Source organism: Bradyrhizobium sp. (genome assembly GCF_004799445.1).
GTDB lineage: Bacteria > Pseudomonadota > Alphaproteobacteria > Rhizobiales > Xanthobacteraceae > Bradyrhizobium.
Window position 1 is genome coordinate 1 of the sequence record NZ_SSNA01000212.1, and the last position, 49601, is coordinate 49601.

The window sequence follows — 49601 nt, forward strand, 5'->3', positions numbered from 1 at the left end:
CGTGGCTGACCACGCCCGCCTTGCGATGCCAGCGCGCCACGCCGTTCAGCACCGGCGCCTGGCCTCTAGCCGCCTCGCCGTCCTGCGCCGCGATCCAAAGTGAGCCCGGCACTTCGGTCATGCCGCCGAGCAGCCCTTTGGCGGGGCGGGTGCGGACCAGAAGCTCATCGCCGCGCCTGACCACGAAAGCCGCGCCGCGCCGCATTTCGCCCGACTTCTTCGGCGCCTTGCGCGGAAAAATCTCCTGATCGCCGCGCGCGCGCGCCGCGCAATCCTCGTTGAGCGGGCACAGCGCGCAGGCCGGCTTCTTCGGGGTGCAGATCGAGGAACCCAGATCCATCAGCGCCTGCGCGCTATCGCCGGCGCGTGACTTCACGTCGCCAGCGCGAGACCTCTCGTCGCTGGCGCGCGAGTCGCCCAGCAACGTGGTCGCCAGTTTCTGGATCAGCGGCTTCGCCTGCGGCAATGGCGCATCGACCGCGAACAGCCGCGACACCACGCGCTCGATATTGCCGTCGACCGGCATGGTGCGGCGGCCGAAGGCAATCGCGGCGATGGCGGCGGCGGTATAAGGCCCGATGCCCGGCAGCGCGCGCAAACCCTCCTCGGTGTCCGGAAACACCCCGCCATGATCGCGCAGCAGCGCCACCGCGCAGGCATGCAGATTGCGCGCGCGGGAGTAGTATCCGAGCCCGGCCCACATCCGTAAGACATCGTCGAGCGACGCACGACCGAGTGCTGCGACATCCGGCCAGCGCGCCAGGAATTTTTCGAAATACGGCGCTACGGTTTTGACGCCGGTCTGCTGCAGCATGATTTCCGACAACCACACAGCATAGGGCTCGGCGCGGCCGCCCGACACCGGACGCCATGGCAGCGCCCGGCGATGCCGGTCGTACCATTCGAGCAGCAGCGCGGGACGGGCATTTTCCGCCCGATCGCGATCGGCGGGCGATACTTTCTTTCGCCTGACAGCGGCGCCTGATAGACTCATGCCGATATGTACGCAAAGCGTCCCCCGATGAACAAGCCCGGCCCGATCAGCGCAAAGCCGCTTTCCGTCCTGCTCAGCGGCGTGTTTTCCGACGCCTACGCCAAGCAGGGGTTTGCGGCGCGCGAGCTGGTGATGCGCTGGGCCGAAATCGCCGGTCCTGAACTGTCAGCGCATTGCGAACCCCTGAAGATCCAGTGGCCGCGGCCGGTGGAGGGACAACCCCAGGAGCCGGCGACGCTGGTGCTGCGGGTGGAAGGCCCGATGGCGCTCGAAATCCAGCACGCCTCCGACGTCATCCTGCAACGCGTCAACCGCTTCTTGGGCTGGAGCGCGGTCGGCCGGCTGGCGCTGCGGCAGGCGCCGTTGTCGCGCCGGGCCCGGCCCGCGGCCTCCCGCGCCCCGGACGCCAAATCGGTGGCGCAGGTCGCCGAAACCCTGTCCTCGGTCGAGGACGAGGAGTTGCGCGCCGCGCTGGCGCGGCTCGGGGCGTCGATCAAGCGAAATTGAGCCGGCCGCCAAGTTCGCCGATCGCGGCCTGCCATTGCCACAATTGTCGTTTCAAGCTAGCCAACAGCCTTGCTTGGGTTCTTCGGGCGTGAACGCGCCAATTCGGGAGCAGACCTTGATCATTACCCGCCGCGCCTTCACCGCCGCCCTGTCGCTGACCGGGCTTGCCGCTCTCGTTGGGTTCTCGCCGCTGCGCCTGATCGCAGACGCCATGGCCCAGGGGGCGTCCGATGTGGCCAAGCCGGTGTCGCTGCCGGACATGGCGCTCGGGCCGGCCAACGCCCCGGTGACGATCACCGAATACGCGTCGATGACCTGCCCGCATTGCGCGGCCTTCAATGCAGAGGTGTTCCCAAAGATCAAGGCGGCCTATATCGACACCGGCAAGCTTCGTTATGTGTTCCGCGAATTCCCGCTCGACATCAAGGCCGCGGCGGGCTCGATGCTGTCGCGCTGCATCGCCAAGGACGATTCCGCAAAATACTTTGCGGTGACCGACATGCTGTTCAAGCAGCAGAGCGACTGGGTGATGAAGAACACCACGGAAACGCTGACCCGGATCGGCAAGCAGGCCGGCCTCACCCAGCAGCAGGTCGAGGCCTGCCTCAAGGACCAGGCGCTGCTCGACAAGATCGTCGCCGACCAGAAATACGCCTCCGAGGTGCTCAAGGTCGATTCGACCCCGACCTTTTTCCTCAATGGCGAGAAGATCAAGGGCGAGACCACGTTTGAGGAATTCGACAAGCGGATCAAATCATTGCTGAAGAGCTGAGGTTTTGCCGCAGCGCTGCGGGAACCCGTAAAGCCGCCTAACCCCGGTAAAAGTCTCTATAAAACCCTCTATAAAACCCTTGGGAAAAGCCCCGGGCGACGGTTGCTCTCCGGCCCCGGCCTCGCCATTGTCGCTCCCCTGAGAGCCGCTAGAAGCGACTCACCCACACACCGACATTGCCTTCTATGGTATTGTCCCGGCAGGGAGATTCGCGCCCTGCCAACAGAGAATCTGCGCCTATGAAGCTGACCCGCCTTCGCCTCCACGGTTTCAAGTCGTTCGTCGAGCCCACCGATTTCGTGATCGAACCCGGCCTCACCGGCGTGGTCGGGCCGAACGGCTGCGGCAAATCCAATCTGGTCGAGGCGCTGCGCTGGGCGATGGGCGAAACCTCGCACAAATCGCTGCGCGCCGCCGATATGGACGCGGTGATCTTCGCCGGTTCCGGCAACCGTCCGTCGCGCAACCACGCCGAAGTGGTGATGACGATCGACAATTCCGATCGCTCGGCGCCGGCCGCGATGAACGACCGGGAGATCCTGGAGATTTCGCGCCGGATCGAACGCGACGCGGGCTCGGTCTATCGCATCAACGGCCGCGACGTGCGCGCCCGCGACGTCCAGATCCTGTTTGCCGACGCCGCGACCGGTGCGCGTTCGCCGGCGCTGGTGCACCAGGGCAAGATCGGCGAGATCATTCAGGCCAAGCCCGAGCAGCGCCGCCGCGTGCTGGAGGATGCCGCCGGCGTCGCGGGGCTTCATGCCCGCCGCCACGAGGCCGAGCTGCGGCTGAAGGCCGCCGAGACCAACCTCACCCGGGTCGAGGACGTCATCGGGCAGCTGGCCGGGCAGATCGACGGCCTGAAGAAGCAGGCGCGGCAGGCGATCCGCTATCGCGAAGTCGCGAGCCGGGTTCGCAAGGCCGAAGCGCTGCTGTTTCATTTGCGCTGGCTGGAGGCCAATGCCGGCGTATCGGAGGCGACCCAAACCCACGACCTCAGCGTCCGCGAGATGGCCGAACGCACCCGCGAACAGGCCGAGGCGGCCCGTATCCAGGCGGTGCGCGCCTCCGAACTGCCGGCGCTGCGCGAGGCCGAGGCTCGCGCCGCGTCCGGACTGCAGCGGCTCACCAATGCCCGCGAAACCCTGGACCGCGAGGAAGAGCGCGCCAAGGAGCGCGTCGCCGAGCTCGACCGCCGGCTGACGCAGTTTTCGGCCGATATCGCCCGCGAGCAGCAGCAGGCCTCCGATGCGGAAGTCGCGCTGCAGCGGCTCGGCACCGAAGACACCGAGCTGAAGGAAGAGATCAAATCGCGCGTCGACATGCGCAGCGGCGTCGATGGCCGCGTGTCCGAAGCCGAAGCCACGCTGGCCGCCGCCGAGCGGCTGTTCGCCGAGCTGACCACCGCGCTCGCCGACCTGACCGCCCGGCGCAACCAGCTCGAGGGCAACGTCCAAAGCCACCGCGACCGGCTGGCGCGGCTCGACCAGGATATCGCCAATGTCGCCCGCGACGAGCAGAAGCTGGCGGAGGAAACCAGCGCGCTGGGCGACCTCGCGGCACTCGCCGCCGCCATGGAAGCCGCGCAGCAAAGCCTCGCGCAGTCTGAAAGCACGTCGCAGTCCAGCGAGGCCGGCCATGTCGCCGCCCGCGCCAGGCTGGAAGCCGCCCGCGCGCCGCTCAACGAAGCCGACAAGCGCGTGCAGCGGCTCGAGACCGAAGCGCGCACGATCTCCAAACTCGTCAACGGCGAGAGCAAGAATCTGTGGCCGCCGATCATCGACGGCATCACGGTTGCCAAGGGATACGAGAAGGCGCTCGGCGCCGCTCTCGGCGACGATCTCGATGCCCCCGTCGATCCGTCGGCGCCGATGCGCTGGACCAATGCCGGCGTGACCGAGGGCGATCCCGTGCTGCCGGAGGGCGTCGAGCCGCTCGCTGCGCATGTCGAAGCCCCCGCCGAATTGGCACGCCGCCTGGCGCAGATCGGCGTCGTCGCGCGCGAACAAGGTGCGGCGCTGGTGTCGCACCTCAAGACCGGACAGCGGCTGGTGTCGCGCGAAGGCGACGTCTGGCGCTGGGATGGCTTCGTCGCTGCCGCCCATGCACCAACCGGCGCGGCCCGGCGGCTCGCCGAGCGCGCCCGTCTGGTCGACATCGAGAACGAACTCGAGCAGGCCCGGATCGACGCCGGCGCCAAGCGGCAGGCCCTTGAGGCCGCCGAGGCCGAGCTCAAGGCGGCTTCCGCTGGCGAGACGTCGGCGCGCGATGCGTGGCGGGCCGCCCAGCGCGAAGCCGACAGCGCGCGCGAACGTCACGCCGCGACCGAGCGCGAGATCAACCGCCACGCGGCGCGCAAATCGGCGCTGACCGAAGCCCACACCCGTCTCGCGGCCGACCGCACCGAGGCCCAGGGCGCGCTTGAGAGCGCGAATGCGGCGCTGGCCGAATTGCCCGCCAGTCTCGACACCGAAACCAGGCTCGCCGAGGTTCGAACCGACATTGACGGGCATCGCCGCGTCGCGGCGCAGGTGCGGGCCGAGGCGCAGGCGCTGGCGCGCGAGGCGGAGCTGGCGGACCGCCGCCTGCAGGCGATCACGGCCGAGCACAACGAGTGGCAAAGCCGCAAGGCAAGTGCTGCCTCGCAAATCGAAACCATCGAGGCCCGCGTCACCGAGGTCAAGGCCGAACGCGCCGAACTTGAGAATGCGCCGGCGGTATTTGCGGAAAAGCGCCGCGCGCTGATCAATGAAATCGAGCAGGCTGAAAACGCCCGCCGCGTCGCCGCCGACGCGTTGGCATCCGCCGAGAACCTGATGGCGGAAACCGATCGCGCCGCCAAGATTTCGCTCGAGGCGCTCTCAAGCGCGCGCGAGGCCTGCGCCCGCGCCGAAGAGCGCATGGACGGCGCCCGGCGCCGCCTGATCGACATCGAGCGCGAAATCCACGACATGCTGGAAGTCGAGCCGCATGCGGTCGCCGGCCTTGCCGAAATCGAACCGGGCGCGGAATTGCCGCCGCTTGCCGAGATCGAGGAAAATCTCGAAAAGCTGCGCCGCGACCGCGAGCGGCTGGGCGCGGTCAATCTGCGCGCCGAGGAAGAACTGCGCGAGGTCGAAACCCAGCACACCTCGCTGACCACGGAACGCGATGATCTGGTGGAGGCGATCAAGCGGTTGCGCCAGGGCATCCAGAGCCTCAACCGCGAGGCCCGCGAGCGGCTGTTGACCTCGTTTGAAACCGTCAATGGTCATTTCAAGCGGCTGTTCGTCGAATTGTTCGGCGGCGGCGAGGCCGCGCTGCACCTGATCGAGAGCGACGATCCGCTGGAAGCGGGACTGGAAATCATCGCCAAGCCGCCCGGCAAGAAGCCGCAGACGCTGTCGCTGTTGTCGGGCGGCGAGCAGGCGCTGACCGCGCTGGCGCTGATCTTCGCGGTGTTCCTCACCAACCCGTCGCCGATCTGCGTGCTGGACGAAGTCGACGCGCCGCTCGACGACCACAATGTGGAGCGGTTCTGCAACCTGCTGCACGAGATGACCTCGACCACCGAGACGCGCTTCATCATCATCACCCACAATCCGATCACGATGGCGCGGATGAACCGCCTGTTCGGCGTCACCATGGCCGAACGCGGCGTGTCGCAGCTGGTGTCGGTCGACCTCGAAGACGCCGTGAAGATTCTCGACCAGCACGTGGCGTAAAGGTCACCCTCCCCTGGAGGGGTCGAGACGAGCGAAGCTCGCTCTCTGGGTCGGCAACCATCGAGCGTAGCGAGATGGGTGCCGGGGTGGGGTGACACCTCACCATGAAGGTTGATGGCAGCGATGAACGCCGGCGTGGCATCACCCCACCCCGCCTGCTTGCAGCAGGCGACCCTCCCCCTTCAGGGGAGGGTGAAGAAATGACCCCGCCCGACCTTCCCGCCGAACTGAGAGCCGCGCTCGACGCCAGGCTGCAGGGTCTGTCGCGGAGCGACGCCGCCGAACGCGCGGCGCTGATCTCGAGGAACTACCGCGATGGCGGCAACTCCGGCGCGATCGCCTCCGAGGAAGACGCGCTGGCCTACGCGCTGGCGCGGATGCCCGCGACCTATGCGGCAGTGACCGCAAGCCTGAACGCGCTGTGTGAGCTCCGGCCAGACTTCGCGCCGAAAAGCCTGCTCGACGTCGGCGCCGGGCCGGCAACGGCGAGCTGGGCCGCAGCCGAGACGTTTGCCTCGCTGCGCAGCTTTGCGCTGCTGGATGCCAATTCCGCCTTGCGCGCGCTGGCGCTGGATCTTGGCCGCGACAGCACGCGGCTGAAGCAAATCACCTACCATCGGGGCGAAGCCCGCGCCGCGCTGGCGGATGCCGCGCCGGCCGATCTCGTGGTGGCAAGCTACATGATCGGGGAAGTCGGCGACGCGGAGCGAAGCGCGCTCGCCGAACAATTGTGGGCGAAAGCCCGCGACACGCTGTTGATCGTCGAACCCGGCACGCCGGCGGGCTATCGGCGGGTGATCGCATTGCGGGCGCAACTGATCGCGTCCGGCGCGCATGTCGCGGTCCCCTGCCCGCACGATGGCGCGTGTCCGCTGCAGGCGCCGGACTGGTGTCATTTCACCCAGCGCCTGCCGCGTCTGCGCGCGCACATGCAGGTCAAGGGCGCCGAGCTTCCCTTCGAGGACGAAAAATTCAGCTATGTCGCGCTGACACGTACGCCGGTCGCGCGACACCCTGCCCGCGTGCTGGCGCAGCCCATCGTCAGCAAGGTCGAGGTGACGGCGAAGCTGTGCAGCGCCGAGGGCCTGCGAATCGCAAAGGTACCGCACCGCGACAAAACGACCTACGCACGCGCCCGGCGCTGGCGCTGGGGCGATGCGACGATGGACTAAAGTTAACCCGCGTCCCCCTTGTCGTTGAACTATCCGCGCCTTGCCACCGACCAAGGCGATACCCACCTCGTGGCGGCTGCCGCGCGCCTTCAAATTCCGTTAAAGCGTTTTCAAGCGAAGTGGAGATCGATTCGCGTCAAGAAAACGCGTCAAATCAAGAATCTAGAGCCCCGTTTCGATTCAATCGAGACGGAAAATGCTCTAAACTGTCACCCTTCGTTGTCCCATCAGGAGCTTAGTGCCATGTCGACCGGCTGGATCGTTATCGGCGTCCTCGTCATCCTCGTTCTTTTCGCGCTCGGCGCGTATAATCGGCTGGTCGCGCTCAGCCAGCGCGTCGGCCAGGCCTTCGCCGACATCGACGTGCAGCTCAAGCAGCGCCATGATCTGATCCCGAACCTGGTCGAGACCGTGAAGGGCTATGCGGCGCACGAGCGCGGCACGCTCGACGAGGTGATCAAGGCGCGCAATTCCGCGATGTCGGCGCAGGGACCGGCGCAGATATCGGCTGCGGAAAACCAGCTGAGCGGCGCGCTGGGCCGGCTGATCGCGCTGTCGGAAGCCTATCCGGACCTCAAGGCCAACGCCAACTTCCAGCAACTCGCGAGCGAACTGTCCGACCTCGAGAACAAGATCGCGGCCAGCCGCCGCTTCTTCAACAACGCGGTTTCCGAATACAACACCGGCATCCAGCAGATGCCCGCCGCATTGTTCGCCGGCATGTTCGGCTTCACCCGCAAGGATTTCTTCGACCTCGGCGCCTCCCGGACCGAAGTCGAGGCGGCGCCGCAGGTGAAGTTCTGACCCCCGTTACCGTCATTGCGAGCGAAGCGACGCAATCCATAAATATCAAAGAAGCATGGATTGCTTCGTCGCAAGTGCTCCCTTGCGCAAACGCTTCGCGTTTGTCGCAGGCAATGACGGCCGCGTAAAGCATACTTGGACCCATCATGGCCGCGTACGGTCTTTACACGCATATCGCATCGAACAGATTTCGTTCGATGCTGTTGCTCGCCGGGCTGTTCGCGCTGGTCTATGTCATGGTCTATGCCAGCGCGCTGATCGCGGAAGTGGTGATCAATAGCGATGCGCCGGTCGACTATTATCTGGCGGCGGCGGCGCGCGACCTCTTCAAGGCGTTGCCCTATGCGACCGGGGCCGCCACGCTGTGGATCGTGATCGCCTATTTCTTCCATCAATCGATCGTCGACGCCGTGACCGGCGGCGAGGACGTGACGCGGCAGCAGCAGCCCCGGCTTTACAATCTGCTGGAAAACCTCTGCATCTCGCGCGGCATCCCGATGCCGAAACTGAAGGTCATCGAAAGCGACGCGCTCAACGCCTATGCCACCGGGCTCAACCGCAGACAATATGCCGTCACCGTCACCACCGGCCTGTTGAACGCGCTCAACGATCAGGAGATCGAGGCGGTGCTCGGCCACGAACTCACCCACATCCGCAACGGCGACGTGCAGATGATGGTGATCGCGGTGATCATTGCCGGCGTGGTCGGCTTCTTCGCCGAGCTGTTCTTTCGCAGCTTTACCAACTTCGGCTATTATGGCGGCTATGGTGGCGGCTCGTGGTCATCTTCATCGTCGTCGTCATCCTCCTCCTCGTCGTCGGACAACCGAAAGGGTTCCGGCGGCGGCGCCGTCATTGTCATCATCGTCGCGGTCGCCCTGATCGCGCTGGCCTGGCTGTTGTCGCAGCTGGTGCGGCTGGCGCTGTCGCGGTCGCGCGAACTGCTCGCCGACGCGGGCTCGGTCGAACTCACCAAAAATCCCGACGCCATGATCTCCGCGCTTCGCAAGATCGAGAACCGCGGCGAGCTTCCCGGTGCGACTTCGGCGGTAATGGAATTATGCCTCGACAATCCGCGCGAGGGGTTTGCCGACCTGTTTGCGACCCATCCTTCGGTGGAATCGCGCGTCGAGGCGCTGGTCAAATACGCCGGCGGGCACGATCCCGGACCGCTGGCACTGCCGTCGGATCAGACGGATGAGCCGGACGATCAGCCGCAGCCCCCAACCGGTCAGATCCCGCCGCCATTGCCGAAGGGCCCCTGGAGCGACGCCTCCGATCCGGCCGGCGCCTCGCCGGGCGCCTCACCGGGTCCTTCACCCGGTCCCTGGGGCAATCCCGCCGGCCCGTGGGGCCGCCACTGAGGGGCGAACCGGCTTATTCGGCAACGCGGGGTGCGCTCCCGTCGGGAGAGCGGCGCTCCCGGACTCCTCCGCGCATTAACGAAGCTGGCACGATTAACCCTACCCGGCCGTCTAATGAATTGAATTCTCCCTTGTTTCTGCCATGTTCGCGCCCAAAGCAGGCGGGGGCGTTCCGGTCGCGCGAGGGGCACCCAGCCGGTCGGGGGTACGGGGCATGTTCCAGGGCCGATACCGGTTGTCGGGAAACAGGCGTCCTAGTTCCGGGACGATGCCCCCATCAAGCATGGCGCATAAGGGAAGCTCATGGCGAAACCAGTAGTGATTGTGGTAGGCGCTGACAAAGGCGGGGTCGGCAAGACGACGGTCTCGCGAACCCTGCTGGATTATTTCAGCGCCAACAACGTGCCCACCCGCGCCTTCGACACCGAATCCCCGCGCGGCACGCTGAAGCGCTTCCACCCCGACATCACCGAGATCGTCGACATGACGACGACGTCGGACCAGATGAAAATCTTCGATACGCTGAATGCGGCCAGTCCCTCGGTCACCGTGATCGACGTCCGCGCCGGCCTGTTGTCGCCGGCCCTGGCCTCGTTGCGCGACATCGGCTTTCTCGATGCCGCCAAGTCCGGGCAGATCACGTTTGCCGTGTTCCATATTCTCGGCCCCTCGATCGCCTCGCTCGACGAAATCGCGGAAACCGCCAATTTCATGCAGGGCGCGAAATACTTCCTGGTCAAGAACTTCATCAACGACACCCAGTTCTTCCAGTGGGATCAGGCTACCTACAATTCGTACTTCCACCGCATCAAGGACGCCACCGAGCTCACCATCCCCAAACTCAACGAAATGGCCTACGAGCAGGTCGAAGTCGCCTCGGTTCCGTTCCTCAAATTCGTCGCCAACAAGGGCGTCCACGACGAGGCCGAGAACTATTCGTTCGTGCTGCGCGGTTATGTCCGCCACTGGCTGGCCAACGTCTGGAGCGAGTTCGACCGCATCAAGCTGACCGATCTGGTCGGCTCCGGCAAATCCGGCGTGCGCGGCGGCGAAAAATAATTGCCTGCCCGATATGATTGGGCTGGATTAGGCGTCAAATTCGCCCGATATAGCGCGTGATGCGCGACACACCCGTTTACATCATCTGCTCGCCCCGTCCGCTGGTCGGCAAGACGCTGATCGCGCGGCAGTTGAGCGAATTTCTGCTGCTCAAGAACGGCGCGGTCGTGGCCTTCGACATCAATCTGAAAGAGCCGTCGCTGCTCGAATATCTGCCTGATATTACCGAGACCGCGGAGGTCGACGATACCTTCGGCAAGATGGCGCTGATGGACCGCCTGATCGTCAATGACGGGATCGCCAAGGTGATCGACCTCGGCTTCCACGCGTTCGACGAATTCTTCAAGATGTCCGAGGAAATCGGATTCATCAAGGAGGCCGCGCGGCGTGGCGTGGCGCCGATCGTGCTGTTTATCGGCGATACCGACCGGGCCTCGGCGCGCGGCTATCCGATGCTGCAGCAACAGATTCCTCCGACCGCCCTGGTGGCGATCGACAATGAATATGTCGTGCGCGGAGAACTGCCCCCGGCCTTTGCCGGCGGCAGGGTTCTCCACATCGCCGCACTGCCGGTGTTTCTGAAGACCTATATCGACCGGCAGACGTTCTCGTTCACCGAATACCTGCGTCACGAGAAGGATTCATCGACCGAACTCCATCAATGGATCCGCAGGAATTACCTCAGCTTCCGCGAGCTGGAGTTGAGCGTGATTTTGCAGAGGTCGTGAAATATCAGGTCGTCGTCGCGGCCAAGCCAACGGGTCGCGCGATATAGGCGCCCGATGTAGGGCTCCACGCGAGCCGGACCCATGCGCCGCTGCCTTTCGTTTTGAGAGCCGGCACCAGCGACCCTTCTAACAAGCCAGGGCGTGAACTCATAAATTCAAAGTGGTCGGCGGACGTCGGCTTTGGCGCGCATTCCGGACTCAAGTCGGACATCGCGCCATGTCCGAAATGTGCCACAGGCATGCCGTCCGGTAGCGAGGCTTGACCCGCCGTTCTCATCTGTCGCAACCCATCTAGCGATTGCCAAGGCATCGATTCCCACGCAAGCTGAGGGATGCTCAAGGCACCGCAAATCCGTTTCTGCAGGGCCTCAGACGGGGTTCGCATCGCCTATGCCACGACGGGCAGCGGTCCGGCGATGATCGAAGTTGCGACGTGGCTCAACCACTTGGAATTCGATTGGCAAAGTCCCGTCTGGCGCCCGCGACTCGTCGAGATGGCGAAGAACTACACCATGGCGCGATACGACGGCCGAGGTTGCGGCCTGTCGGACCGGACCGTCGAGGACCTGTCGTTCGATGCCAATCTTCGTGATCTCGAGGCGGTGGCCGATGCGGCCGGGTTCAAGCGCTTCATCCTGCTCGGCAGCTGCCAGGGCAGCGGGCTGGCGATTGCCTATGCGGCACGCCACCCTGAACGCGTCAGCAATCTAGTCCTGTATGGCGCGTTTGCCCGCGGCAGGTTGAAGCGCAACCCATCTGCACGGGACCTCGAAGAAGCCAATGTGATGCTGAAGCTTGTCGAGCTTGGCTGGGGACGAGAAAATCCGGCATTTCGTCAGGTCTACACGACGATGTTCATCCCCGAAAGCACACCGGAGCAATTCCGCTGGTTCACTGACCTCCAGCGCATGTCGACCTCGCCAGAGAACGCGGTGGGACTGATCCAAGGATTTGACGCCATGGACGTCACCGACCTGTTGCCAAAGATCAGCTGCCCTACGCTGGTATTGCACGCTCGAAACGACGCCCGCGTACCGTTCGGGGAAGGCCGCATGGTTGCCAGCTCGATCGCGGGCGCGGAATTCGTTCCGCTGGAGAGCCGCAATCACATCCTGTTGGAGCACCAGCCGGCGTGGAAACAGTTCTTAGCCGAGATCGCCCGCTTCGTTCACGGTCAAGGTCGGACCGAGGCTTCCGAAGGGACGGCGTTTGCCGAACTTACGCAGCGCGAACGTGAGGTCCTCGAACTGATCGCTCGCGGCCTCGACAATGCGGCGATCGCAAGCCAACTGTCAGTAAGCCCAAAAACCGTTCGTAATCACATCAATGGCATCTTCGATAAGCTGAATATCCCCAACCGGGCCCAAGCCATCGTGCGCGCGCGCGAGGCGGGCATGGGGACGCGAACCGGCTGAGCGCTTCGTCTAGGTCTCTTGGCCTAGCATTCCAGGATATTCAAACACATTGAAATGAAACCTGGGCCAAGGGTCTCATGACGGGTTGGGCCATCCCCCGACACGTTGCTCCCCGGTGGCCAAACATTTTCGCCAAGCACATCTCGGTATTCAACGCCCAAGGAGACAACGATGAATGACACCATTATATCGTCCCGCGTCACCGGCTCCGCACAGATGCAAGGTGACCTGTGGAGTGCTCGTGCGCGGGATTACGCCGAATTGCAGGAACGCTATTTCCTTCCGTTGTACGAGAGCGTGCAGCGCCGGCCCGAACTCGCAAAATCGCGATCAAGCCTCGATGTCGGTTGCGGTCCTGGCCTCGCCGCGCAAGTGTTTTCAAAGACAATTGCCAACGTCGCCGGCATCGATGCATCCGCCGCGTTCATCGATATCGCGCGTGAGCGCCTGCCTGGACGTAACTTGCGTGTCGGCGAAATGGAAACGCTGCCGCACGCGGATGGAAGTTTCGATGTCGTGACCGGCTTCAACGCGTTTCAATACGCCGCGTCGCCTGTCAACGCTCTGCGCGAGGCACGCCGCGTAACGCAGCCGGACGGCGCTGTGGTGATCGCAACCTGGGGCCCGCCGGAGGACTGCGAGGCGGCCGGACATCTCAAAGCCCTCGGTGCGTTGATGCCACCGCCGCCGCCGGGAGCGCCAGGGCCTTTCGCATTGTCCGACGAATCCAAATTGAAGGCGCTGGTGTCCGAGGCCGGTCTTACCCCGATAGCAGTGGTCGACGTGGAATGTCCGTGGATCTACCCGAACCTGGACATTGCGCTTCGTGCGATGCTGTCTGCCGGACCTGCCGAACGAGCCATCCGAAATTCCGGCATGGAGCGCGCTCGTGACGCAGTAGCAAACTCGATTGCACCCTACCTCAAACCTTCAGGTGAGTACCATTTGAACAACAAGTTCCGCTACCTCATCGCCCGCGCTTGATGCACCTGAGGCCGCCAACTGAGACAGCCTACTTCAGCGAACTATTGATCGAGGTGCACGCCAATCCGCGCCCTAAATCGGTGGTCGGGGTCCCTGCGTGCACAGGGACGACGCGCGGCGGAATCCCGACCTCAATGCCCGTCGAACGCCATCAGGGTTCGCACCGGCACGTCCATCGCCCGCAATTTCGCCGCACCACCGAGGTCCGGCAAATCGATGATGAAACAGGCCGCGACCACGTTGGCGCCGATCTGGCGCATCAGCTTGACCGCGCCCTCCGCGGTGCCGCCGGTGGCGATCAGGTCGTCGACCAGGATCACGCGCTCGCCGGGATGGATGGCGTCGGCGTGCATTTCCATTTCATCGAGCCCGTATTCCAGCGAGTAGGCGATGCGCACCGTGGCGTGCGGCAGCTTGCCGCGTTTGCGGATCGGCACGAAGCCCGCGGAAACCTGATGCGCCAGCGCGCCACCGAGAATGAAGCCGCGCGCCTCGATGCCGGCCACCTTGTCGATCTTCGATCCGGCCCAGGGCTGCACCAGTTCATCGACCGCGCGGCGGAAGGCGCGGGCGTCGCCGAGCAGCGTGGTGATGTCGCGAAACATTATTCCCGGCTTCGGATAGTCCTGGATGGTGCGGACGGTGGCCTTCAGATCGTATTCGGGCGTCATGGCTGTCTCTTTCAAATCCTGTTCGTCATCTTCAATTGCGGTCTTCAGTTCATTTGCACGCCGAGCCGGAACGCGTTCTCGACGATGCGCAAACCTACCTCACCGCCGAGCGACATCAGCGATTCCGGGTGAAACTGCACGCCGCCGACCGGCAAGGTCTTGTGCTCGATCGCCATCGCGACGCCGTCCTCGGTGCTCGCGGTCACCTGGAGCACGTCGGGCATGCTGTCGCGTTCGACGTAGAGCGAATGATAGCGGCCGATCACGATCTCGTCGGGCAAATTCTGCATCAGCCGGCCGCCGCGCACCTGAATGCGAGATGGCCGCCCATGCGCCGGCTGCTGCAGCTGCCCCAGATGGCCGCCGAAATACTCGCCGATCGCCTGCACCCCGAGGCAAACGCCGAAGATCGGCAGCTTCCGGCCCAGCGCCGCATCGATCGTTTTGGAGATGGCAAAATCTTCCGGTCTCCCCGGCCCTGGCGACAGCACCAGGAGATCGTAGCTCCCGGTGTTTAGCATTTGCTGGGCGTGAATATATCTTACCACCGTCACGCTGGCACCGACCTGGCGAAAATAATCCGCCAGCATATGCACAAAGCTGTCGTCATGATCGATCAGCAGCACCCGCTTGCCCGAGCCGGTGGCGTCCGGCGCGAACGCCGACAACGGCTTCGGCGGATCGCCGCGCAACGCCTGAAACAAGGCTGCCGCCTTGACCTGGCACTCGCGGTCCTCGGCGGCAGGATCCGAATCGAACAGGCAGGTGGCGCCAACCCGTACCTCGGCGAGACCGTCCTTCATCCGGATGGTGCGGATCGTCAGCCCGGTGTTGATGCTGCCATCAAAGTTCACAACCCCGATCGCACCGGCATACCAGCGCCGCGACGAACGCTCGTTGTCCTCGACGAACTGCATCGCCCACAATTTCGGCGCACCGGTCACCGTCACCGCCCAGGCATGGGTGAGGAACGCATCGAGCGAATCGAAGCCCGGCCGCAACATGCCCTCGACATGATCGACGGTATGAAACAGCTTTGAATAGGTCTCGATCTGACGCCGCGCCAGAACCTTGATGGTGCCGGGCACGCAGACCCGCGCCTTGTCATTGCGGTCGACATCGGTGCACATGTTGAGTTCGAATTCGTCCTTCTCCGAATTCAAGAGCTGCCGGATCTGCTCGGCGTCGCCGATCGCGTCGACGCCGCGGGCGATGGTGCCGGAGATCGGGCAGGTCTCGACCCGCCTGCCGTCGGAGCGCACGAACATCTCCGGCGACGCCGACACTAGGAATTCGCCTTCGCCGAGATTCATCAGCGCGCCATAGGGCGATGGATTGATCCGGCACAGCCGCTGGAACACTTCGGCGGGCGTTCGTTCGCAGGGCTCGGCGAACAATTGCCCCGGCACCGCCTCGAACAGATCGCCGCGCGCGAACGCGGCACGCGCGGTCTCGACGGTGGCCTGATATTCGCCGGGCGCGTGATCGGAAAATCCCTGCCGCGGGGTTTTGGCGTAGACGCTGTCCGTTGTGTCGCGCGGCAGGCCTTCCGACGATTTGCCGTTCCAGGCAAAATCGTAGCTCAGGACCACGCCGCGGCCGGTGGCGCGGTCATAGGCCAGGAGGCGATCCGGCACATAAAGCACGATGTCGCGCTGGTCGCTCTCGCGCGCGCGCTTCTGCACCAGGTCTTCGATCTGGAACACGAGGTCGTAGGCGAACGCGCCGAACAGGCCGAGCATCGGATCGTCATTGGCGCCCAATGCGGCCACCAGATCGCGCACCAGCGACATCACGCTGGCGCGGCGGGTGCGCTGGTCCTCGTCCACGGGCGCAGGCCCGCGCACGATATGCCCGGCGAGACGGCTTGCGCTCTTCTCGGTGATGACGACGCAGGGGTCGCTCAGGACGTCGCCGAGAAAGCCGATCAGGACTTCGCCGCGCGCATTCAGCGATGAAAGCGAAAAATCCGGTCCCGTCGTCTGCAGCTGCAGGGGCGGGTCGCAAAAGCCGAGGTCGAAACTCTCGTAGCGGCCCGGCACCGTGGTCCCCGACGACAGCACCACGCCGCGGCGGCGATCGAGCAGGTCGATCAGGTCATCGAGCCTGTTGGCGCCGCCTGAAAATTGCTCCACCAGGCGGGTGATCGCGAGCCCGCCACGGCTACGATATTCGAGGCGGGCCGGCAGGGAGAAAACAGTCCTGTTCATGTGATCCTCTTACGAAACTTGCCGAGGGAACGCCACACAGGACAAACAAAAGGCCGTCGCGCTGCGATGACGGCCTCGAACGATCTTGGAAAATGAAATCGCACCGGCCACCTCTAGAAGGTGGGCCACCAAAGACGGGCTTTGCGGACGACGGTGCTCATGGGCGGTAAACACCATGGCAGAGCCGGGACGTCAAGGGAGATGCGCCCCGCGGGAAGTCCCATTCCCTCCCCCTCGCAGCCGGGATCTACCCCGGTTGCGCTCGCCTAAGCCTGAAAAACATGCATAGGATTCAGGCCAGGATCCAGGGAAGCGGGAGACGCTCGATGCCGTTGCAGGCGCTGGGATATGTCGGGTTCGGCTCAGCCGCGCTGGACGATTGGCGGCAGTTCGGCACCGGACTGGTCGGCCTGCAGGCGGTGGAGCGCAGCCCGTCTTTGCTGGCGTTCCGGATGGACGACCGCAAGCAGCGCATCGTGGTCGACAAATCGTTGCCGGACGGCGAGCGTTTTTTCGGCTGGGAAGTGACCGATGCGGACGCGCTCGACGCACTCGCCGCGCGGCTTGAACAGGCGCAGATCGACGTCACGGCCGAGCCGCAGACACTTGCCGATAACAGGCGCGTGCGCGGCCTGATTTCGTTCCGCGATCCCGCCGGCAATCGGCTGGAGGCGTTTTACGGCGCCGAGATCGCCGAGCAGCCATTCAGTCCGGGCCGTTCGATCTCCGGTTTCCGCACCGGCCCGCTCGGCCTCGGCCATGTCGTGCTGACGGTAAAGGACATCCATGCGGTGATGCCGTTCTACGTCGAGGTGCTCGGCTTCCGGCTTTCCGACTACATCGAGAAACCGTTTCGCGCCTACTTCTTTCACATCAATGCGCGGCATCATTCACTTGCGCTGATCGAGACCGGCAACAACGGCATGCATCATCTGATGGTGGAGCTGTTCTCGCTCGACGACGTCGGCCAGGGCTACGACATCGCCTTGAACGAGGCTGAGCGCGTCAGCGTCACGCTCGGCCGTCACACCAACGACCTGATGACGTCGTTTTACGCCAAGACCCCCTCCGCGCTCATGATGGAATGCGGCTGGGGCGGCCGCGAGATCGATCCCGCGACCTGGCAGGCGGTCGAGATGCACGACGGCCCGAGCCTGTGGGGACATGAACGGGTCTGGCTGCCGCCGGCCGACCGCGAGGTGGCGCGCGAGATGCGGATGCGCGCCGCAGCCGCCGGCCTGCGGGCGCCGGTTCAGGTCATGGAGGGCAATTACAGGCTGATGTCGGGCACCTGCGCGTGGTGGGACGGGATGAAGGGGTAAGTGAAGAGGTTGCCGTGGTCCTACTTCCCATCCACCGAAAACGCCAACAGCACATTGCCCGGCATCGTGCCGAAGTTGGTGTAGCCTGAATTGACGTAGAGCATGCCACCGGCAACGACGGCTCCGGGGCCGTCGAGCGAGCCGCCATGCGCCGGCGCACCGTTGACGGTCTGATAGTCCTGCATCGTGTCGACGTCCCAGATGGCCTCGCCGGTCTTCGCAGCATAGGCGCGCAGGTGGCCGTCGAGCCCGCCGGAAAACACGACGCCCGGGATCGCCGTGACCGCCGCCGACTGTGCCGGGCTACAGCCCGGCCGATCGTTGCAACCGGGATGCGGCGTGTGCCACACGATCTCGCCGGTGGCGAGTTTCAAGGCAAAAAGCCCGCCACCGGCGCGCGGGTCCATCTTCAACTCACCCGGCCCGAAGATCGATTTCTGACCGCCGGGCGTTCCCGCCGCCACTCTTTGCAAGCCGATATCCGAGACGGCGACATAGATGTTCTCGTCGTCGGTGGCCATGCCCCATTGCACGCCGCCAAGCGTGCCGCCCTGGCCGACGCGCCGTTGCCACAGCACGGCGCCGTCATGATCAGGATCGAGCGCGTGCACCATGCCGGATTTCTGCCCCGCGATCAGCGCGCGCTTGCCCTCGGGTAGATCGACGAGGATCGCGGACGAGCCGAAGTCGAAATCGGGACCTTTGGCATCCGGACAGTTGCTGCGATACTGCGTGGTGCACGCAACATTGTAGGCATCACGCTCGGTCATCTGTCGCGACCATTTGAGCTTTCCGCTCGTCGTGTCGAACGCGATGAAGGCGTCGGAAGTGTCCTGGGCTGGATTCGAATAGCTGTCGCCCGTAGTCGCGTAGATCGTGTTCGCCTTGAGATCGACCGTCGGCGCCGACCAGATCGCGCCGCCCGAGGGTCCGAACAGCTGGACGCCGATTGAACTGATGCCCTGCGCTTGCGCGGGCGGTGAGACGTAAGCGCGCCACTTGACCTCGCCTGTGCCCACATCGAGTGCGGCGATGAGTCCGCGGAAGGTGCAGCAGGAGTAGCGCGGATCGGCTGCCAGCGCTTCCTCCAGGGAGGAGACCGGCACGTAAAGAACGCCATCGGCCAATGCAGGTGCGCCCGTGATCATGGCCGCCTGATGCTCCTCGACGCGCCGCTTCCACAAAAGTTTGCCGGTATCGGCGTCGAGCGCATAGGCATGGCCACGCTGATCACCGAAATAGGCCGTTGTGCCACGTGCGTCCTCACCGATGGTAATCGCCGTGCGCACGCCGAATCCTGCATCGAACATCCAGCGTTGGCAGCCGGTTTTTGCATCGAGCGCATAGACCTTGCCGCCGGCACTGCCGACGAACACCCGGCCGCCAAAAACGGTCGGCTGCGCGTAGGCCCTGACGTCGCTCGGGAATCCGAACGACCATTTCAACTTCAGGCGCGGAACATCGTCCGGCGCAAGTTGGGCCTGGTCTGCAGGCTGGAAGCGATGCTGGCGGATGTCGACACCCCAACCGTTCCAGCGCGGCAGGGACGTTTCGCTCAGCACAGGAGCCGGCTCGCGGCAGCTCGAATCCGGTAGCACCGGAGGCGGCGCCGCTGGACCTCCCGCCAGGAACCGCACGACGTCGCCGATCTGGCCTCGACTCAAATCCCGACCCTGCTGACTCATCATCCCATAGGCCAGAGCGAAGCCGATCCGCTCCGGCGAGAGGAGACGCAGAGCATTCCTGTCCGGCGCGCGCGCCACCCCACCCTCATGGCATGTGGCGCAACGCTCCCGATAGAGCGCTTCGCCCGACGACGAAGCCATCTCCTCGGCATGGGATGGCATGGCAGCGGTGGCGAGAATGAGTCCGATCGAAAACGACAGGGACGAAAAGACCGCACGCCGGATACGGGACCAGGATGACATCGTCGTTCCTTCTTGGCGAGGTTTCACCAGTACCCGTCGATCAACGTGATCGAACCGCGCGCGATCTGGCTTAGCAGACCACGGAAACGTCGTCACGCCGATTCAATCTGAGCGTGCAAGTTGCCGCCACTCGGCAACCACGTCAAGCGATCTGCTCGCGATAACAACCGTGTTGGATCTCTTCGATCAGGCTCCGCGCCTTCGGCTGCCAGCCGAGCTGCCGCGCCCGGACCGCGCGCACCCGGCTGTTCGAAGCCATCGTGTCCTCGGCGAGGCCCTCGCCCCATTCGGAGGTCGCCTCTGCCATCGACATCGCCGATGGTGCTCCCTCGTAACCCAGCATGCGATTGATGGCTTCGCAAATCTCGCGCATCGAATTTTCGCCGTTCTCGGCAAAGAAGAACGCTCCGGCGGCCGCTTTCTCGATCGCAAGTGCGTAGAGCGTCACCAGATCGTCGATGTGGACGTTCGACCAGATGTTCTCGCCGGGTCCGGCGTGGGCCGCGCAACCTCGTTTTCTGGCAAGGCCGATGACCAGCGGCACCTGCATGCTGTGCGGCTCGATGCCATGGCCGAGGCCGTAGATCAGGCTCGGGCAGACGATGACCGGACGGCAGCCCTTGTCGCGGTACGAGAGAATGAGATCGTTCAACGCGACCCGGGCTGCGCGGGCGGGCGAAGGGGTGATCGGTGAAGTTTCGTCAAAGATCGCGTCAGATCGATGGCCCTTGGCGCGCGTGCCGACGATGCTCGATCCCGATGTGTGCATGAACAGCTTGCCGCTTCCGGCCAGCGCGCCAAGCAGGGCAGCGACCGCGCCGTTGTGATCGGCGCTCGCCGCATTGATGACGATGTCGGCGGCTTGTGCCGCTTGCGCCAGAAATTGCCCATCGTCCAGCGTTCCCAGCAACGGCTCGATGCCCCGGGCGCGAACCGCATCGGCCTTCTCCGGCGAGCGAACCAGGCCGGTCACCTGATGTCCGGCGGCCACGAGATGCGCGGCCACCGATCCGCCGATATAGCCGGACGCGCCTGTGCAGAAGACCTTCATCGCAGCCCTTCAAGCGAGCATTGCCGGACCCGGGGTGATGGATACCGGCGGCAGCCTTCTCCCCCCATAGCGTCGTCTATGACAGGCACCTCACCCCAGATGCCTCCTGAAAAAGTCGGTGGCGCGGCCCCAGGCCAGTTCCGCCGCCTTGCGATCGTGCACCGACATGCGCTGCTCGTTGACGAAGGCGTGGTCGGCGTCGTAGCGGAACAGCTCAAGCGACTTGCCGGCGGCCTTCATGGCCTTCTCGAACGCATCGACCACCTGCGGCGTGCACCAGTCGTCCTTGCTAGCGAAATGCGCCTGCAGCGGAATCTTCACATCGGCCGGCTTCGCCGCCGCCTCCGGCGGAATGCCGTAGAACACGACGCCCGCGGTCAGTTCGGGGATTTTGGTGGCGCCGATGATGGTGACCGCGCCACCGAGGCAGAAGCCGGTCAAGCCGACCTTGGCGCCGTTGCGAGCGAGATATTGCGCGGCGCCGCGCACCGTCTGCATGGTGGCGTCCATGAAGTCGAGTGAGTTCATTTCTTTGCCGGCGGCGTCGGTGTCGTGATACGGCACCACCTTGCCGTTATAGAGATCGGGCGCCAGCGCGTCGAAGCCGGCCACCGCGAAGCGGTCGCACAGCCCCTTGATCTGCTCCTGAAGCCCCCACCATTCCTGGATCACCACGACGCCCGGCGCGTTGCCGCGCGCGGCGTTGGCGAGATAGCCGTTGGCGTCCTTGCCGTCCGGACGTTTGAACGAGATGCTGGTGCCCATGGATTCCTCCGGTGATGTTCTTGGGGGGCGATCGGCCGGCATTCTGTCCGCTGGGCGGGCGAGAAGCAATCGTGGACGGAATCACAATCGCAAAACAAAAAAGCCCCCGGAGGGGCTTTTCGAAGTCACAACCGTCGCCGACGTCAGTGCGCGTCAGCCCAGACCTTCTTCTTGGTAAAGTACATCAGGCCCGCAAAAATGATCAAGAACACGAAGACCTGCAGCCCAAGCCGCTTGCGGGCCTCCATATGCGGCTCCGCCGCCCACATCAGGAACGTGGTGACGTCCTTGGCGTATTGCGCCACCGTTGCCGGCGAACCGTCGTCGAACGTGACCTGACCGTCGCTGAGCGGCTTCGGCATCTTGATGGAGTGACCGGGGAAATACTTGTTGTAGTAGGAGCCCTCGGGGATGGTCACCCCGGCGGGCGGCTTGTCCTCGAACCCCTGCAGGATGGCATCGACATAGTTCGGGCCCTGCTCCTGGAACGTGCTGAAGAAGTCGAACACGAATTTCGGAAAGCCGCGCTCGTAGGAGCGCGCCTTGGTGATCAGCGACAAGTCCGGCGGCAACGCGCCGCCATTGGCCGCGCGCGCAGCCTGCTCGTTGGGGAATGGCGAGGGGAAGTAGTCGGCCGGCCGGCCCGGCCGCTCGAACATTTCGCCCTGATCGTTGGGACCGTCCTTGATCTTGTATTCGCCAGCAAATGCCGTCGCCTGCGCGGCCGTATAGCCGGGACCGCCGGGATCGGCGAGGTTGCGGAACGCGATATAGGACAGCGCGTGGCAGGCGGAACAGACTTCCTTGTAGACCTTCAGCCCGCGCTGCATCGCCCCGCGATCGAAGGTGCCGAACGGACCGGCAAACGACCATTTCTGCGACGGCGGCGTGGCCTCCTCCTCGGCCCGGGCATTCTGTGCGCTGCCGGCAAACAGCGCGCCTGCAAGCGCCAGCACGATCACCGTCGATACCGCCGACTTGCTTCCGTACTTGGCGAGCACATCGTCGGCGATCGAGTTGGGGATCGGCCTCGGCTTTTCGATCCGGCTCAGCAGCGGCAGCAGGATCAGGAAATAGGCGAAGTAGCAGAACGTCAAAATACGCCCGGCGATGACATAGATCCCTTCCGGCGGCTGCGCGCCGAGATAGCCCAACAGCACGCAGACCACGACGAAGATCCAGAAGAATTGCTTCGCCAAGGGGCGGTACCGGGACGAGCGCGTCCTGGCGGAATCGAGCCAGGGCAGGAACGCCAACACGATGATCGCCGCGAACATCGCCGTCACGCCCGCGAGCTTGTTGGGGATCGAGCGCAGGATCGCGTAGAACGGCAGGTAATACCACTCCGGCACGATATGCGCCGGCGTCACGCCGGGATTGGCGGGAATGTAGTTGTCGGCGTCGCCGAGATAGTTCGGCATGTAGAAGATGAACCACGCGAAGAACAGCAGGAAGCAGGAGACGCCGAACCCATCCTTGATGGTCGCGTAGGGCGTGAACGGCACGGTATCCTTTTCGGTCTTGGCCTCGACGCCGGCCGGATTGTTCTGCCCCGCGACATGCAGCGCCCAGACGTGCAGCACGACCACGCCGGCGATCACGAACGGCAACAGGTAATGCAGCGAGAAGAAGCGGTTCAGCGTCGGATTGCCGACCGAGTAGCCGCCCCACAGCAGCGTCACGATGCTGTCACCGACGTAAGGCACGGCCGAGAACAGGTTGGTGATGACGGTGGCGCCCCAGAAGCTCATCTGGCCCCACGGCAGCACGTAGCCCATGAAGCCGGTCGCCATCATCAAGAGGTAGATGATGACGCCGAGAATCCACAGCACCTCGCGCGGCTCCTTGTACGATCCGTAATACAGGCCGCGGAACATGTGGACGTAGACCGCGAGAAAGAACATCGAGGCGCCGCTGGCATGCATGTTGCGGAGCAGCCAGCCGTAGTTGACGTCGCGCACGATGCTTTCGACCGACCTGAAGGCCACCGAGGCCTCCGGCGTGTAGTGCATCGCCAGGATCACGCCGGTCACGATCTGCACTCCGAGCATCATCGAAAGGATGGCACCGAAGGTCCACCAGTAGTTCAGGTTGCGCGGCGTCGGATAGGCCACGAACGAGGAGTGCATGAGACCGAAAATCGGGAGACGCCGTTCAATCCATTTCACGGCGGGATTGGTCGGCTGGTAGTCGGATGGTCCGCTCATGATGCGATCCCTGGGGAAATAGGACGACGCGACGGGCTCAAGTCTCGGATACCGGATCCTAAGGCTCAGCCAATCTGGATTTTGCTGTCGGAAACGAACTGATAGGGCGGCACCGGCAGGTTGGCCGGCGCGGGTCCCTGGCGAATACGACCGGAGGAGTCGTATTGCGAGCCGTGGCAGGGGCAGAAGAAGCCGTCGTAATTGCCCTCATGGGCGATCGGGATGCAGCCAAGATGAGTGCAGATGCCGATCACGACCAGCCACTGATCGTGGCCTTCCTTGACCCGGGATTGGTCGGTTGCAGGATCTGGCAGGCTTGCGACAGGCACCGCGCGGGCCTCGTCGACCTGCTTCTTGGTACGGTTCATGATGTAGATCGGCTTGCCCCGCCAGAACACCTTGATGTCCTGCCCTGAGGCAATCGGCGCCAGATCGACTTCGATCGGCGCGCCGGCCGCAATCGTCGAGGCGTCCGGATTCATCTGGGAAATGAACGGCCAGAGCGTGACCACTCCGCCGACGGCGGCGGCAGCTCCCGTTGCAACAAAGAGGAAATCACGGCGTGTCGGTTCCGCCGAAGACGCTGTCGTCACGATTCCATACCCTTTCTCGGCTGCAGCCGGTGGAACCGCCCCAGGCAGCGCATAAACGACACCCAAGGGAGGCTGCCGGCGCCCGCGACCCCCGCGGCGGCAGAAAGACCACTTTTTCTCACCCAATCGGGCGGAACAAGCAGTCCAGAATCGTTCTATTGGCACCCTTGCCGGACGAGCGCAAGCCCGCTATCGGCTGGCCGGCGTGCAATGCACTAATTGATGATTTATCCGGACATTTCGCGGGAGACCCGAAGGGCCGTCACCACATGCAGATTGCGCTTTTCCAGCCCGACATTCCCCAGAACACGGGCACGATTCTTCGGCTTTGCGCATGCCTGGACGTGGCGGCCCACATCATCGAGCCCGCGGGTTTCCCGGTGTCGGACCGGCATTTTCGCCGCGCGGGCATGGATTATCTCGACCAGGTGACCCTGATGCGCCACGACTCGTGGCCAAAATTCGAGCAATGGCGTAACGAAAAAGCCTACCGGCTGATCCTGTTCACAACCAAGGGGGCCAGCTCCTATCTTGATTATGAATATGGCTTGAACGACATCCTGCTGTTCGGGCGCGAATCCGCTGGCGTCCCGGACGAGGTCGCCGCCGCGGCCGACGCCCAGCTGGTGATACCGATCAAGCCAGGGCTGCGATCACTCAATATTGCGATGGCCGCCGCGATGGCTTTGGGCGAGGCCTTGCGGCAAACCAGTGCTCCGATTCCGAAGTTCGCAAATGATCGCGGCGACCTCTGATACGAACTTCGGAATCATAGGGAGCACTGGTAACCTAATGTTTTCTGGTGCGGTTTTTGAATTTGAAGTTCCTATGATGAGGTTGCAGCGACACTGATAGGAACTTCAAATTCACCGCACCAGTCCCGGGATCGGCCCGCGGGGTCAGGTATTGTAAATGGATATTTCCGTGATCGAACAACACAAGGCAGGCGCCAGGGCCTGGTTCGAAGCGCTGCGCGACGACATCTGCTCAGCCTTCGAGCGGCTGGAAGACGAGGCGCCGGCATCGCTCTATCCGGGCGACGCCGGGCGCTTCGTACGCACGCCGTGGCAGCGCACCGACCATACCGGCCAGCCCGGCGGCGGCGGCGTGATGAGCGTGATGCGTGGACGGCTGTTCGAAAAAGTCGGCGTGCATTGCTCGACGGTCCATGGCGAATTCGCACCCGAATTCCGCGCCCAGATTCCCGGCGCCGCTGACGATCCCGCGTTCTGGGCGTCGGGCATTTCGCTGATCGCACATCTGCGCAATCCGCATATCCCGGCGGTGCATATGAACACCCGTTTCGTCGTCACCACCAAAGCGTGGTTCGGCGGCGGCGCGGATCTGACGCCGGTGCTGGACCGGCGGCGGACCCAAGAGGATCCCGACACGATCGCCTTTCACGCCGCGATGCGGGCCGCCTGCGACGCCCACACAACCGTTGCGAGCTACGAGAAGTACAAGAAGTGGTGCGACGAGTACTTCTATCTGCCGCACCGCAAGGAGCCGCGCGGCATCGGCGGCATTTTTTATGACTGGCACGATTCCGGCGACTGGGACGCCGACCTCGCCTTCACCCAAGACGTCGGCCGCGCTTTCCTGAACATCTACCCCGAGCTTGTCAGGCGCAATTTCGACGCGCCGTGGACGGAGGCGGACCGCGAGGAGCAATTGATCCGGCGCGGGCGTTACGTCGAATTCAATCTGCTCTACGACCGCGGCACCATTTTCGGCCTCAAGACCGGCGGTAATGTGGAATCGATCCTGTCGTCGATGCCGCCGGAAGTGAAGTGGCCGTAGGGCGACCCTCGTCATTCCGGGATGGTCCGCAAGGACCAGACCCGGAATCTCGAGATTCCGGGTTCGATGCTTCGCATCGCCCCGGAATGACATAACCCGAACAGAATCACACCATCTGCCGCACCGCCGCCGATATCATCACCACGCCGCCGGCGATCACGGCGGCGTCGAGGATGGCGGTGTGGATATGCACCGGCATGCGCTCGACGAAGGCTCGCGCGAAAAATGCCCCGGGCAGCGCGATCGCGCCGATCAGAAGTGCAAAAGCGAGGACCTGCGCGGTGACGGCGCCGGCCAATCCGAACACGGAAATCTTGATGGCGCTGGTCGCAACCGAGATCACCGCATCGGTCGCGATCACCGCCGCGCCCTCGAGGCCCGCGGCCATCAGCAGCGACAGCAAGATCACGCCCGAGCCCGAGGTGCCGCCAACCACGATGCCGTAACCCACCGCGCCAAAGCCGAGCCCGGTGTCACCGATCCGGAAGTTGCGGCGTCTGGCCAGACGGCGCAGCGGCACGCTTGACATCAGCATGGCGCCGATCACCAGCGCGGCGCCGGCATTGGTCAGCCGCGTATAGCCGTAAGCGCCGAGCGCGGTCGTCAATGCGGCGGCCGAGATCACGATCAGCGCGCGGCGGCCGTCGGCGTAACGGCGATAGGCCGTGACGCGGCTGAGATTGGTGAACACGGCCGATATCGCGATGATCGGCACCACCGGTTCGGCGCCGATCAGCGGCACCAGAACCAGCGGCATCAGCGCGCCGGTGCCGTAGCCTGCGAGGCCGCCGACCACCGAGGCAAACAATGCGACGCCCGCGACCAGCAGCAGCCGCGCCAGCGAAATATCGGCAAAGCCGGCAACCAGGTTCACGGCCGGCCGTCGCGGCTGAAACGCGTGACGGTCTGATCGGCGATGGCCTTGAGCGCCGGCTCGTCGAGCGGGAACTCCGCCGCCAGCCAGGCGTCCTCGGCCAGCGCCAGCACCTGCCCGAGCCCGGGACCCTGGGCAATTCCGCGCGCGATGAAATCGGCGGCCTTGAGGGGAAATTTCGGCGCGCTCCAGCGCCGCGGCAAGGTGGCAAGCTCCCGCCACGACGCCGCACCGGCATCGCCTCCCGAGCGCGCCCAGGCGAGCAGCAGCCGGTCGCGGTAGCGATCTTCGCCAAGCCGATAAAGCCGCCGGCGCGCGGTTGCCTCGTCCATGCCGGCGAGCCGCCACCAGCGATGGCCCATGGAATCGAGCGCCTTGGTCTCGGCATTGGTCAGTCGCAGGCGGGCAGCGAGCCGCCTCGCATCCTCGGTGACGGCGACCGCCAGCGCGCCAAGACGGCGAACCGGGTCCGGCGCAAATCCCAGCGCGCGCTCTGCCGCAATCATCGTCGCCAGCGGGCCCGTATAGGCGACGCCGCCGAAAATCGGCAGCAGCAATCCGCCGTCGACCATCGCGGCAATGGCGCCGGCCGCGCCTTCCGCGATCATCAGCTTCAGGATTTCCTGGCGCACGCGTTCGGCCGAGAGCGTCGCAAGGCCGGCCCGCCCGGCGATGCATGCGAGGTATCCGGCGCGGTCGGGCTGACCTTCGCCGTAGGCGGCGTGAATCCGGAAAAACCGGAGGATGCGCAGATAATCCTCGGCTATCCGCTGGTTCGGATCTCCGATGAAGCGCACGCGCCTTGCCACGATATCGCCCAGCCCGCCGACGTGGTCATGCACCACGCCATTGGCGTCAACCGACAGCCCGTTGATGGTGAAGTCGCGCCGTTCGGCATCGCGCCCCCAATCGCGTCCGAACGCGACCTTCGCCTTGCGGCCGAAGGTCTCGGTGTCCTCGCGCAACGTCGTGACTTCGAACGGCTCGCCATCGACGACGAGCGTCACCGTGCCATGTTCAATACCGGTCGGCACACTCTTGATGCCGGCTGCCTTAGCGCGGCGGATCACTTCGGCGGGCAAGGCGGTGGTCGCAATGTCGATTTCGCCGACCGCAATCTTCAACAGCGCATTGCGGACCGCGCCGCCGACCACGCGCGCTTCCTCGCCGTTGCCGTTCAGCAGCTTCAGCACGCGGGCGGCTGGACCGGAATTGAGCCAGGGCGCGTTGTCGAGCACCCGCGCGTCACTCATTTTTCAACTCCGGGAACCAGCCTGCCGTTCTCCACATGCGCGGGGATGTAGGTGGAGTTCGGTGGCGCGCCGGAGAAATGCGCAAGCAGGATGAAGCTGGCCACGACGAGCAGCAGCGAACCGAGCAACAGTTTGGCGATGACGCTTAGCGGCCAGGAAGACTGCACCAGCAATCCGGAGCGCGTCGCGATCAAAAACAGCACGTAGACCCCGAAAGGGATCAGGAAAATTCCGATCTCGGTGAAGGCCGGTCGGATCATGGCAGGCAAATCCGTTCATACAGCACGCGCAGGATTCCGGCCGTGGCACCCCAGATGTAGCGTTCCTCATAGGGCATGGCGTAGTAGGCACGCTCGATGCCGCGGAATTCCTTGCTGTGCAGCTGATGGTTCGCCGGATTCATCAGGAACGCCAGCGGGACCTCGAAGGCATCGTCGACTTCGGTTTGGTTGATGCGCAGTTTGAAGCCCGGCCGCACCCGCGCGACCGTCGGCAGGATGCGGAATCCGAAGCTGGTTCCGTACAGATCGAGATAACCGACCGGATCGACGAATTCGCGGCTCAGGCCGATCTCTTCCTCGGCCTCACGCAACGCCGTATCGAGCGGCGAGGCGTCGGTCGCATCGATCTTGCCGCCGGGAAAGGAAATCTGGCCGGCGTGATCGTTGAGATGGGCCGAGCGCTGCGTCAGCAACACGGTCGGTTGCGGGTGGTCGACCACCGGGATCAACACCGCGGCGGGACGGATCGGCTGCTCGCGCGCGATGATCTGCAGCATGCGGTCGGTGCCCTGGTCGCCGCTGAGAGGAACCAGGCCGGGATCGCTCAGACCTGCGGGAACGTCGAAGCGCAGCCGCGCGCGGGCCCGATCGAAAAATTCCGCCGAGCTGATCGCCGCGGGATCACCCTTCAACATCGGCCCGTTCAAAGCGCGCCCCTCACCTGCTCCGCGTCCGCCATCGCAAAAAATTCCCCGGCCGATGCGACCCCGAACATCGGATGACCATCGACCATCCGCTCCTCGCCCATGTCAACCAGATCGTAGTAGAGCGCGCGGGTGACCTTGGCCCACAGATCGGCGCGGACGTGAAGATAGGGCGTGAGGCCGCCATCGGCGGCGGCCTCGAACCGCAACCGGTGTGCCTGGTCGCAAACGACCCAATCGTCGACATTGGTGCGGAAGCGCAAAACCCGGCCCCTTCCATCGTGCTCCCTGAGCATCTCGACAGCAAGAAACGGCGCGTCGTCGACGCGAATACCGACCTTCTCCACCGGAGTCACGAGAAAGTGCTTGCCCTCTTCGCGCTTGAGGATCGTCGAAAACAGCCGGACCAGCGCCGGCCGCCCGATCGGCGTCCCCATATAGTACCACGTACCATCCCGGGCGATTCGCATGTCAAGATCGCCGCAGAACGGCGGATTCCACAAATGCACCGGGGGCAATCCCTTTCCGGTCGCGCTGGCATTGGCGGCATCGCGGGCGGCAGCCGTCAGTCCTTCGAGACCTTGATCGGGTTTCTGCCCTTGCTTCGCCATTGTTTGCCCTGAGTCTAGTCGCCTCGGTTTGGCACGATTGGTGCAAGTCTCGTGGCGTGCGCCTTGGACGAGTTCCGCCCGTGATATCCCGGATCAAGTCGCCACATCGTGATGCCGTTCATACCCCGAAATGCCGATAATGTGGGGATAGTTTAATTCAACGAACACATAACGTTCGCATGAGTTTAGCATGGGGGTCGTGGCATGACGACGCGATCGGCGGCGTTTCGGGCAAGAGCGAGACTATAGGACGAAGGAGAACGAAATGGCTGGCGCGGACAGTGTCGAAAAACTCGAGGACGTCATCGTCCGCTCGGCCGAACAGGTCTCCGGTCAAATCCGCGCGGTCAAGGACGCCATCTCGACCGTCATCTTCGGCCAGGACCGTGTGATCGAAAACACCTTGGTGACGATCCTGTCGGGCGGTCATGCGCTCCTGATCGGCGTGCCCGGCCTCGCCAAGACCAAACTGGTCGAAACCTTGGGCATTACGCTCGGGCTGGATGCCAAGCGCATCCAGTTCACGCCGGATCTGATGCCATCGGATATTCTGGGTGCCGAAGTGCTGGACGAGAGCAATACCGGCAAGCGGTCGTTCCGTTTCATCGCAGGCCCGGTGTTCGCCCAGCTCTTGATGGCCGACGAGATCAACCGCGCCAGCCCGCGCACCCAATCGGCGCTGCTGCAGGCCATGCAGGAACAGCACATCACGGTGGCGGGCGCGCGCCACGATTTGCCGAAGCCGTTTCATGTACTGGCGACGCAAAACCCGCTGGAGCAGGAAGGCACCTATCCATTGCCGGAGGCGCAGCTCGACCGCTTTCTGATGGAAATCGACGTCGACTATCCGGATCGCGACGCCGAGCGGCGGATCCTGTTCGAAACCACCGGTGCCGAAGAGACGCTGGCCAAGGCGGCGATGAACGCCGAAATTCTGATCACGGCACAGCGGCTGGTACGGCGGCTGCCGGTCGGCAATTCCGTCGTCGAAGCCATCCTCTCGCTGGTGCGCTCGGCGCGCCCGGGTCCGGAAGGCGGCGAGGCCGGCAAGCTGATCGCCTGGGGGCCGGGTCCGCGCGCCAGCCAGTCGCTGATGCTCGCCGTTCGCGCCCGCGCCCTGCTCGACGGCCGGCTGGCGCCCTCGGTCGACGACGTGCTCGATCTGGCGGAGCCGGTTCTCAAGCACCGCATGGCCCTGACATTCTCCGCCCGTGCCGAAGGCCGCACCATTCCCGACGTGATCAAACAATTGAAGACGCGGATCGGTTGATGGCCGCAGCCAGCGAGCACGCAGCCAAGGAGATCTTAGCAATCCGACGTGCCGATGGCGAAAGCCGAACGCTCGCCGCATCGCTGCCCCGCCTTGTGCTCGAAGCTCGCCGCATCGCCGCCAATGTGATTCACGGCCTGCACGGACGGCGGCGCGCCGGCGCGGGAGAAAGTTTCTGGCAGTACCGCCGCTTCGTTTCGGGCGAGCCATCGCAGAGCGTCGACTGGCGCCGCTCGGCGCGCGACGATCATCTCTACGTCCGCGAGCAGGAATGGGAAGCCGCGCACACGGTATGGCTGTGGCCGGACCGTTCGCCATCGATGGCGTTCGCATCCCAACAGGCGCGCGACAGCAAGCTGGAACGCGCTTTGATCGTGACCTTTGCGCTGGCCGAGCTCCTGGTCGCGGGCGGCGAGCGGGTCGGCATTCCGGGCCTGATAAACCCTACCGCCAGCCGCAGCGTGATCGACAAGATGGCGCAGGCGATGCTGCACGAGGACGCGGCGCGTCCCAGCCTGCCGCCGTCCTTTGTGCCGTCGGCGCTCGCCGAAATCGTGGTGTTGTCGGATTTCTGGTCGCCGATCGAGGAAATCCGAACCATGCTCGCCGGATTGTCGGCGTCCGGCGCGCACGGCGCGCTGGTCCAGATCGTCGATCCCGCGGAAGAAAGCTTCCCCTATTCCGGCCGTGTCGAGTTTGTCGAACCGGAAGGCCGCGGCATCATCGTCGCGGGACGTGCGGAAAAATGGGCCGGCGACTACGTTGCGCGCGTGGCGCTGCATCGCGAGCAAATTCGCAGTGAGACCAGCAAGCTCGACTGGTTGTTCTCGACCCACACCACCAGCCGCTCGGCCGCCGAACTGCTGTTGTTTCTGCACTCGGGCATGATGGTGAACAAGGGCAGCACGCGCGCCGCGACGGTCAAAGCGGGGCGCAGCGCATGATCGCAGGCCTGCCGCTTTCGTTCGCCGAACCGGTTTTGCTGCTGGGCCTGCTGAGCCTGCCCGTGCTGTGGTGGCTGTTGCGGGTGATGCCGCCGCGGCCGCGGCGGATCGAGTTTCCGCCGACGCGGCTGTTGTTCGACATCGCGCCCAAGGAAGAAACCCCGTCGCGCACGCCGTGGTGGCTGACGGCGCTTCGCCTGCTGGCCGCGGCGCTCATCATTCTGGCGGCCGCCGGACCGATCTGGAATCCGCAAACCGGTGCTGCCGGCTCGAGCGCGCCGCTGGCCATTCTGCTCGACGACGGCTGGAGCGCGGCCTCGAGCTGGGAAGCGAGGGTCAAGGCCGCGGACGAATTGATCGCCAATGCCGACAGCGACCGGCGCGGCATTGCTCTGGTTCCGCTGTCCGAGCCCGCACGCGACATCACGATCATGACGGCGGGCACGGCACGGGTGGCGTTGCGCCAGCTCGCGCCAAAGCCCTATTCGATCGAGCGGGTCGACACCCTGCCCGCCATCGAGCGCTTTCTCAAGGCGACCGGCGACTGCGAGATCGCCTGGCTGTCGGACGGCGTCGATACCGGTCGCGGCGCGGATTTCCTCCAGGGCCTGGGCAAGATCGTGGGCGATCGCACCTTGACGGTTTTTGAAGGCGGGACCCCACCCGCGCTGGCGCTGGCCGCCGCCGAAAATGCGGCGGCGAAGATGACGGTGAAGGTGCTGCGCGCCGATGGTGGCGCCGCCGCGGGCATCGTGCGCGCGCTCGACCAGAAAGGCTCGCCGATCGGCGAGGCCCATTTCGGCTTTGCGCCGGGAGACCGCGAGACCGACGCGGCGTTCGACTTGCCGGTCGAATTGCGCAACGATATCGGGCGGCTTGAAATATCGGGCGAACGCTCTGCCGGCGCGGTGCAACTGCTCGACAAGCGGTGGCGCCGGCGCGCGATCGGCGTGGTCAGCGGTTCGAGCAGCGATACCGCGCAGCCTTTGTTGGCGTCGACATTCTATCTCACCCGCGCCTTGGCGCCGTTTGCCGACGTGCGGCTGGGAGATCGTGGCGCGCCACAACAGGCGATCACCCAGTTTCTCGACCAGAGGCTGCCGATGATCGTGCTCGCCGATATCGGCACGCTGTCGCCGGAAATCCGCGAGCGCCTCAACGCGTGGATCGAGCAAGGCGGGGTACTGGTGCGCTTTGCCGGGCCGCGCCTGGCGCAAGCCGATGACGATCTGGTGCCGGTGAAGCTGCGCCGCGGCGGACGCAGCCTCGGCGGCAGTCTCACCTGGGAAAAGCCGCAGCACCTCACATCATTCGCCGCCGACGGACCGTTCGCCGGCCTTGCGGTGCCCAAGGATATCACCATCAGCCGGCAGGTGCTGGCCGAGCCCGATGCGGTGCTGGCGACGAAAAGCTGGGCCTCGCTGGAGGACGGAACGCCGCTGGTTACCGGCGAGCGCCGCGGCAAGGGCGTGGTGAGCCTGTTTCACGTCAGCGCCGACATGCGCTGGTCCGATCTGCCGATGTCCGGCAGCTTCGTCGAAATGCTGCGGCGGATCGTCGATATGTCCGGCTACACCGCCAATCCGGGCGCAGGCGTCGCCAGCGAAGCCAATGCCGAAACGGTGGCGCCCTTGCGCACGCTCGATGGTTTTGGCGCGTTCGGGCCGCCGCCCTCGACGGCCAAGCCACTGGCCGCCGACTTCCGGGATCGGGCGACGCTGGATCATCCCCCCGGATTCTATGGCCCGGCCGACGGCCCTCTGGCGGTGAACACGCTGGCGGCGGCGGACCGCGTCGCGCCACTCGATACTTCCGCGCTGCGCGCCCGGCATGCGACCTACACCAATTCCGAACCGCGCGACTTGCGCGGCATCCTGCTGTCATCGTCGCTGGCGCTGTTTCTGATCGACGCCGTGATCGTCGCCCTGCTCGGCGGCGGCATCGCAGCCCTGCTGCGGCGGCGCGCGGCGCCGGCTGCGCTGGGATTCGCCCTGCTGTTGTCGGCCATGCTGGTGCTGCCATCGCCGACCCGGGCCGGCAGCGACGACGATTTCGCCATCAAGGCAACCTCGCAAACCCGCCTCGCCTATGTCCGGACCGGCAACGCCGACGTCGACTCCATCGTCCAGGCGGGATTGGCCGGACTGACCCTGTTTCTCGCGCAACGCACCGCGTTGGAGGCCGGCGATCCCATCGGCGTGGATCCGGCGCGTGACGAACTGGCGTTCTTCCCGCTGATCTACTGGCCGGTCGTCCCCGGCGCGCCGAAGCCGCCGCAGGACGCGATCAACCGCATCGACGCCTACATGAAACAGGGCGGCACCGTGCTGTTCGATACCCGCGATGCCATCGAGGCGCCGCCGGGAGAAGGCGGCGCATCGCAGACACCAGGCATGCTGGCGCTGCGCGATATCCTTTCATCGCTCGACGTTCCCGAACTCGAGCCGGTGCCGCGGGAACACGTCCTGACCAAGACGTTCTATCTGTTGCGCGACTTTCCCGGCCGATTCGACACCGGCCAGACTTGGGTCGAGACCCTGCCGCGCGAGGACGACGACGATACGGCGTCGCATCCCGCCCGCGGCGGCGACGGGGTCTCGCCGATCATCATCACCTCGAACGATCTGGCCGGCGCCTGGGCGATGCGCCCCGACGGCCAGCCGATGCTGCCGCTGACGCCGGGCGAACCCCGGCAGCGCGAATTCGCTTTCCGCGCTGGCGTCAACATCGTGATGTATACGCTGACCGGAAACTACAAGGCCGACCAGGTCCACGCGCCGGCGCTGATCGAACGGCTCGGGCAATGAGCGCCGCCGTCACCCTGAGGTGCGAGCGAAGCGAGCCTCGAAGGGGGACGGCCGCAAACCGTAAACCAAGCATCCTTCGAGGCGCGCCGCAAAAGCGACGCGCACCTCAGGGTGACCCCAACTTGCTGGACAAATAAATGCAGTATGGCATCGCGTTTACCCCGCTTGTCCCGACGCTCGTGCTTTGGATGGCGCTCGCCGCCATCGTCGTGATCGCGGTATTGCTGCTGCTGGGGCGGCCACGCGGCGCGGCGGTGCGCATCGCGGCGCTGGCGCTGATCCTGCTGGCGCTGGCCAACCCGTCATTCACGCGCGAGGACCGCGAGCCACTGTCGTCGGTGGCCGCGGTCGTGATCGACAAGAGCCCGAGCCAGAATTTCGGCGAGCGCACCCGCGAAACCGCCAAAGCCCAGGAGGCGCTGGTCGACAGCCTCAAGAAGATCAGGGGCCTCGAAGTGCGGGTGGTCGAGGCCGGCCAGGCCGACGGCGAAACCGATGGCACCCGATTGTTTGGCGCGCTGTCGTCGGCGCTATCGGACGTTCCGGTCGATCGCGTCGCCGGCGCTTTCCTGATCACCGACGGGCGGGTGCATGACATCCCGGCGAACGCCGCAGCGCTCGGATTCCAGGCCCCGGTGCATGCGCTGATCACCGGGCGCAAGGATGAGCGCGACCGCCGCATTGCGATTGCCGCCGCGCCGCGTTTCGGCATCGTCGGACAGGTCCAGACCATTACCTACCGGCTGGACGACCAGGGCGTCAGCGGCCAGCGCGCAAAGGTCGCGGTTCGGGTCGACGGCGAGACGATCAACGAGCGTACCGTGCAGAGCGGCCAGACCGTCAGCGTCGATATCGATATCAAGCACGCCGGGCCGAACATCGTCGAGATCGAGGCTTCTCCACTCGAAAACGAACTGACACTGGTCAACAACCGCGCGGTGGTCGCGATCGACGGGGTGCGCGACAAATTGCGCGTGCTGCTGGTCTCGGGCGAGCCGCATTCCGGGGAGCGCACCTGGCGCAATCTCCTGAAATCCGACGCCAGCGTCGATCTCGTGCATTTCACGATTTTGCGCCCGCCCGAGAAACAGGACGGCACGCCGATCAATGAATTGTCGCTGATCGCGTTTCCGACCCGCGAACTGTTTCAGCAGAAGATCAACGAATTCCAGCTGATCATCTTCGATCGCTACGCGCGCCAGGGCGTGCTGCCGATCGCCTATTTCGACAATATCGCGCGTTATGTGCGCGGCGGCGGCGCCGTGCTGGTGTCAGCCGGCCCCGACTACGCTTCATCGACAAGCATCTGGCGCACGCCGCTGGATTCGGTGCTGCCGGCAGAACCGGTCGGCGTCACCGAGAAACCGTTCTACGCGCAGCTCAGCGACGTCGGCAAACGCCATCCCGTCACACGCGGTCTGGAAGGCTCGGGCAGCGAGCCGCCGCACTGGAGCCGGTTCTTTCGCACGGTAGAGACCCGCAATGCCACCAGCCCGCCGGTCATGACGGGCGCCGACGGCAAACCGCTGCTGCTGCTGTCGCGGTTTGGCGAGGGACGCGTCGCCCTGCTGTTGTCCGACCATATCTGGCTGTGGGCGCGCGGCTATGAGGGTGGCGGTCCGCATCTCGACCTGCTGCGGCGGATGTCGCACTGGCTGATGAAGCAACCCGACCTCGACGAAGAGGCGTTGCATCTGCAAGTGCGCGGCCATGACCTCGTGGTGCAGCGCCAGACCATGGCCGACAGCGTCGCGCCGGTGACGGTGACGTCGCCTTCGGGAACAACGCGTGAGCTGACGCTAAGCGCCAGCGAGCCGGGAACGTGGACCGCGACGCTCCCCGCCAACGAACTCGGCCTCTGGCAGGCGACCGACGGCACGCTGAAGGCCCTGATCAATGTCGGCCCGACCAACCCGAAGGAATTCTCGGAAGTCACCTCCACGACCGGGATGCTGATGCCGCTGGCGCAGGCGACCGGCGGCGACGCACGGCGCGTCGTGGACGGATCGAGCGTCGAACTGCCGCGCATCGTGCCGGTGCGCGCATCCAGCGTGTTCCGCGGCGATGGCTGGATGGGCGTGAAGATGCGGGACGCGAGCGTCGTCAAAGGCGTCGGCGTATTGCCTGTGTTTGCCGGCCTGATCGGCTTGCTGCTGCTGCTCGGCGCGTTCGCCGCCACCTGGCTGCGCGAAGGACGCTGACAAAATCACATCATGTTGATGTCCCGGCGCTTGCGTGAATCACGCAGCGCTTGCGAAGGCTACGGTTGACAGGCGCGGACAAACCTTGCGATGTTATATTGTAACGTCGGCTCTGCCGGGATGTCCCGGCTGTGCGGCGCGGGGCGTTTGTCGGCATGAAGTGGTTCCGATCGAACATCAGACATGGCGCGCGCGCGGCGTTGTTCGCGTTCGCGATTCAGTTGGTGCTGTCGTTCGGGCATTTTCACGGGATCGTGGCGCAGGCCGCGCCGTCGATCCAGTCCGCGCACCAGCAACTGCCGGCGTCCAGTCCCCATCCGGACCGGCAACCGGGCGAGCCTTGCGCGATCTGTGCCGTTATCGCCCTGGCGAATACGGCGTTGGTTGCAACGCCGTCAGCGCTGCCGCTGCCGCTGGCCGCGGACTTCCTGCACCTGCCCCCGGATGCCGGGTTCGTCCCATCGAACTCCGCCCGCGTCGCGTTTCAGCCTCGCGCACCCCCGCTCTCCTGACATCGGTTGTTTGATGATCCCTGAGGTGCGGCCACGCGATAGGTGGCTGGTCCTCGAGGAATGAATCGAAATCGGTCCGTCACCCCTCGACGGCAAGCGCTCTCTTCCAAATTCGTCGACGATCACGAATTTCGGCCGCGCTTTCTCAGGACCAGGATAATGGCATTCTCGGCAAGAACTATCCTCCTGCTCTCAAGTTCGGCGGCCCTGCTGTTCGGCTTCTGCGGCACCGCCTTGTCTCAGACTTCGGCGCCCGCCGGAACCGGCACGACCGTGCTGCCCAGTATCGAGGTGGTGGCGCCGCGGCGCGCGCAGCCGCCGCGCCGTCCCCGCACCCTCGTGACCAGCGGACAGCGCCGCGAGACGCCTGCCACGCCCCCGCAAACCGAGGCGCAGCTGATCGCCGGCAAGAACGAGAAATTCGACGCGGCCCGCCGCAACATCCTGGCACCGGTCGGCGCCACCTCCTACGAGATCAGCCATCAGGCCATTGAAGCGCTGCCTCAGGGAAACAATACGCAACTGGACAAAGTGCTGTTGCAGCTCCCCGGCGTGACACAGGATTCGGCCGCAAGCGGCGAACTGCATGTGCGCAACGAGCACGGCAATATTCAGTATCGCATCAACGGCATCATGCTCCCGGACGGCGTCGGCGCTTTCGGTCAAATTCTCGACACCGGGATCGTCGGCAGCCTTGCCCTGCTTACCGGCGCCTTGCCGGCGCAGTACGGCTTGCGCACGGCCGGCGTCCTCGACATCCAGACCAAGGCGGATGCTTTCAACAACGGCGGCAGCGTCAGCGTCTATGGCGGCAGCCACGGCACGATCACATCGAGCTTGGAATATGGCGGCACAGTCGGACAAACCCAGTATTTCGCGTCCGGGCGCTTTCTTCAGAATAATCTGGGAATAGAGAATCCGACGCCGTCGAACGAAGCAATTCACGACCGCACGTCGCAGGAAAAGGGATTTCTCTATCTTTCGACGGTACTCGACCCCACCAGCCGCCTGACCTTCATGAGCGGCGTATCGAACAGTTCCTTCCAGATTCCCAACAATCCAGGGCAGCCGTCGAATTTCACGGCATTCGGCGTGTCCAAATTCGATTCGGCGCTGCTCAACGAACACCAGAACGAGTTCAACCAGTTCAACGTCCTTGCCTACCAGAAATCGATCGACGACATCGACTTGCAGGTTTCCTATTTCAACCGGTATAGCCAGTTGCACTTCTTTCCCGACCCGATCGGAGACCTCGTCTTCAACGGCGTGTCGTCGGACATCTACCGTCAGAGCGTCGTCAACGGCATTCAGGAGGATACCGCCTGGCGCGTCGGTTTTGCCCATACGCTGCGGTTTGGATTTTCGATGAGCGCGGAGCGATCGCTGGTCAACAATGCATCCACCGTATTGCCGCTCGACGGCATGGGTAATCCGGTCGATGCGCCGTTCCCAATTTTTGATTCCAATGCCAAGACCGGCTGGTTGATCGGCACCTATCTTCAGGACGAATGGAAGATCACCAACCAATTGACCTTGAACGCAGGCCTGCGTTTCGACCAGATGCTTCAATACGTCGACGCCAACCAGCTCAGCCCGCGCGTCAGCCTGACCTGGAAACCGTACGATGACACCACGTTCCACGCCGGCTATGCGCGAAACTTCACGCCGCCGCAGCAGGTGATCGCGGCCCCGACCAATATCGCGCTGGTTTCGAATCCCCCCAACACGCAAACTCCCGCTGTCACGGCCAACGATCCGGTGCTGCCGGAGCGGTCAAACGTCTTCGATGTCGGCGTGGTTCAGAAAATCCATGCGATACCAGGCCTCGAGGTCGGCTTGGATGCCTACTACAAGATCGCCCGCGACCTGCTCGACGATGGCCAGTTCGGCGCTGCCTATGTGCTCAACGGCTTCAACTACGATCGGGGGATCAACGAGGGCGTCGAACTCAAGGCGACCTACACCAACGGAAATTTCCGCGTCTATGGCAACCTTGCCTGGGCGACGCAGATCGGCACCAATATCGTATCGAACCAGTTTCTGTTCGGTCCCGACGAACTGGCCTTCATCGCCAACCACTACATCTTCACCGATCATGCCCAGCAGCTGACGGCGTCGGCCGGCGCCTCCTATCTGTGGGACGGCACGCGCTTCAGCGCCTCGATGATCTACGGCAGCGGGCTTCGCTCCGGCTTTGCAAATACCGATCACCTGCCGTCCTACGCCCAGGTCAATCTGGGGATCTCGCACGACTTCAACATCGTGGCTCCCAACAAACCGACCACGCTGCGCTTCGACATCGTCAACCTGTTCGACACCATCTATGAAATCAGGGACGGCTCGGGCATCGGCGTCTTCGCCCCGCAATTCGGGCCGCGCCGCGGCTTCTTTGTCGGAATCTCGCAAAAGCTGTGAAGCTATCGCGCCATGCTCCAGTCCGGGCGGATCGGTCCGGAAACGCCGTCGAATGCGCCATCGACCAGTTCCGCCACCAGCAAGCGGCTGTAGTCGACCGGTCCGGGCATGGTCGCGCGGCCCTTCGGCACGGCCTTGAAGCCGACGCGGCTGTAATAGGCCTCGTCGCCGACCAAGAGCACCAGGCGATGGCCTTTTTCCCTGGCGTCCTTGAGCGCGCGTTCCAGCAGCGCGCGACCGACGCCGCGGCCGCGAAACGGCGGCTCGACCGTCAGCGGTCCCAGCAGCAGAGCGCTGGTATCGCCGATAGTCACCGGCAACTGGCGCACGGAGCCCACCAGCAGCGTGCCGATCCATGCGGTGAACGACAGTTCGAGCAGGTGGTCGACATGCTCGCGCAGCCGGTAGGCGCTCAGCACGAAGCGGCCGGGACCGAATGTGCGCTCGTGCAGGCGTTCGATGGCCTGGGCGTCGTTGGCGGTTTCGGCCAGTATGGTCAGAGAGAGGTCGCTCATGGTCGCGAGATAGCATCTGGCGGCCGCGCGGTCCATCGTCGCCGCGTCACGCCGGATTGTCGAGCCACGTCAATTGCCGCCGGCGGGGGCTTGAGCCAGATAGGCCAACAGCTTCATCTCACGGCGCCCGCGCGTCACGGTGTCGAGCACCAGCCCCGACGAGACCGAGAGCATCGCCAGAATAACCAGACCCATCGACAGCACCGCGGTCGGCAGTCGGGGAACGATGCCCTCCTCGAGATAGGTAATGACAATCGGGACCGCGAGGCCGACCGAGACCACGGTCAGAAAAACTCCGATCGCCGTGAAAAACCGCAACGGCTTTTCCGAGCGGTAGAGTTTCAGGATGGTACCGAGAATCCGCAGACCGTCACGCCAGGTGTTGAGCTTGCTGACCGACCCCTCCGGGCGGGCATAATACGGCGTCTCGATCTCCGCTACCGGCAACGCCAGCTCCAGCGCATGGACGCTCAACTCGGTCTCGATCTCGAAGCCATCCGACAGCACCGGAAAGGACTTGACGAACCGCCGCGAGAATACCCGGTACCCTGAAAGAATATCCCTGAAGGCCTGGCCAAAAACCGCCGACAGAAAACCCGTCAGCATCCGGTTGCCGGTACGGTGACCCGGCCGGTAGGCGGCCGCGGCCTGGTCGACCCGAAGACCGACCACCATGTCGAGACGATCCGACAACAGCGCCTCGATCATGCGGGGGGCGCTGGCGGCATCATAGGTCGCGTCGCCGTCGACCAGTACATAGATGTCGGCGTCGACGTCGGCGAACATGCGGCGCACCACATGACCCTTGCCCTGGCGGCGCTCGCCGCGCACCGTGGCGCCCGCATCGCGCGCCACCGCGACCGTGCGATCCGACGAATTGTTGTCGTAGACGAAGATATCGGCCGTGGGCAGCGCCTTGCGAAAATCGGCAATCACGGTGGCGACCGCCGCTTCCTCGTTGAAGCACGGCACCAAAACAGCAATCCGCACCGACAATGGTATCATTGCTGAAATGCCTGCCCCCTAAAGCCTGCCGACCGAGCTTCCCATAACACGATCATGCGCTGGCTGCCCGCCCGATAACAGCGCCGTCCACCATTTCCGCAGGCTTGATCAGGGACGCAAACAGCAGGCTCCACAACGAAAGCATGGCGACCGGAACCGTATAGTATGGCGTGAAGACGGGATGGCTCATGAAGAAGGCAAGGTTCACCAGGAGATTTCCAGCCGTGACAGCAGCGACCCGTCTCGCGCCGCCCGCCCGGCCCGAACGCCACATGACCACCGTCCACAGACCCGCGAGCAGCAGCAAGACGAACTGCAAATCCGCCAGGTACTGCCGGATAACGCCGAAGCTGAAATCCGGAGGCGTCACATCGACCCCTCCGTAGGTCGTCGAAAACGGACTACCGGCGTTGATCGCATTAGCAACCAGCGTCGGCGCCATCCCGGCCAGGAACGCCGCTGCAAACAGCACGCCCTGCAACGCCACCTCGATTTTTCGGGATATCAGCAGCGAAACGCCGAAAAACAGAAAGTATCCCGAGGAGAGAAACAGATTCGGCAATCTGAAATTCACCGACAGGCCAATGACGAGACCGGTCAGCCCCAGCAAGGCAACGCGATACCGGCTTTGCCCGGCAGAGAAAAAACGGGCGGTCAGGAGTCCAGCGAGCGCACAGGCCACCATGGTAGGCGCCACCGAATAGCTCGCCTTTGCGGGATTGATCATCAGGTAGATCGCCAGGCAGCCGAAACCAGCCGCGAGCAAGATGGACGATCTGGCGCGCGCGTAAAGTATTGCGAGCAGCGCCAGCGCGAAGACCACCAGCGTCGCCAGAACATACAGCGGGATCACCTGGAACCCCTGCGGAAACAGCGCCAGTACGAAGCCCGTGCCCGGCGGATACTGCATCACCCGCTTTTCGGTGGCCGGGATCCATGTGTGGCAGGGAGCCTCTGCCGTATCGTTCCAGGACTTGAAGCCCATCTCCCGCAATTTTGAAGACAGATAATGATCGTCATCCCGGGAGATATCCGTGTTCAGGCCGTTCAGCCCAAATCTCTGGAACAGATGAGCCTGCCGCAAATAGCAGACATCGTCGTAGACGCCGCGGCTTTCGCTCCAGTGCGACATCGACCACACATTGCTGGCGAGGATGGCGAACAGCGCGAAAGCGCAAACGGCCTTCAGATATTTCATCGCTTCCATCGAACCGCGCAAAAACAGACCATCGAAACAACCGCTGTTTCATTCTGTCGAAAATCCGGGATATCCAAGCGTAATTAACCAGCCACGGCAAGCCGCACCGGTTTGCGTCAATTTTCTAGAAACCGCCGGAATACATCCGCGCTCCGGTTCACCATGTAGGTCGATCCGGCAAGCGTCAGGTGAATGCGATTGGAATAAAGCCAAATCCCGTCTTTGACGACCGGGCACTCCGCGTCGCAAAAGTAATCTATCGGCCGCAGCAATTCGACCTTGTCGGGCCATTTGGCCTGGACCCTGGAAAGCATCTGATCAATTTTCGCCGTAGACCTTTCGGCTTGCTCCCGGGTTTTCGTCGGACAGGGCGGTTGAGGCGCGTGCGGAAGCGGTCCCTGCAACAGCCGGGGACGATTGATGGGGCAGCCGGGATCCGGTTGCTCGCCGATCATCAGGATGCGCCTGCCATCGGCGACAAGCCTCCCGATCGTTCGTTCCAGGCCCTGCTGCAATTTGGTGAACGAATTGCCGTCGGACATCGAACTCTCGGCCGGTTCCAGGTCGTCGTTGATCGCTGCGTCGCTATAGAGACTCCACTTCTCCACGAAGATGATCGGCAAATTCGTTTGACGGACACGCTCCAGCGTCTGGTCACGCGCCAGTCTGCACTCTTCCTGTCGCGGTGACCTCAGCGTCGCTCCATAGAGAACGGGGCAGCCGGCGCCTCCCATCACGTGAACGTTCATGTTCAGCTGCTCCATGATCGGCCCAAGGCCGAAAGCATATTCGGCGATCAGGGAATCGCCGGTCAATTCAAAACCTACCGGGCCCTGAAAGTGCCGTATGTCGCGGCCGGTCGGAAAATCCTCCAAATGCTCCAACTCGGCCTGAGCTTTGGGCATCCGCCAAGCGAAGCCCTTCGATATGAAGGTGAGGTGGGTAACCGCGGCCAGCGCGAGAACCACCGACCAAAAACCGACAGCATTTCCTAGAACATTGGCCGATCGTAACCCCGAAGATTGAATGAACCGGCGCTCGATCAACAAATTCATCGCGGTTGCGACAGCGACCATGAGGACCACCATCGTCAAGATCCCTGCCCGGCCATTGGCCGCGTCGTCGCCAAAAATGAAGCGCGCGAAAAAAATGATGGGCCAGTGGCAAAGATAGAGCGAATACGAAATGGCGCCGATTGAAACCGCCGTGGCGTTGGTGAGGATCATGGATACCCGGGCCTTGCCGCCGGCCCAGATCGTTGCGGCCGCACCCAGGCAAGGCAAGAGAATGGTTGCCTCCAGATGCGGCATATCCGACCTGAACAAAAGTACGCTCGCCGCGATACAAAGCAGGCCGGCTGCGGAAAGCCATTCAGCGGCGGCTTCACCGAGACGGAATCGTCTCTCGCAGAGAAGAACCAGTGCGCCGCAGGCGAACTCGGCAATTCGAAACGGCATCAGAAAAAATACCGCGAGCGGATCCACTTTGGCCACAAGGGTTGAAGCGAGGATGGATGCAAGCGCCGCGACGGTGATGCCTTCAAACGTCCGGCCTACCCTCCATGCCAAAACAATGAAGACCGGCCAGAGCAAATAAAACTGCTCCTCGAGCGACAGCGACCAGCAATGCAGCAGAGCCAGCTCGTCCGAATTCGGGGCAAAGTACTGATGGGATTCCCGCCAGTACTGAATATTCGAAATCGACAGAAGGGCGTGCGTGCCCTCCTTGGCCACGTCGAGAAACATGATCGGCGCGCACCACAGGGCGCCCGCGAGATAGGTGGCGACGACGGTGAAGATCAGCGCGGGATAAATTCGCCGCGTCCTGCGCACATAAAACTGACCAAATGAAAAGCGACCGGCCTGCAGATCGGCCAGAATATTGCGGGTGATGAGATAGCCGGAAATGACAAAGAAAATATCGACGCCGACGAAGCCTCCCTGAAAGCCATCGACCTTCAAATGAAACAGCACGACGGCAATGACCGCGACGGCGCGCAGTCCGGCGATCTCTGCGCGAAAATGATTAGTCATGTGTGCTGGTCGGGCCGCCCCTGCGAGCTCGAACGGCGCGCGCGTCGACCGGGCGGCTGCCGGTCGGATTGGCGAAGCGACGTTGGCCGTGACAGCCGAAGCCCTTCACCGCTGCGATGCCGCGCCGGGATGCAATACGCGGCAGAAAGTCCAGTTTCTTCACCAAGTGGGCACCGCTGTTCTGGCGCGCCGCTTCTACCACCATGAGCCCTTCGCGAACAAGCGCGTTCGCGGCATGCTTCAGGCCGGCTTTCTGCGCGCGTAGGCAAGCAATCCGCAGCCACATGTGGAACAGGAATGGATGGCCTCGTCGCTTCGCTCCCTTGCGCAAACGCTTCGCGTTTGTCGCAGGCCACCGAACAACGCAGGCGGAGAGCGCTGCTCCCGCGGATCGCGGAGAGAGCTCCCTAGCGCCAGGTTGCAACCGGCTCACGGCCTTCGATTACTTCCGATATCCGCAACCGTGTTCCCGTGGTCGTCTCCGCCGGCAGCGCTCCCACGTCGAAAAACCCGCACCCGACAATCTCGCGGTTCGGCTCCGGCAGGCGATCCTGCCTGAAATGCCTGACCAGATAGACCGCGACATGATCGCGGCGAGAGATGTGGCTGTTGAAGAAAAGGCCGTGCAGCGCAGGCTTGCCGGTCAATTCAATTCGTCCTTCTTCCTGCAATTCGCGTTGCAATGCATCGCGGAAGGATTCGCCGGTTTCTACGCCGCCGCCCGGCAGGTGCCAGCCGGCGACATAGCTGTGCTTGACCAGAAATACGCGATTTTCACCGTCGAGTACGACGGCGCGGACCCCGAGCGTCATGCCGCGGGCGAACCGCCAATAGAAATGAAACATCCGCCGCAGCGCCGGCTCAAGGCTCCGTCGCAGGTTCTGCAGGTTCATCGTCACGGAAACCCCCGGATATGCGGACGGCGCGTTTGATCCTTGCATCGCGACAGCCAGCTTGCCAATACATTCCCGGATATTGCAGGATATCATGAGGCGATCGTGTGGCGGCTCGTTCGCGTAACCAACAGAAGCGGATACAGATGATGGCGGCCTTCACCCTTGCCCATCTGTCCGATCCGCATCTTCCGCCGCTGCCAAGCCTGCGGCTCTCCGAGCTCGTCGGCAAGCGCGCGTTCGGCTATCTCAACTGGACGCGCAACCGGCATAAATTCCACAGCCGCGACGTGCTCGATGCGCTGGTATCGGACATGCAGGCGCAGACGCCGGATCACATCGTGGTCACAGGCGATCTCGTCAATCTGGCGCTCGAAGCCGAGTTCGCGCCGTCGCGGGCATGGCTGGAAAGCGTCGGCCCGCCGGACCTGGTCACGGTCATCCCGGGCAATCACGACGCCTATGTTCGCGCCACCCGGCATCGTTTTGCGGAGGCCTGGACCAACTATCTCGTCGGCGACGATGCGCCCGATCGCGGCGTGGAATTTCCCGCCGTGCGCCGCCGCGGCCCGCTGGCGCTGATCAGCGTGTCCTCGGCGGTGCCGACGGCGCCGCTGATGGCGACGGGGTGGCTTGGACGAAGCCAGCTGGAGGCGCTCGATCGCGTCCTGGCCGGGCTTTCCGCCGAACAGGCGTTCCGCGTGCTGCTGATCCACCACCCGCTGCGCTCGGACGCGCGCGCCAAGCGGCTGACCGATGCGCCCCAATTGCTTGCGCTTCTCAAGCGGCAAGGCGTGGAGCTGGTCCTGCACGGGCACGATCACGTTCATTCCACGATCTGGATCGACGGGCCGAACGGTTCGATTCCGGCGATCGGCGTGCCATCGGCCTCCGCGCTCGCGCATGGCCGCTATCCCGCGGCGGCCTATAATCTGTTTTCAATCGAGCGTGACGGCGCGGCGTGGCGATGTGAGCAGAGGGTACGGGGTTTCGGACAGCGCGCCGGCGTCCGCGAGTTCAGGCGGGTGAGGTTGTCGTAGCGGCGCCGAGCATCAATCGCCGCCTCCTCCGCCACAGCCTCCACCGCCGCACCCGCCGCCTCCGTCGCCGCCGCCACCATCTCCGCCGTGGCCTCCGCCGGCATCGCCGTGACCGCCGTGCCCGCCCCCGTCGTTGCCGGAATCGCCGAAACCGGCGGAGCTGCCATCGATCGAACTATCGGCAAAATCGCCACCGCAATAGGCGACGCCGCTGCCGTTTTTCCGCAGCTGCTCGCATTGCGGGTGATAGACGAACCCATCCGGAATATTCAGCTTGCTGTCCAGGGCAAACAGCAGCGGCAGCCGTGTCGGGTTGACCGGGTCGATGCTCTCATACTTGCAGCAGTACCACCACACGCGGCGGAGGCCCTCGTTGCTCTTGCGATGCTCGCTGAGCACCACCGCCGGCGTATGATGCAAGAAACCGCCGAACGCGCGCCGGCAAAATGCATCATATTCGCGCGTATAGAGGATGAATTCATGCCACAGGTCGTCGGCGACCTGCGACGGCATCGAGACGTAGCGCTTGCCGCTCATCAGATAGGCGATGAAGAACTGACGCAGGCCGCGCGAAACCAGCGCGCTGTCCTTGCGCTCAAGCCCGGCGCGATGTTTCTCAAGCCGATCGAGCAGGCCCGGCGGCCAGCGATAGGTCCGGATGAACTCGGCCCGTCGCAGATGCTGCCACTTGCGGAATAATGAGACGGCGACAATCGTTGCAAGGAGCGCGAGCGCGATCGGAACGCCTGAAGTCACGACCGCTCCTTTGGTCCTGGACCTAGAGGCCGCGCAGTGCGGTAAACAGCGCCAGGCCGAACAGCGCGACCGCGCCGAGGATGAAGCCGAGCGCGAAGGTCCAGAAAGCGCTGCGGCGCGGCTTTTCGACCACGGCAGGTGCGGCCATCGGGGTCGCGACCAGCGCGTGTTCGCGCTCGATCATGCGGCGCGCAACGTAATCGGTGACGGCGTCGACGATGGCGGCGATGTCATGGGATTCGGCAATCACGATGCGGCCGAAACGGGTATCCTGCACGAAACGATAGATGCGCTTGTCGCGCCCCATCAGGACGTGAGCCACCACGTCGACCCACAGCCGCGGTGTCTCGCCCTGGCTGATGCCGCGATCGAACAGATCGATGGTGTTGGAAATTTGCGCAAACAGGGGATCGAGCGCCTCGTTCAGAATTTCCAGCCGGGCAACTTCCGCATCGCGCAGGTCGACGACGACGCCGGTGCGATCGGCAGCCTCGATCCGCGCCTGCCGGAGCGCATCGCGCAGCCGCAGCGGACGCGCATCACCGGCGGCTTCGCTCCCGGTATTTTGTGCCTCTGACATAAGCTGGCGGCCTTGTCCTGATGGGTTGCGGATGCCGTTAAACTATCAGTAACCAGGCCATCCGCAAAGGCCGTTTGCTCCCAAAGACTTACGCCTTTGGCGAGCGGCAAACGCGAGCGGCCCCGCCCGGCATGACCGGAGGAGGCCGCTGTTGTCCTTGGACGTCTTCTTATTCGATAGATCAGGCCGGAACGCGCGAGGGCTCTTCCACGATGGAGAAGCGCACGCCGGCCTTGTGGCGGTTCTCTTCCGAGACCACGCGCCAGGCATCCTCGGCTTCCTTGCGGGTCTTGAACGGGCCCTGAACCTGGGCCGAACCTTCCACAAGCTTGTGGAAGTTCATCGAACCGAACTCGCCGCCGATCACCCAGAAATTACTGCCGTTGTTCATGATAGCCTCCTTCTATTCAGCCGCCTGAACGCGGATTTCCGAACCGTGCGCCTTGAACTGCGCGGCTTCGGTCGAATCGTGAAGTGCCGTGGTCGACGAGGTGCCGCCGGTGATGGTGGTGGACACCAGATCGAAGTAGCCGGTGCCGACCTCGCGCTGGTGGCGCGTCGCCGAATAGCCGAACTTCTCCGAGGCGAACTCGGCCTGCTGCAGGCGGGAGTAAGCCGCCATGCCTTCGGCCTTGTAGCCGCGCGCCAGTTCGAACATGCCGTGGTTGAGCGAGTGGAAGCCCGCCAGCGTCACGAACTGGAACTTGTAGCCCATCGCGCCGATCTCGCGCTGGAATTTGGCGATCGTCGCCTTGTCGATGTTGGCTTCCCAGTTGAACGACGGCGAGCAGTTGTAGGCCAGCATCTTGCCGGGATAGACCTTGTGCACGGCCTCGGCGAATTGCTTCGCCTCCACGAGGTTCGGGGTCGAGGTTTCCCACCACAACAGATCGGCATATTTCGCGAACGCGATGCCGCGCTTGATGCAGTGCGCAAGGCCACTGCCGGGCTTGAGCCGGAAGAAGCCCTCCGCGGTGCGCTCGCCGGTGATGAACTCGCGGTCGCGCTCGTCGACATCGGCGGTGATCAGCTTGGCGCTCTCCGCATCGGTGCGCGCCAAGACAAAGGTCGGCGTGCCGCAGACGTCGGCGGCGAGCCTTGCTGCGACCAGGTTGCGCTCATGCGCCGCGGTCGGGATCAGCACCTTGCCGCCCATGTGGCCGCACTTCTTTTCAGACGCCAGTTGGTCCTCGAAGTGAACGCCGGCCGCGCCCGCCTCGATATAGGCCTTCATGATCTCGAACGAGTTCAACGGACCGCCGAAGCCCGCTTCCGCGTCGGCCACGATCGGCACGAACCAGTCGATCTTGGCGCCGCCTTCGGAGTGCTCGATCTGGTCGGCACGCTGGAAGGTGCGGTTGATGCGGCGGCACAGCTCCGGGCCGGCGTTGGCCGGATAGAGGCTCTGGTCCGGATACATCGCGCCCGCGGTGTTGGCGTCGGCCGCCACCTGCCAGCCCGATAGGTAGATCGCCGGCAGCCCGGCGCGCGCCTGCTGCATCGCCTGGTTGCCGGTAACGGCGCCGAGCGAATTGACGTAAGGCTCCTTCTTCAGCGATTCCCAAAGCCGGTTGGCGCCCTTCTCGGCCAGGGTGTAGGCGATCGGTACGGAACCGCGCAGCCTTTCAACCTCGGCCGGGCTATAGGGACGGCTGATGCCGTCAAACCGCCCTGCGGGCGCGGGAACCAGCTGTTCAAAGGTCTTCGCCATCTTAGGTC

43 protein-coding genes are annotated in these 49601 nt (G+C 64.1%); 20 read left to right on the forward strand and 23 right to left on the reverse strand.

Translation table 11 applies throughout. From position 1 onward, the window contains the following. Positions 1-994 (reverse strand): A/G-specific adenine glycosylase (locus tag E8A46_RS27760; RefSeq protein WP_291568006.1); only part of this gene is annotated, 994 nt, incomplete at its 3' end. 27 nt (positions 995-1021) lie between these two features. Between E8A46_RS27760 and E8A46_RS27765 the strand changes: the two genes are divergently transcribed. From E8A46_RS27765 to E8A46_RS27810, 10 genes are all read left to right on the forward strand, one after another. After that, positions 1022-1501 carry a DciA family protein gene (locus E8A46_RS27765; protein WP_291568008.1) on the forward strand — a complete coding sequence of 160 codons (480 nt, stop codon included), beginning with the start codon at positions 1022-1024 and terminating at the stop codon, positions 1499-1501. 115 nt (positions 1502-1616) lie between these two features. Continuing rightward, on the forward strand, positions 1617-2273 hold the full coding sequence (locus E8A46_RS27770) for a DsbA family protein (protein ID WP_291568009.1): 657 nt from the start codon (positions 1617-1619) through the stop codon (positions 2271-2273). Between the two features lie 239 nt (positions 2274-2512). Next, positions 2513-5977 (forward strand): chromosome segregation protein SMC, encoded by a 3465-nt coding sequence (smc, locus tag E8A46_RS27775; protein ID WP_291568011.1) that lies wholly within the window; start codon positions 2513-2515, stop codon positions 5975-5977. 200 nt (positions 5978-6177) lie between these two features. Further along, the gene (locus tag E8A46_RS27780; protein ID WP_291568013.1) at positions 6178-7149 is read left to right on the forward strand and encodes a small ribosomal subunit Rsm22 family protein; all 972 of its coding nucleotides are present in this window, start codon (positions 6178-6180) and stop codon (positions 7147-7149) included. Positions 7150-7392: 243 nt separating this feature from the next. Beyond that, positions 7393-7953 carry a LemA family protein gene (locus E8A46_RS27785; RefSeq protein WP_291568016.1) on the forward strand — a complete coding sequence of 187 codons (561 nt, stop codon included), beginning with the start codon at positions 7393-7395 and terminating at the stop codon, positions 7951-7953. 146 nt (positions 7954-8099) lie between these two features. Next, the gene (locus E8A46_RS27790) at positions 8100-9317 is read left to right on the forward strand and encodes a M48 family metalloprotease (protein ID WP_291568018.1); all 1218 of its coding nucleotides are present in this window, start codon (positions 8100-8102) and stop codon (positions 9315-9317) included. Positions 9318-9620: 303 nt separating this feature from the next. Beyond that, complete coding sequence (locus tag E8A46_RS27795; protein ID WP_291568020.1) at positions 9621-10376, forward strand: hypothetical protein; 756 nt, start codon at positions 9621-9623, stop codon at positions 10374-10376. A 59-nt stretch (positions 10377-10435) separates the two neighbouring features. Next, positions 10436-11104 carry a hypothetical protein gene (locus E8A46_RS27800; protein WP_291568022.1) on the forward strand — a complete coding sequence of 223 codons (669 nt, stop codon included), beginning with the start codon at positions 10436-10438 and terminating at the stop codon, positions 11102-11104. Between the two features lie 332 nt (positions 11105-11436). Then, positions 11437-12519 carry an alpha/beta fold hydrolase gene (locus E8A46_RS27805; RefSeq protein WP_291568024.1) on the forward strand — a complete coding sequence of 361 codons (1083 nt, stop codon included), beginning with the start codon at positions 11437-11439 and terminating at the stop codon, positions 12517-12519. 171 nt (positions 12520-12690) lie between these two features. Beyond that, positions 12691-13503 (forward strand): class I SAM-dependent methyltransferase, encoded by an 813-nt coding sequence (locus E8A46_RS27810; protein ID WP_291568026.1) that lies wholly within the window; start codon positions 12691-12693, stop codon positions 13501-13503. 131 nt (positions 13504-13634) lie between these two features. Here E8A46_RS27810 and E8A46_RS27815 read toward each other — a convergent pair whose 3' ends face one another. Then, positions 13635-14174, reverse strand: coding sequence for an adenine phosphoribosyltransferase (locus tag E8A46_RS27815; protein ID WP_291568029.1), 540 nt, complete (start codon positions 14172-14174; stop codon positions 13635-13637). A 44-nt stretch (positions 14175-14218) separates the two neighbouring features. Next, a complete protein-coding gene (locus E8A46_RS27820) occupies positions 14219-16384 on the reverse strand; it encodes an anthranilate synthase component I (protein WP_291568031.1) in 2166 nt (721 codons plus the stop codon). A 326-nt stretch (positions 16385-16710) separates the two neighbouring features. Here E8A46_RS27820 and E8A46_RS27825 point away from each other — a divergent pair, with 326 nt between their 5' ends. Further along, entirely contained in the window at positions 16711-17706 is a 996-nt protein-coding gene (locus E8A46_RS27825; protein ID WP_291568033.1) for a VOC family protein, read from the forward strand. 20 nt (positions 17707-17726) lie between these two features. On the opposite strand, the gene E8A46_RS27830 is transcribed toward E8A46_RS27825, so the two are convergent. From E8A46_RS27830 to petA, 5 genes are all read right to left on the reverse strand, one after another. Next, on the reverse strand, positions 17727-19634 hold the full coding sequence (locus tag E8A46_RS27830) for a PQQ-binding-like beta-propeller repeat protein (protein WP_291568035.1): 1908 nt from the start codon (positions 19632-19634) through the stop codon (positions 17727-17729). Positions 19635-19776: 142 nt separating this feature from the next. Continuing rightward, on the reverse strand, positions 19777-20685 hold the full coding sequence (locus E8A46_RS27835; RefSeq protein WP_291568037.1) for an NAD-dependent epimerase/dehydratase family protein: 909 nt from the start codon (positions 20683-20685) through the stop codon (positions 19777-19779). A 90-nt stretch (positions 20686-20775) separates the two neighbouring features. After that, complete coding sequence (locus tag E8A46_RS27840) at positions 20776-21450, reverse strand: dienelactone hydrolase family protein (RefSeq protein ID WP_291568039.1); 675 nt, start codon at positions 21448-21450, stop codon at positions 20776-20778. A gap of 143 nt (positions 21451-21593) precedes the next feature. Further along, the gene (locus E8A46_RS27845) at positions 21594-23657 is read right to left on the reverse strand and encodes a cytochrome c1 (protein WP_291568041.1); all 2064 of its coding nucleotides are present in this window, start codon (positions 23655-23657) and stop codon (positions 21594-21596) included. A gap of 65 nt (positions 23658-23722) precedes the next feature. Continuing rightward, positions 23723-24250, reverse strand: coding sequence for a ubiquinol-cytochrome c reductase iron-sulfur subunit (petA, locus tag E8A46_RS27850; protein ID WP_291568044.1), 528 nt, complete (start codon positions 24248-24250; stop codon positions 23723-23725). Between the two features lie 269 nt (positions 24251-24519). On the opposite strand from petA, the gene E8A46_RS27855 reads away from it, so the two are divergent. Then, positions 24520-25005 carry a tRNA (cytidine(34)-2'-O)-methyltransferase gene (locus E8A46_RS27855; protein WP_291568086.1) on the forward strand — a complete coding sequence of 162 codons (486 nt, stop codon included), beginning with the start codon at positions 24520-24522 and terminating at the stop codon, positions 25003-25005. 157 nt (positions 25006-25162) lie between these two features. Next, a complete protein-coding gene (hemF, locus tag E8A46_RS27860; protein ID WP_291568046.1) occupies positions 25163-26050 on the forward strand; it encodes an oxygen-dependent coproporphyrinogen oxidase in 888 nt (295 codons plus the stop codon). Positions 26051-26156: 106 nt separating this feature from the next. Here hemF and E8A46_RS27865 read toward each other — a convergent pair whose 3' ends face one another. The 5 genes from E8A46_RS27865 to E8A46_RS27885 are packed head-to-tail and all read right to left on the reverse strand — an operon-like array spanning position 26157 to position 29713. After that, positions 26157-26924 carry a TSUP family transporter gene (locus E8A46_RS27865; protein ID WP_291568048.1) on the reverse strand — a complete coding sequence of 256 codons (768 nt, stop codon included), beginning with the start codon at positions 26922-26924 and terminating at the stop codon, positions 26157-26159. Continuing rightward, positions 26921-28177 carry a CCA tRNA nucleotidyltransferase gene (locus E8A46_RS27870; RefSeq protein ID WP_291568050.1) on the reverse strand — a complete coding sequence of 419 codons (1257 nt, stop codon included), beginning with the start codon at positions 28175-28177 and terminating at the stop codon, positions 26921-26923. The genes E8A46_RS27865 and E8A46_RS27870 overlap by 4 nt, the downstream gene beginning before the upstream one ends. Further along, positions 28174-28437 (reverse strand): DUF6111 family protein, encoded by a 264-nt coding sequence (locus E8A46_RS27875; protein ID WP_291568051.1) that lies wholly within the window; start codon positions 28435-28437, stop codon positions 28174-28176. Before E8A46_RS27875 ends, E8A46_RS27870 begins: the two co-directional genes overlap by 4 nt. Further along, complete coding sequence (locus E8A46_RS27880) at positions 28434-29105, reverse strand: CoA pyrophosphatase (protein WP_291568053.1); 672 nt, start codon at positions 29103-29105, stop codon at positions 28434-28436. The genes E8A46_RS27875 and E8A46_RS27880 overlap by 4 nt, the downstream gene beginning before the upstream one ends. Next, a complete protein-coding gene (locus tag E8A46_RS27885) occupies positions 29102-29713 on the reverse strand; it encodes a DUF1285 domain-containing protein (protein ID WP_291568055.1) in 612 nt (203 codons plus the stop codon). Before E8A46_RS27885 ends, E8A46_RS27880 begins: the two co-directional genes overlap by 4 nt. A 265-nt stretch (positions 29714-29978) precedes the next feature. Between E8A46_RS27885 and E8A46_RS27890 the strand changes: the two genes are divergently transcribed. From E8A46_RS27890 to E8A46_RS27915, 6 genes are all read left to right on the forward strand, one after another. Beyond that, positions 29979-30983 carry a MoxR family ATPase gene (locus tag E8A46_RS27890; protein WP_291568057.1) on the forward strand — a complete coding sequence of 335 codons (1005 nt, stop codon included), beginning with the start codon at positions 29979-29981 and terminating at the stop codon, positions 30981-30983. Next, positions 30983-31927 carry a DUF58 domain-containing protein gene (locus E8A46_RS27895; protein WP_291568059.1) on the forward strand — a complete coding sequence of 315 codons (945 nt, stop codon included), beginning with the start codon at positions 30983-30985 and terminating at the stop codon, positions 31925-31927. The genes E8A46_RS27890 and E8A46_RS27895 overlap by 1 nt, the downstream gene beginning before the upstream one ends. Then, entirely contained in the window at positions 31927-34734 is a 2808-nt protein-coding gene (locus tag E8A46_RS27900) for a DUF4159 domain-containing protein (protein WP_291568088.1), read from the forward strand. Before E8A46_RS27895 ends, E8A46_RS27900 begins: the two co-directional genes overlap by 1 nt. Positions 34735-34871: 137 nt before the next feature. Further along, positions 34872-36935 carry a hypothetical protein gene (locus E8A46_RS27905; protein WP_291568061.1) on the forward strand — a complete coding sequence of 688 codons (2064 nt, stop codon included), beginning with the start codon at positions 34872-34874 and terminating at the stop codon, positions 36933-36935. A 155-nt stretch (positions 36936-37090) separates the two neighbouring features. Beyond that, a complete protein-coding gene (locus E8A46_RS27910) occupies positions 37091-37447 on the forward strand; it encodes a DUF2946 domain-containing protein (protein WP_291568063.1) in 357 nt (118 codons plus the stop codon). 159 nt (positions 37448-37606) lie between these two features. Further along, positions 37607-39862: a TonB-dependent receptor gene (locus tag E8A46_RS27915; RefSeq protein ID WP_291568065.1), complete on the forward strand. Its 2256-nt coding sequence runs from the start codon at positions 37607-37609 to the stop codon at positions 39860-39862. Between the two features lie 2 nt (positions 39863-39864). Here E8A46_RS27915 and E8A46_RS27920 read toward each other — a convergent pair whose 3' ends face one another. From E8A46_RS27920 to E8A46_RS27945, 6 genes are all read right to left on the reverse strand, one after another. Next, complete coding sequence (locus E8A46_RS27920; RefSeq protein ID WP_291568067.1) at positions 39865-40377, reverse strand: N-acetyltransferase; 513 nt, start codon at positions 40375-40377, stop codon at positions 39865-39867. Positions 40378-40446: 69 nt separating this feature from the next. Beyond that, positions 40447-41382, reverse strand: coding sequence for a glycosyltransferase family 2 protein (locus tag E8A46_RS27925; RefSeq protein WP_291568069.1), 936 nt, complete (start codon positions 41380-41382; stop codon positions 40447-40449). 52 nt (positions 41383-41434) lie between these two features. Beyond that, positions 41435-42580 (reverse strand): hypothetical protein, encoded by a 1146-nt coding sequence (locus E8A46_RS27930; protein ID WP_291568071.1) that lies wholly within the window; start codon positions 42578-42580, stop codon positions 41435-41437. Positions 42581-42696: 116 nt separating this feature from the next. After that, positions 42697-44613, reverse strand: coding sequence for an acyltransferase family protein (locus E8A46_RS27935; RefSeq protein WP_291568073.1), 1917 nt, complete (start codon positions 44611-44613; stop codon positions 42697-42699). Further along, complete coding sequence (locus E8A46_RS27940) at positions 44606-44899, reverse strand: hypothetical protein (protein WP_291568075.1); 294 nt, start codon at positions 44897-44899, stop codon at positions 44606-44608. Before E8A46_RS27940 ends, E8A46_RS27935 begins: the two co-directional genes overlap by 8 nt. A 121-nt stretch (positions 44900-45020) precedes the next feature. Then, positions 45021-45506, reverse strand: coding sequence for an NUDIX domain-containing protein (locus tag E8A46_RS27945; protein ID WP_291568090.1), 486 nt, complete (start codon positions 45504-45506; stop codon positions 45021-45023). Positions 45507-45655: 149 nt separating this feature from the next. Between E8A46_RS27945 and E8A46_RS27950 the strand changes: the two genes are divergently transcribed. Continuing rightward, positions 45656-46546: a metallophosphoesterase gene (locus E8A46_RS27950; protein WP_291568077.1), complete on the forward strand. Its 891-nt coding sequence runs from the start codon at positions 45656-45658 to the stop codon at positions 46544-46546. A 12-nt stretch (positions 46547-46558) separates the two neighbouring features. Here the strand turns inward: E8A46_RS27950 and E8A46_RS27955 are convergent, their stop codons facing one another. The 4 genes from E8A46_RS27955 to aceA form a co-directional block, all read right to left on the reverse strand. After that, positions 46559-47302 carry a hypothetical protein gene (locus E8A46_RS27955; RefSeq protein ID WP_291568079.1) on the reverse strand — a complete coding sequence of 248 codons (744 nt, stop codon included), beginning with the start codon at positions 47300-47302 and terminating at the stop codon, positions 46559-46561. Positions 47303-47324: 22 nt separating this feature from the next. Further along, complete coding sequence (locus tag E8A46_RS27960; protein ID WP_291568082.1) at positions 47325-47882, reverse strand: hypothetical protein; 558 nt, start codon at positions 47880-47882, stop codon at positions 47325-47327. A 181-nt stretch (positions 47883-48063) separates the two neighbouring features. Continuing rightward, positions 48064-48273 (reverse strand): hypothetical protein, encoded by a 210-nt coding sequence (locus tag E8A46_RS27965; RefSeq protein ID WP_291568084.1) that lies wholly within the window; start codon positions 48271-48273, stop codon positions 48064-48066. Between the two features lie 12 nt (positions 48274-48285). Beyond that, on the reverse strand, positions 48286-49593 hold the full coding sequence (aceA, locus tag E8A46_RS27970) for an isocitrate lyase (protein ID WP_291568092.1): 1308 nt from the start codon (positions 49591-49593) through the stop codon (positions 48286-48288). Between the last annotated feature and the right edge of the window lie 8 nt (positions 49594-49601).

What these genes read in the sequence shown, in the direction of transcription:
- E8A46_RS27765 (WP_291568008.1), top strand. Translation starts at nt 1,022, where the DNA reads ATGAACAAGCCCGGCCCGATCAGCGCAAAGCCGCTTTCCGTCCTGCTC.
- smc (WP_291568011.1), top strand. Translation starts at nt 2,513, where the DNA reads ATGAAGCTGACCCGCCTTCGCCTCCACGGTTTCAAGTCGTTCGTCGAG.
- E8A46_RS27780 (WP_291568013.1), top strand. Translation starts at nt 6,178, where the DNA reads ATGACCCCGCCCGACCTTCCCGCCGAACTGAGAGCCGCGCTCGACGCC.
- E8A46_RS27785 (WP_291568016.1), top strand. Translation starts at nt 7,393, where the DNA reads ATGTCGACCGGCTGGATCGTTATCGGCGTCCTCGTCATCCTCGTTCTT.
- E8A46_RS27790 (WP_291568018.1), top strand. Translation starts at nt 8,100, where the DNA reads ATGGCCGCGTACGGTCTTTACACGCATATCGCATCGAACAGATTTCGT.
- E8A46_RS27795 (WP_291568020.1), top strand. Translation starts at nt 9,621, where the DNA reads ATGGCGAAACCAGTAGTGATTGTGGTAGGCGCTGACAAAGGCGGGGTC.
- E8A46_RS27800 (WP_291568022.1), top strand. Translation starts at nt 10,436, where the DNA reads ATGCGCGACACACCCGTTTACATCATCTGCTCGCCCCGTCCGCTGGTC.
- E8A46_RS27805 (WP_291568024.1), top strand. Translation starts at nt 11,437, where the DNA reads ATGCTCAAGGCACCGCAAATCCGTTTCTGCAGGGCCTCAGACGGGGTT.
- E8A46_RS27810 (WP_291568026.1), top strand. Translation starts at nt 12,691, where the DNA reads ATGAATGACACCATTATATCGTCCCGCGTCACCGGCTCCGCACAGATG.
- E8A46_RS27815 (WP_291568029.1), bottom strand. Translation starts at nt 14,174, where the DNA reads ATGACGCCCGAATACGATCTGAAGGCCACCGTCCGCACCATCCAGGAC.
- E8A46_RS27820 (WP_291568031.1), bottom strand. Translation starts at nt 16,384, where the DNA reads ATGAACAGGACTGTTTTCTCCCTGCCGGCCCGCCTCGAATATCGTAGC.
- E8A46_RS27825 (WP_291568033.1), top strand. Translation starts at nt 16,711, where the DNA reads ATGCCGTTGCAGGCGCTGGGATATGTCGGGTTCGGCTCAGCCGCGCTG.
- E8A46_RS27830 (WP_291568035.1), bottom strand. Translation starts at nt 19,634, where the DNA reads ATGTCATCCTGGTCCCGTATCCGGCGTGCGGTCTTTTCGTCCCTGTCG.
- E8A46_RS27835 (WP_291568037.1), bottom strand. Translation starts at nt 20,685, where the DNA reads ATGAAGGTCTTCTGCACAGGCGCGTCCGGCTATATCGGCGGATCGGTG.
- E8A46_RS27840 (WP_291568039.1), bottom strand. Translation starts at nt 21,450, where the DNA reads ATGGGCACCAGCATCTCGTTCAAACGTCCGGACGGCAAGGACGCCAAC.
- E8A46_RS27845 (WP_291568041.1), bottom strand. Translation starts at nt 23,657, where the DNA reads ATGAGCGGACCATCCGACTACCAGCCGACCAATCCCGCCGTGAAATGG.
- E8A46_RS27855 (WP_291568086.1), top strand. Translation starts at nt 24,520, where the DNA reads ATGCAGATTGCGCTTTTCCAGCCCGACATTCCCCAGAACACGGGCACG.
- hemF (WP_291568046.1), top strand. Translation starts at nt 25,163, where the DNA reads ATGGATATTTCCGTGATCGAACAACACAAGGCAGGCGCCAGGGCCTGG.
- E8A46_RS27870 (WP_291568050.1), bottom strand. Translation starts at nt 28,177, where the DNA reads ATGAGTGACGCGCGGGTGCTCGACAACGCGCCCTGGCTCAATTCCGGT.
- E8A46_RS27875 (WP_291568051.1), bottom strand. Translation starts at nt 28,437, where the DNA reads ATGATCCGACCGGCCTTCACCGAGATCGGAATTTTCCTGATCCCTTTC.
- E8A46_RS27885 (WP_291568055.1), bottom strand. Translation starts at nt 29,713, where the DNA reads ATGGCGAAGCAAGGGCAGAAACCCGATCAAGGTCTCGAAGGACTGACG.
- E8A46_RS27890 (WP_291568057.1), top strand. Translation starts at nt 29,979, where the DNA reads ATGGCTGGCGCGGACAGTGTCGAAAAACTCGAGGACGTCATCGTCCGC.
- E8A46_RS27895 (WP_291568059.1), top strand. Translation starts at nt 30,983, where the DNA reads ATGGCCGCAGCCAGCGAGCACGCAGCCAAGGAGATCTTAGCAATCCGA.
- E8A46_RS27905 (WP_291568061.1), top strand. Translation starts at nt 34,872, where the DNA reads ATGCAGTATGGCATCGCGTTTACCCCGCTTGTCCCGACGCTCGTGCTT.
- E8A46_RS27910 (WP_291568063.1), top strand. Translation starts at nt 37,091, where the DNA reads ATGAAGTGGTTCCGATCGAACATCAGACATGGCGCGCGCGCGGCGTTG.
- E8A46_RS27915 (WP_291568065.1), top strand. Translation starts at nt 37,607, where the DNA reads ATGGCATTCTCGGCAAGAACTATCCTCCTGCTCTCAAGTTCGGCGGCC.
- E8A46_RS27920 (WP_291568067.1), bottom strand. Translation starts at nt 40,377, where the DNA reads ATGAGCGACCTCTCTCTGACCATACTGGCCGAAACCGCCAACGACGCC.
- E8A46_RS27925 (WP_291568069.1), bottom strand. Translation starts at nt 41,382, where the DNA reads ATGATACCATTGTCGGTGCGGATTGCTGTTTTGGTGCCGTGCTTCAAC.
- E8A46_RS27930 (WP_291568071.1), bottom strand. Translation starts at nt 42,580, where the DNA reads ATGAAATATCTGAAGGCCGTTTGCGCTTTCGCGCTGTTCGCCATCCTC.
- E8A46_RS27935 (WP_291568073.1), bottom strand. Translation starts at nt 44,613, where the DNA reads ATGACTAATCATTTTCGCGCAGAGATCGCCGGACTGCGCGCCGTCGCG.
- E8A46_RS27940 (WP_291568075.1), bottom strand. Translation starts at nt 44,899, where the DNA reads ATGTGGCTGCGGATTGCTTGCCTACGCGCGCAGAAAGCCGGCCTGAAG.
- E8A46_RS27945 (WP_291568090.1), bottom strand. Translation starts at nt 45,506, where the DNA reads ATGAACCTGCAGAACCTGCGACGGAGCCTTGAGCCGGCGCTGCGGCGG.
- E8A46_RS27950 (WP_291568077.1), top strand. Translation starts at nt 45,656, where the DNA reads ATGGCGGCCTTCACCCTTGCCCATCTGTCCGATCCGCATCTTCCGCCG.
- E8A46_RS27960 (WP_291568082.1), bottom strand. Translation starts at nt 47,882, where the DNA reads ATGTCAGAGGCACAAAATACCGGGAGCGAAGCCGCCGGTGATGCGCGT.
- E8A46_RS27965 (WP_291568084.1), bottom strand. Translation starts at nt 48,273, where the DNA reads ATGAACAACGGCAGTAATTTCTGGGTGATCGGCGGCGAGTTCGGTTCG.
- aceA (WP_291568092.1), bottom strand. Translation starts at nt 49,593, where the DNA reads ATGGCGAAGACCTTTGAACAGCTGGTTCCCGCGCCCGCAGGGCGGTTT.